The sequence below is a fragment of the Criibacterium bergeronii genome, assembly GCF_001693775.2.
GTDB lineage: Bacteria > Bacillota > Clostridia > Peptostreptococcales > Filifactoraceae > Peptoanaerobacter > Peptoanaerobacter bergeronii.
Genome location: NZ_MBEW02000014.1, coordinates 1 through 44,237, shown reverse-complemented (window position 1 = coordinate 44,237; position 44,237 = coordinate 1). Strand labels below are relative to the sequence as shown.

General features: G+C 32.2%; 34 protein-coding genes and 2 pseudogenes. 13 read left to right on the top strand and 23 right to left on the bottom strand.

Annotated elements, in window-relative coordinates:
• The 10 genes from BBG48_RS11005 to BBG48_RS07065 all read left to right on the top strand — a co-directional run.
• Positions 1–381 (top strand): class I SAM-dependent methyltransferase (locus tag BBG48_RS11005; RefSeq protein ID WP_199560396.1); only part of this gene is annotated, 381 nt, incomplete at its 5' end.
• Positions 382–405: 24 nt separating this feature from the next.
• Positions 406–1,536 carry a hypothetical protein gene (locus BBG48_RS07105; protein ID WP_068912892.1) on the top strand — a complete coding sequence of 377 codons (1,131 nt, stop codon included), beginning with the start codon at positions 406–408 and terminating at the stop codon, positions 1,534–1,536.
• Between the two features lie 7 nt (positions 1,537–1,543).
• Complete coding sequence (locus BBG48_RS07100) at positions 1,544–2,821, top strand: rhamnan synthesis F family protein (protein WP_144398255.1); 1,278 nt, start codon at positions 1,544–1,546, stop codon at positions 2,819–2,821.
• Positions 2,818–4,020, top strand: coding sequence for a radical SAM protein (locus tag BBG48_RS07095; RefSeq protein WP_068912883.1), 1,203 nt, complete (start codon positions 2,818–2,820; stop codon positions 4,018–4,020). The genes BBG48_RS07100 and BBG48_RS07095 overlap by 4 nt, the downstream gene beginning before the upstream one ends.
• A gap of 14 nt (positions 4,021–4,034) precedes the next feature.
• Positions 4,035–5,903, top strand: a complete 1,869-nt coding sequence (locus tag BBG48_RS07090; protein WP_068912882.1) for a rhamnan synthesis F family protein — start codon at positions 4,035–4,037, stop codon at positions 5,901–5,903.
• 11 nt (positions 5,904–5,914) lie between these two features.
• Positions 5,915–6,442, top strand: coding sequence for a dTDP-4-dehydrorhamnose 3,5-epimerase family protein (locus BBG48_RS07085; RefSeq protein WP_068912880.1), 528 nt, complete (start codon positions 5,915–5,917; stop codon positions 6,440–6,442).
• Between the two features lie 17 nt (positions 6,443–6,459).
• Positions 6,460–7,683: a class I SAM-dependent methyltransferase gene (locus BBG48_RS07080; RefSeq protein ID WP_068912878.1), complete on the top strand. Its 1,224-nt coding sequence runs from the start codon at positions 6,460–6,462 to the stop codon at positions 7,681–7,683.
• On the top strand, positions 7,680–8,651 hold the full coding sequence (locus tag BBG48_RS07075) for an NAD-dependent epimerase/dehydratase family protein (protein ID WP_158527915.1): 972 nt from the start codon (positions 7,680–7,682) through the stop codon (positions 8,649–8,651). Before BBG48_RS07080 ends, BBG48_RS07075 begins: the two co-directional genes overlap by 4 nt.
• Complete coding sequence (locus BBG48_RS07070; RefSeq protein WP_068912875.1) at positions 8,623–10,431, top strand: rhamnan synthesis F family protein; 1,809 nt, start codon at positions 8,623–8,625, stop codon at positions 10,429–10,431. Before BBG48_RS07075 ends, BBG48_RS07070 begins: the two co-directional genes overlap by 29 nt.
• A gap of 69 nt (positions 10,432–10,500) precedes the next feature.
• Complete coding sequence (locus BBG48_RS07065; RefSeq protein WP_094754410.1) at positions 10,501–11,619, top strand: glycosyltransferase family 32 protein; 1,119 nt, start codon at positions 10,501–10,503, stop codon at positions 11,617–11,619.
• A 135-nt stretch (positions 11,620–11,754) separates the two neighbouring features.
• Here BBG48_RS07065 and BBG48_RS07060 read toward each other — a convergent pair whose 3' ends face one another.
• Genes BBG48_RS07060 through BBG48_RS07050 form a run of 3 tightly spaced genes read right to left on the bottom strand, consistent with a single transcriptional unit; the run spans position 11,755 to position 14,232 of the window.
• Positions 11,755–12,816 carry a galactitol-1-phosphate 5-dehydrogenase gene (locus BBG48_RS07060; protein ID WP_068912874.1) on the bottom strand — a complete coding sequence of 354 codons (1,062 nt, stop codon included), beginning with the start codon at positions 12,814–12,816 and terminating at the stop codon, positions 11,755–11,757.
• Positions 12,817–13,572: an IspD/TarI family cytidylyltransferase gene (locus tag BBG48_RS07055; protein WP_094754409.1), complete on the bottom strand. Its 756-nt coding sequence runs from the start codon at positions 13,570–13,572 to the stop codon at positions 12,817–12,819.
• Positions 13,573–13,593: 21 nt separating this feature from the next.
• Positions 13,594–14,232, bottom strand: coding sequence for a ribulose-phosphate 3-epimerase (locus BBG48_RS07050; protein ID WP_330410363.1), 639 nt, complete (start codon positions 14,230–14,232; stop codon positions 13,594–13,596).
• 876 nt (positions 14,233–15,108) lie between these two features.
• Between BBG48_RS07050 and secG the strand changes: the two genes are divergently transcribed.
• Positions 15,109–15,336, top strand: a complete 228-nt coding sequence (gene secG, locus BBG48_RS07045) for a preprotein translocase subunit SecG (protein WP_068912871.1) — start codon at positions 15,109–15,111, stop codon at positions 15,334–15,336.
• 47 nt (positions 15,337–15,383) lie between these two features.
• Positions 15,384–17,423 carry a sodium-translocating pyrophosphatase gene (locus tag BBG48_RS07040; protein WP_068912869.1) on the top strand — a complete coding sequence of 680 codons (2,040 nt, stop codon included), beginning with the start codon at positions 15,384–15,386 and terminating at the stop codon, positions 17,421–17,423.
• Between the two features lie 169 nt (positions 17,424–17,592).
• Here the strand turns inward: BBG48_RS07040 and BBG48_RS07035 are convergent, their stop codons facing one another.
• From BBG48_RS07035 to BBG48_RS06980, 13 genes and pseudogenes are all read right to left on the bottom strand, one after another.
• Positions 17,593–18,873: an HD domain-containing protein gene (locus BBG48_RS07035; RefSeq protein WP_068912867.1), complete on the bottom strand. Its 1,281-nt coding sequence runs from the start codon at positions 18,871–18,873 to the stop codon at positions 17,593–17,595.
• 159 nt (positions 18,874–19,032) lie between these two features.
• Positions 19,033–19,668: a redox-sensing transcriptional repressor Rex gene (locus BBG48_RS07030; RefSeq protein WP_068912865.1), complete on the bottom strand. Its 636-nt coding sequence runs from the start codon at positions 19,666–19,668 to the stop codon at positions 19,033–19,035.
• A 187-nt stretch (positions 19,669–19,855) separates the two neighbouring features.
• Positions 19,856–22,402, bottom strand: a complete 2,547-nt coding sequence (locus BBG48_RS07025) for a UvrD-helicase domain-containing protein (RefSeq protein ID WP_068912864.1) — start codon at positions 22,400–22,402, stop codon at positions 19,856–19,858.
• A 41-nt stretch (positions 22,403–22,443) separates the two neighbouring features.
• Positions 22,444–22,731, bottom strand: coding sequence for a type II toxin-antitoxin system RelE/ParE family toxin (locus BBG48_RS07020; RefSeq protein WP_243446763.1), 288 nt, complete (start codon positions 22,729–22,731; stop codon positions 22,444–22,446).
• Positions 22,732–22,755: 24 nt separating this feature from the next.
• Positions 22,756–22,968, bottom strand: coding sequence for a hypothetical protein (locus BBG48_RS07015; RefSeq protein WP_319946257.1), 213 nt, complete (start codon positions 22,966–22,968; stop codon positions 22,756–22,758).
• Between the two features lie 191 nt (positions 22,969–23,159).
• Positions 23,160–24,611: an alpha-amylase gene (locus tag BBG48_RS07010; protein WP_068912862.1), complete on the bottom strand. Its 1,452-nt coding sequence runs from the start codon at positions 24,609–24,611 to the stop codon at positions 23,160–23,162.
• Positions 24,612–24,726: 115 nt separating this feature from the next.
• Positions 24,727–24,969 (bottom strand): YtxH domain-containing protein, encoded by a 243-nt coding sequence (locus tag BBG48_RS07005; protein WP_068912860.1) that lies wholly within the window; start codon positions 24,967–24,969, stop codon positions 24,727–24,729.
• 106 nt (positions 24,970–25,075) lie between these two features.
• Positions 25,076–25,771, bottom strand: coding sequence for an MBL fold metallo-hydrolase (locus BBG48_RS07000; protein WP_068912859.1), 696 nt, complete (start codon positions 25,769–25,771; stop codon positions 25,076–25,078).
• A 258-nt stretch (positions 25,772–26,029) separates the two neighbouring features.
• Positions 26,030–26,398: pseudogene (locus BBG48_RS11650) on the bottom strand (methyl-accepting chemotaxis protein); the annotation flags it as partial.
• A gap of 147 nt (positions 26,399–26,545) precedes the next feature.
• Positions 26,546–27,289, bottom strand: a pseudogene (locus BBG48_RS11645) (PAS domain-containing protein); the annotation flags it as partial.
• A 417-nt stretch (positions 27,290–27,706) separates the two neighbouring features.
• Positions 27,707–28,102 (bottom strand): hypothetical protein, encoded by a 396-nt coding sequence (locus BBG48_RS06990; protein WP_068912856.1) that lies wholly within the window; start codon positions 28,100–28,102, stop codon positions 27,707–27,709.
• A gap of 80 nt (positions 28,103–28,182) precedes the next feature.
• Positions 28,183–29,055 carry an aldo/keto reductase gene (locus BBG48_RS06985; protein WP_199560395.1) on the bottom strand — a complete coding sequence of 291 codons (873 nt, stop codon included), beginning with the start codon at positions 29,053–29,055 and terminating at the stop codon, positions 28,183–28,185.
• A gap of 423 nt (positions 29,056–29,478) precedes the next feature.
• Positions 29,479–29,667: a MerR family DNA-binding transcriptional regulator gene (locus BBG48_RS06980; protein ID WP_068912854.1), complete on the bottom strand. Its 189-nt coding sequence runs from the start codon at positions 29,665–29,667 to the stop codon at positions 29,479–29,481.
• 211 nt (positions 29,668–29,878) lie between these two features.
• Between BBG48_RS06980 and BBG48_RS06975 the strand changes: the two genes are divergently transcribed.
• Entirely contained in the window at positions 29,879–35,377 is a 5,499-nt protein-coding gene (locus BBG48_RS06975; protein WP_068912853.1) for a RecQ family ATP-dependent DNA helicase, read from the top strand.
• 56 nt (positions 35,378–35,433) lie between these two features.
• Here the strand turns inward: BBG48_RS06975 and BBG48_RS06970 are convergent, their stop codons facing one another.
• The 7 genes from BBG48_RS06970 to BBG48_RS06940 form a co-directional block, all read right to left on the bottom strand.
• Entirely contained in the window at positions 35,434–36,192 is a 759-nt protein-coding gene (locus BBG48_RS06970) for an ABC transporter permease (protein ID WP_068912851.1), read from the bottom strand.
• A complete protein-coding gene (locus BBG48_RS06965; RefSeq protein ID WP_068912850.1) occupies positions 36,170–37,204 on the bottom strand; it encodes an ABC transporter substrate-binding protein in 1,035 nt (344 codons plus the stop codon). The genes BBG48_RS06970 and BBG48_RS06965 overlap by 23 nt, the downstream gene beginning before the upstream one ends.
• 23 nt (positions 37,205–37,227) lie before the next feature.
• Positions 37,228–37,923, bottom strand: a complete 696-nt coding sequence (locus BBG48_RS06960) for an ABC transporter ATP-binding protein (protein WP_068912848.1) — start codon at positions 37,921–37,923, stop codon at positions 37,228–37,230.
• 121 nt (positions 37,924–38,044) lie between these two features.
• Entirely contained in the window at positions 38,045–39,412 is a 1,368-nt protein-coding gene (locus BBG48_RS06955) for an MATE family efflux transporter (protein ID WP_243446761.1), read from the bottom strand.
• A gap of 535 nt (positions 39,413–39,947) precedes the next feature.
• Positions 39,948–40,466: a DNA-deoxyinosine glycosylase gene (locus tag BBG48_RS06950; RefSeq protein WP_068912847.1), complete on the bottom strand. Its 519-nt coding sequence runs from the start codon at positions 40,464–40,466 to the stop codon at positions 39,948–39,950.
• Positions 40,467–40,741: 275 nt separating this feature from the next.
• On the bottom strand, positions 40,742–42,700 hold the full coding sequence (locus BBG48_RS06945; protein WP_116170950.1) for a methyl-accepting chemotaxis protein: 1,959 nt from the start codon (positions 42,698–42,700) through the stop codon (positions 40,742–40,744).
• A gap of 364 nt (positions 42,701–43,064) precedes the next feature.
• Positions 43,065–44,237, bottom strand: a 1,173-nt coding sequence (locus BBG48_RS06940) for a sensor domain-containing diguanylate cyclase (RefSeq protein WP_116170949.1), incomplete at its 5' end; no start/stop codon positions are given.

The following is a 44,237-nucleotide window of genomic DNA, read 5'->3' as shown; positions in this document are numbered from 1 at the left end:
GATTCAAGCTTTTTGACAGAGGTTTCAAATAAATTTGGACCATTTGATATTATCTTGGATGATGGAAGTCATATAATGAATCATCAGATTATTACTTTTGAAACATTATTCCCTTTGCTAAAAAACGGAGGAATATATATGTGTGAAGATTGCCATACATCATATTGGAGTGAATATGATGGTGGTTATTTAAAAAAAGATTCTTTTATTGAATATAGTAAAGGATTTATTGATTGTGTGAACGGACAATATTTTAAAAAAGACCAAACAAATACTGAAATAGATGATTATATTAAAGCTTGCCATTATTATGACTCTATGGTTGTTGTTGAGAAGAAAAAAAGGGGGTACTCTATTGTAACAGAATTTTCGAAATTATGAAGATGATTTATAGGGGTGACATTTTTGAAAAATGAAATTGATTTACAAATAAGCAACCTGTATGATGACGGGAAATATTTATGGTTTACAGCATATACTTTTGGGGCACTTTATAAAATGAATAAAGAAGTAATGCACCCAGAATTTGTGGCTTATTTTGAGCAGGAAAAAATGACAGAAATACGATTATATTCTGATATAATATCTTGGAATGAGTTTTTAATTTTTACTCCATTAAGAGCAAAAAAAATTGCTATATTTAATAAACTTACAGAGAATATATCATATATAGAAATTGATATCCCAGAAAATGATTGTATAAAAGGATATTCAGGATGGAATTATTATAGTGCTCAATTAGTAGGTGATTGCATTTACTTTTTCCCGCATCAACGTAAATGTATATTAAGGCTTGATTTATTAAGCCAAACTATTGAGGGCATTAGTGAATGGACAAATGATATCTTGACTTCATATTCATTGAAACGACCAAGACTTTATTCAAAAACAAGACTGATTGGTAATAAGGTATTTGCACCAATATCAGGAACAAACATACTTCAAATAATTGATTTACAAAACAAAAAGACAAAGATTATTGAAACGCAAGACAAAGAAGCCTGTTATTGCGATTCATTTGTAATAAGGGATTCAGTATATCTATCACCATTAGAGGGAGCGAAAATTGCATGCTTGAATATTAAGACCGGAAAACAAGATTTTTTCCCCGTCCATGAAGCTAACCCCCCTCACATTCAATATATTGGCATATTGAGACATAATAATAAACTATTATTTATACCACAGTATCACGGTAACATCACATTTATGGACATTGACACAAAAATAATATCTGATACAAATAATAATGAATTAGAGGATAAATTATTATACTTTAATGATGCCTTTATGGACGAGAGCAAATATATGTGCTTTACACAAGAAGAAAAAGAGATTTTTATGTACTGTAATCATAAGGGTGCATTAATAAAAATTGGATGTGAAGAAGCTCATACGTATAAAATAAAAACCATATTAAGTGAAGATGTTAAAAAAAAGCTAATGCTTTTAAAAATTGAAAGCGGCGATATTTTACGTGAAGGTGAAATATATAATTTAAATAATTATCTTGAGTACATTGATACAAGGGAATAAAAAGAGAATGCATAAAGTATTAGAATCCGTTTTAAAAACAACAAGTGTTAGTGATTTAAGACATGACTATCATTTGGATTATATAATTTCTGAGAAAAAAAGAAACTCAAAGTGGATTAATGAGAAAAAAATAGCCGTCATTGCTCATGTAAATTATTCGGCATTGATAAATTATTGTTTTAAATATATATCAAATATTCCAAACTATATTGATATATATATTACAACCAAAGGAACCGAAAACATTCAAGTAATATCAAAAAAAATAGAGAAGCTTGGAAGAAACAATATAAAAATAGTTGTTCCACAAGACAGAGGAAGAGAAATAAGTGCATTATTGGTTGCTTGTAAGGATTATCTTTTAAATTATGATTATTTATGCTTTGTTCATGATAAAAAAAAGAATAAAGGAGAAGCATATATAACAGTAGGACAATCATTTTGTGATTTGTTATGGGAAAATACATTAAAAAGCCAATTTTATATTGAAAATGTAATTGACACTTTAGAAAAAGAAGAAAATTTAGGTTTACTATCTCCCCCAGCACCTTATTTATCAGATTTTTTCACAATAGGTTTTTATCCGTGGTGTGATAGCTTTATGCAAACAAAGCTTTTAAAAGAACGGTTAAAGCTTAATTGTATTTTAGATGAAAAGAAACAACCTTTCATTTTGGGGACAACTTTTTGGTGTAAAGTAGATGCATTAAGACCGCTCTTTGAAGCCGGATTAACATATGATGATTTTGCCAATGAACCTATGCCTGAAGATGATACAATAAGCCATGGTATTGAAAGGATTTTTCCGTACGTAGCTCAAAGCCAAGGTTATTATAGCGGAATAATGATGACAGAAGAATATGCTTCATTGTACAAATCAAATTATAAATTCATGCTGAAAAAAATTGCACAAAACATTGTAGTGAACTCGCTTAATGCTGATAGTTGCTCTTTTACGCAATCAATACAATCTGATAATCGGTTAGAAAAATTTGTACAAAATAATGAGGAAATATATATCTATGGAGCAGGAGAGATAGGTCAGCGATGTTTAAAAAGAATCAAGGCCCAATTTCCAAATAAGGAATGTATGTTTATTATTTCAAAAAATAAATGTACAGAATCTATAGCCGGCTGTAAAGTGTTTGAGATAAATGAATTAAACGATATTAGTAAGTTGAGTATTATTGTAGCCATGAAGTTTGATTATCTGTTGAATGTAATGCCTATACTAAAGAGAAAAAACGCAAGAAATATTATTATTTTTAAGGAGAACTATATATGAAATGGAAAAATCAAGGTCATGAATTTGATGAGTTATGCAAATATATGAAGGAAACTTCTAAATTATATTTTTATGGCTGTACAGATGCTGCAAAATCAATATTTAAACAAACAGAGTGGATTTTACGAGTATCAGATATTGATGATATAGATATTGTATTTGTAGATAGAGACATAGAAAAACAAAATGCCGGTTTTTGTGGGAGGCAAGTAATTTCTCCCGAGAAATTATTTAATGAACTCCCATCAAAGAATGGTTTAGTAATTTTGTGTACCTCTGAAAAAAGCATACCAAGCATAGAAAATGAATTTGCTAAAAAAAATATACAAAGGCGCATTCAAGCATATTCTATGTATGAGTTTTATAGATATTTAAGTATATTTTTATATTCAAAATACAATATTAAATACTTTCACGCTGTCGATATTTTTGTGCATACTAACTGTAATTTAAATTGTAAGGATTGTTTTATACAAACATTTAGAGGTGTTAGAATAAGCGCTGATATAGACAAATTAAAGCGTACAATAGATGAACTATTTGAAAAAGTTGATTTTGTTGGAATAGTATTTTTAGGAATAGGAGATGGTTTTGCTGGTGGCAAGCCAATGGAGTTCGCAATAGAATATATCAACAATAAATACAGCGATAAGTTTATGACAATAGAATTGGTGACAAACGGCACAATTTTTCCAAGCAAATCTCTTATAGACATTATGAAAAAAGCAAAAATTGATATAGTACTTGACGATTATAGAGAAAATGTAGAGTTAGCTCAGAAGAATTTTGAGCAAATAGGTAACGTATTAAAAGAAAATGGAATTAAGATGGCTGAGCTACGTAGAGATTACTGGTATCAGTCTGATTTTGGGGATTTTAACATAGACAAAAGTGATGTAGAAATGAGCAAAAGATATTATCTATGTGTAAATGGGGCAAAAGGCTTTCCATTTATTGGATATGGTAACAAAAATAAAATGTATTCATGTGTTATGCAAACAATTAATTCTTATCTTAAATTATTTGATGAGCAAGAACAAGACGGAATGGATTTTAAAAATTCAGATTTTTTGACATTAAATGAATTCTTGTTGGGATTTTCTTCTAGTGGATATTTGTCTGCATGTAAAAAGTGTGCCGGTATGTTTGAAGGAGTTGAGTTGAATCATGTACCGGTGGCAGTTCAAATTGAAAAATAAAAATGGAAGTGATTATGAACAGAATTGCAATAATAGTTGTTGTTGGAGATAAGGACTTTCTCGATGAATATATAATTTATTTGATTCGAGAGGTTGGTAAATTTACATCTAAAACTATAGTAACAATTAATGGAACGCTCCCGCAAGATGCATTAAGAATGATTAAAGAAGTAGCCGATACTGTCATAGTCAGAAAAAATCTTGGATATGACTGTGGTGCCTATAAGGACTCTATTGAGAAATATATTGGCTGGGATGAAATTTACAAGTATGATGAGCTACTTTTAATTAATGATTCATGTTTTGGACCAATATATGACTTGAGCGAGCTGTTCGATAAAATGAATACTTTGAATCTTGACTTTTGGGGAATTACGCAACAACCTCCTATAAAGAGATACAAATTTTCATCAAAAACATTGCCATATCATGTTCAAAGCTATTTTATGAATATAAACTCAAAAATGCTCCATTCACCGGATTTTAAAGAATATTGGAGAAAAGTAATACCTGCTGATGATTATTACAATGCAGTTGCTAATTTTGAGTTAACATTTACAAAATTCTTTAATGAACGTGGATATAAATCAGGTGCATATATTGACAGTATAGAATTATGCCCTACAGAAGACGAAAATTTGGCATATATTTTTATGAATAGCTATCGATTAATTAGTGAGTTCATGTGTCCATTTTTGAAAAAAAAGGTTTTTTCTTATAGGCAAGATGTTATTTTATCTGCCAATTCTGGGGAAACTGCAAAAAAGACTTTAGATTACATTGAAAATCACACGTCTTACGACGTGAATTTGATTTGGAAATGCTTAATAAAAAATAACGCTTTAGAAAAAATCAAGGAAAATCTCCATTTAGACAGTTTTATTACTGATAATAGTGCTGGGTATGGCAGTGCTTATATTATTATTTTCTTACGAAATCAGAGTTTACAGGAGCCACTGATATCATTAATCGAACAATTAAAATCAAAAAGAAATTTTATTTTGGTTGGTAATACTGATGTCGTTGATTTGTATCAATGTCGCATAGGGAATGAGGCTGAGTATCTTTTTTATGAAAATGCAGAGTCAATAACAGCTCTAATCGATAAGTTGAATCATAGTGATGTTGTTTGTCTGACAGATGATAATTTGGTAAGCTCTAGTGAAGTATGGAATATATCAAAAAGGAATATTTTTGATGTTTTTTCAGAAAATAAACACATCGGTTTTTTTAATATACCAAGAAACTACAATGATACCAATTTTTTTGAACATTTTGAAGATTCATGTAATATCAACCAACTTATTATTAGGTCTAAATTATTTACAAAGGCTTTAGAAGACGGTAAATTTTTAAATATTTTATATGATTGGTATTGTTTTAAGATGACTGACAAATATGGGCTGGGAAATAGATATAAGAAAATAGCTAAGAAGAATGTTTATTGTTATGGTGATGTATCTATAATTGAACAAGCTGAAAAAATTATAGGCGATTACCATTTTATGCTGAAAGAATATATAGGTAAATATATAATCCCAATTGGTATTCATGAAATAAAAAATGTTAGAAAGGTAAATCAATATTTAATCGATTTTTGCACGGGAAAGAAAAGAATTTTTATCTACGGTTCCGGTGAAATTGGAAGGGAATGTTCCAGATATTTGATTAGTCACGGTATTGTTGCCAATGGCTTTATTGTTTCAGATGGCATGCGAGAAGAACATAGATTGTTTAATCTTACAATAAATGAATTATCAGAAATTGATTTTGATAAAAAAGACGGGGTAGTTATTGCTACTGATTCAGTATTTTATAACGAGATAATTAAAAATTTAAATACAAAGAAAGTAGACAATTTCATGACTTATGAAGTTGTATAGAGGCTATTAAAATGATTATAAAATCTCAAGCTATAGAAGGAGTCTTTTTAATTGACATTCAAAAAAATGTTGATGAGAGAGGAAGCTTTTCTAGGATTTTTTGTGAAAGAGAGCTAAAAGAATCTGGTATTGATATGTCTATAAAGCAAATCAATCTATGTGAAAATCTTAAAAAAAATACCTTAAGAGGTATGCATCTTCAAAAAGAAGAATACGCTGAAAAGAAAATACTGACTTGCTTAAATGGAAAAATATTTGATGTTATTATTGATATGAGGACAAATTCTAAAACTTATCTAAAGTATTTTTCTGTAGAATTATCAGAAGAAAATGGATATATGCTAGTTATCCCGGAAGGTATGGCTCATGGATATGTGACATTAACAGATGACACAAAATTATTGTATTATATGTCAGAATTTTATAATCCTGATTCAGCAATTGGTTATAGGTTTGATGACCCGGCTTTTTCAATACATTGGCCTCAAATTGAAGAATTAATAATGTCTGATAAAGATAAAAATTGGAAATATATTTAATGTGGAGTGAAGTTAATATGAAGTGTAGGTTTTGTAATAAAGAATTGGTACATTCGTTAGTTGATTTAGGCTTATCCCCAATCTCAAATGAGTATATAGATAATGAAAATTTGGATAAGGGGCAGTATTATTTCCCTTTGGAGGTAATGGTCTGCGATGAGTGCTTTTTGGCTCAGGTAAAGGAATATAGAGCTCCAGAAAATATTTTTACTAATTACAAATACTTTAGTTCTTATTCAAAAAGTTGGTTAAAGCATTGTAAAGAATATGTAGAGATGATAATAAATAGACTGAATTTATCTTCTGACAGTCTTGTATACGAAATTGCTTGCAATGATGGATATCTTTTACAATATTTTTTACCTCACAATATTCCGGTGTGTGGCATAGAACCAGCTGAAAATGTTGCAAAGATTGCACAAAACAAAGGTATAGATGTAAAAGTAAAGTTCTGGGGTGAAGAAACAGCTAAAGAGATATCAACTGATATAGGAAAAGCAAATCTTATTATTGGCAATAATGTATTGGCACACGTACCAGATTTAAATGGTTTTGTAGAGGGTGTAAATCTTGCTTTAAGCGATAAGGGAACTGCTACTTTTGAGTTTCCACACCTCTTACAGCTTATGCAGTATAATCAGTTTGATACTATATACCAAGAACATTTTTCATATTTTTCTTTTATAACAGTATGCAAAGTTTTTGAAAAACATGGCTTGGAAGTTTATGATGTTGAAGAATTGACCACACATGGTGGCTCATTAAGGATATATGTTAAACATAAGCATAATTTTGATTTAGAAGTATCTAAAAATGTGGGTAAGTTGCTTGATAAAGAAAAAACTTTTGCTATGGAAAAGATTGAAACATACTTAAGCTTTTCTGATAACGTTAAGAAGATAAAAAGAGACAGTTGCGAGTTATTAATAGATTTAAAAAATCAGCAAAAAAAGATAATGGCATTTGGTGCAGCTGCTAAAGGGAATACTTTTTTGAATTATTGCGGTATAGGCAAAGAATACATTGATTTTGTTGCGGATTCCAATAAAGAAAAACAGGGAATGTATCTCCCTGGGACGAGAATTCAAATTGTATCTCCAGAAAAAATAATTGACGAAAAGCCGGATTATATCGTGATTTTACCATGGAATCTTAAAGATGAAATATCATCATTACTTGAATATACAAGGGAATGGGGATGCAAATTCATAACATTTATACCAAAGGTGGAAGTTTTTTGATTAAAAAAGTTATTATGACTGGAGCAACAGGGTTTATAGGTTATCATTTGCTTAGGTATTTACTTGATAAGAATATAAAAATATGGGTTATATTGCGTGAAGGTAGTCAAGAGATTGAAATGCTTCAGAAAATACCAAATATAAATGTTATTATTTGTAGTTTGGATAACATATCGCAAATTGATGATATTTGTGATGAACGTTATTTTGACGTTTTCTTTCATTTAGCATGGGAAGGTGCTTCTGGAGAATTAAGATTACAGTACAAATTGCAAATGGATAATGCAAAGTGGACGGCAGGATGTGTTGAGGCTGCTAAAAAGCTTGGTTGCAAAAAAATTGTTGTTACAGGTACAGTATGCGAAAAACAGATGGATGAAATTGTTCATAATAAAACATTTGTTAGGGCATCAAATTATTTATTGGCAAAAGATTTTGCTAGGACTATGTCATTCAATATGTCTAAATTTTTTGATATACCACTTATTTGGTGTCAATTTTATCACCCTATAGGAGTATTTAATAAAAAGAATCAACTTATTACAAATACTGTAGAAAAAATGTTGAAAGATGAAACACTTGTATTCGGTAGTTGTGAGTCATTGTTTGATATTATAAATGTAAATGATTTAGTTTATGGAATGTATCTACTTGCTGATAAAGTAAAAATTTCGAACACATATTATATAGGTAGTGGTGACATAAGGAGACTAAAAGATTATTTGCTGAGTATTACTGAAATAATTGGAACTAAATCTAAAATTACATTCGGTGATGCAACAAAAGATGATTTATTAATTGATGAAGATTGGTTAAGCCTATATCGCATACAAAGAGATACTGGATATGAGCCGCATTGGAGTTTTGAAAATAGCATTTTAGAACTAACAGCATGGTTGAGTGATGAGGATAAGTATAATTTAGAAAGGTGGAATTTGAATGCGAGTGGCTGTGTTTGCGACACATGATTCTCAAGGCATAGTTGATGAGTATATTTCATTTTGCTTAAAAGAATTAAAAAACGTTGCTGATGATATTATTGTTGTAAGTAATCATGAACTTAGTTTACTTCAAAAAAAAAAGCTATATATGGCGACTACCATCATTGAACGTGATGACGAAGGATATGATGTAGGAGGTTATTGTGCGGCAATAAATTTCCTAAAGAAAAAAGAATTGCTTTCAAAATATGATGAAATGATTATAATGAATGATTCTGTATTTGGCCCTTTTTATCCTTTTGATGAAATGTTTAATGAGATGGATAAAAAACCGGAACTTGATTTTTGGGGAATAACATATAGAGGAGAATCAAATTTTGATGGTTCTGATGCAATTTATCCTAGACATATTCAATTATATTTTTATGTAATAAGAAAAAGAATGTTGCATAGTAAAATATTCGAAGAATATTGGAATCATATATTAGATAAAATTACAGATTTTAGAAGTGCTATAATAAATTACGAATTTAAATTTACAAAATATTTTGAGGACAATGGTTTTATATGGGATGTATATTGCAAAACCCCTGAATATGATACAGAAAAAATTGCACACAATCTTAGCCCGTATCATTATTGCACAGCTGCACTAATTAGAGAGAAAAGATGTCCTCTCATGAAAAGAAAATTGTTCACTGGTGATTTTATTGATTCAAGATTTACCAACAAAAGCGATGCAAAAAATGCATTGAAATTTGTTATGCAAAACACTAAATATGATACAAATCTAATTTGGAAACATATTCTAAGAGTTTACCCTATTGCAACAGTGATGCATAGCATGCAGATGACAGAGATTATTTCTTCAGATGATTCTATTGAACAAAATTTAAAGTTAGCTAATATGATACAAATAATCGATTTATCTAACTCAAAAAAATCCCAATCTGGGAATAATATCTATGAAATAAATAATAATTATGTTATGGTACTACGCTTTAATGATGAAAATGACTTGCCATATGTATTATCAGAATCTTTTAAAAGTAACATTAAAAAAAATCTAATAAAAAATGATGTTTACATTGGTAAAATAATCAAACTATTTGAGAAAGAAGAATTATTAGGATTAGTTATTCCACCAATACATTACTTTGATAAAATATTATTTTCTATTGAAAATAGAACTGAAACTCCAACAAATTCTAGTTTTGTAAATACATCAGACCCCTTATGTATTCCAGTACATAGAATTAATGCATTTATATGTAGAAGTGAGCTTTTAAGCCAAGAGCTATTAAATGAGCTGGCAGGTGAGGATGGTTTAAGTATATTTCGTTATATGCCTTATATAGTGCAGAAAAGAAATTTTTACACAAAAACTGTAATCGAAAGTAATTGGGCAGTATCTTTGGTAGAAAATGGAAAGAATACTTTGTTGGAGATATTTAATTCTATACAAATTGACAGTGATAATGATTATGATATCGATGGAATCAAAGAAAAAATTATAGAATATAGAATAAATGCCTTTGCAGCAAAATTTAAAAATATATACATATATGGGGCTGGTGGCCTAGCTGTTAAGGTTGCTAAACTAATTAACAATAAGGAAAAAATTAAGAATATAATCGTCACCGATATATGTGGAAATGAAAATGAAGTTTTACAAATAAAAGTGGTAGAATTCAATAAGGATTTAATTGATGGAGGTATTATTGTTGCTGTTGGCAAGAAGAATAGTGAAATAATTAAAAGAAAACTATTTGATAGCAATATAGACCAGTATATCATTGTAGAATAATACAAATTTTAGTTTCGCATTTGTGAATTTACTACAATTGAATTAGTGCGGAATAGATGGTGAAATGAAATGAATTTGAAATGTTGTACTTTTAAAGAAATGGCAGATAATATAAAAAAAAGCAACTGTAAAATTGTCATGTTTGGCGTTGGATCTATAGGTAAAACAGTTGCTCCTGAAATACTTAATATATATGGCATAAGCCAGTACTTTGATAAATTTATTGATAATGACGCCACAAAATGGGGGGAAATGGTTTTTATTAATGGCAAAGAGTATGAAATTAACTCCCCGAAGTATCTTTGCAAATGTGAAGAAAACACAACCGTTTTTATAAATATAAGCCGTTTTGCAGACGCTCTTGAACAGCTTGAAAAAATGAAATGCACACAAAATATGTCAGTTTATATAATACCTATGATGTGTATACATAATTGGTGTTCTGACACGTCAAAGGGGGTTCCCATAATAACTGACAGTCCACTTATTCCGAAGGTCATCCATTACATGTGGCTAGGAGGAAAACCAATTCCTGAAAACCTTGCTAAATGTATTAAATCATGGGAAAAATATTGCCCAGACTATGAAATAATACAGTGGAATGAGAATAACTATGACATATCAAAGCATAAGTATATGAAACAGGCATACGACAAGAAGGCTTTTGGATTTGTTCCGGATTATGCTAGACTAGATATTTTGTATGAGTATGGTGGATTTTATATGGATACCGATGTTGTACTAAAAATGTCATTAGATGCAATGAGATATCAGGAGGCTTTTGTAGGGGTTGAAAAGTGGCAGGTAGTTAATTTTGGCGGTTGTAGTGGTGCTGTAAAAGGGCATAAGATGATAAAAAGAGTTCTTGACATAAGACAAGATGTATATTTCTTAGATGAATCTGGTAGAGAAAATAGAAATCCATCCGGATTTTATGATACAAAAGCAATATTAGACAGCGGCTATATAATTGATGGAACTACACAGTGCATAGATGGTATGAACATTTATGCATATGACTATTTTCACCCATACGATTATATGTCAGGAATTTTGAATGAAACAAAAAATACTCGTTCAATTCACTATTTTAATGGCGGCTGGCTTGATGCAAGAATGAAGTCGCAAAATGATATTACAAGACAAAACTATATGAAATTATATAAAAAAGCTTTAACGATATATTAGAATCAAATGCTTAGCCTAATTAATGAAATATTAGCTTGTAGTAAACAATTTGGAAAAGCAACTCAAGGGCCATAATTCTAAGTTGAAATTCTGATTATAGATAATCCACGCCAACGAATATAATAAACCCTACATTTATTGAATAACCAAAATTTTTATATACTCATCTAATTTATAATTCATAATTTTCAGACCACTTTCAAGCTCACCTAGAGGAAATCTATGTGTGATTAAATTCTCAGGGTGAATTAAATTTTTCGATAATCTATATATTACGTATTTCCAGTCATCGCTAATAACATCATCACTTTCTCCGTAAAACGAAGAATTCCATGTACCAGTGATTCTTAACTGCTTTTTTAAAATTCCCCAGTGAAGTTCCTTAGGTATATTAATATCTGTATACGGATTTCCTACTATGCATATTTGAGCTTCATTTCCAGCTAGCTTTAGACCTGTAGCAAAAGTTTCATTTTTCCCTACGCAATCAAAATACGCATTTAACAACTTCCCATTTGTTTTTCCAAAAATCCAATCATATGGATTACCTAAAGTATAATCATAATAATTTTCTTCTGGTAGACCAAGGCTAAGTACAGAATCTTTTTGCAGTTTTTTATTGCCTATAGCATAAAGATTTTTTATACCTTTTTCCAGCAAAAACATAGTTAATAATTGACCTATTGTGCCAAGCCCAGAGATAGCAACTGACATGTCCTCATTAAAATCAAGTCGTCTCATAGCGTGCACTGCTACAGCCATAGGCTCAAGCATTGCAGCTTGTTCAAACGATACATTGTCCGGAATCTCAATTAGATTCCATTCTGGAACGGCTACATATTCAGCAAAGGCTCCATTAGTCCTAGAACCTAAATAGTTATAGTTTGAACACATTTCATATTTTTTTGCTTTGCAAGCAGAGCATTCCATACATGGCATGAGTGGGAATATTCCTACTCTTTTATTTTGCCATTTATTATTAACTTTAATTCCAATTTTTTCAACTTGCCCAGAAAATTCATGACCAATGATTAGTGGCATTTTGTGTGCCCCATTTTGAAAAACTCTTGGTATGTCTGAGCCACAAATTCCAACTGCCTTCACTTTAACCAGTACTTCATTTTCTTTAATAGCTGGGAGCGGAGCGTCTTCTACATAATTTATTTTACCAATATCTTCTAAAATCCAAGCTTTCATTTATTTATCACCTCGACCAATTATATCAGTAAACTTTTCTAAATCAGGCATAGTTGAGATTTTGAAGTTGTTTTCATCTCCATCTATTATAACAATATCCATTACAATAGCTAAGGCTGGTTCAGTAGAACCACTAACTTTGTAAATATGCTGGGACTTAATAGTTTCTTCATCACAGCGGTTATTTTTGTAATCTTCTAATAATGATTTTGAAATCAATTGTTCGTTTGCATATTTATATAGTCCATATTTAAAAATTTCTGGAGATTGACCTGCATAAATACAGTCTCTATTTAATCTAGATAATTTATTATCCGGATTCATGTAGTACATTGTATCCTTAACGTGAAGGACAGGTATAGCGCCATCGTGATTTTTGGATTTTTGGATTAATCCATTTATTAACTCCTGAGTAATTAAAGGTCTAGCAGCATCATGTATTAATACATAATCATCTTCTTCAGAAATATTATTTAAATCCAGAAGAGAGTTGTATATAGAGAGTTGTCTATTTAACCCCGGCTTTGAAAATCCAATAAATTTATTTTTAGATACATGTTTGTTAATTAAATCTAGAATTAAATCATGCCACTTGGAATCAGCTACGACTATTAACTTGTCAATTCGTTTACAACTTAGAAGTTCGTACAAACTATAGCAAATAATTGGTTTATCATTAACTTCTAAATATTGTTTAGGGGTAGATAGATTCATTCTAGTTCCAGTACCCCCTGAAAGTAAAATTGCAGTAATCAAAACATCCACCTTTTAGAATAATTAAAATTTAATGTCTCTTACATCTTGCAAAATTTCTTTATACGCTCTATCCTTTCCAAATAAAATAGTAGTACCAAGCACAAACCCACTAAAACCTTTCGGAGCATATTTTCTAATTTTATCCATTGAGCAAGAGCCATCCCATACAAGTTCAAAGCTCATTTCATCCTTTAATGAAAGGAGCTTAGTAATTTTACTATCAACGTATGGAAGAAACATTTGTCCAGCGTTGCCAGGATTTACTGACATAACAAGTACTTTATCTACTATTCTAAGCATTTCATATACAGTTTCAACACTAGTACCAGGATTTATAGCTATACCAGGTATCATATTAGCATCAATAATTTTTTGCAAAGTAGTAGATGGATGATATTCAGCCTCAGGATGAATATAGATAGTGTCTCCTTCCCTTAAATTATTTAAAAATAAATCTATCATGTTTCGTGGATGCTCAATCATTAAATGAACATCCAGAGGCTTTTTGCTTGCACTAGCAATATATTTCATATCGTATAGTGACATGGCAAAATTATCTACATATCTTCCATCCATTATGTCTATATGAAAAGAATCAATACCAGCATCCTCTAATTCTATCACTTCATTTTCTAAGTGCCCATAATCTGCACACATCATTGAAGCAGTTAATTTAAAGTTCATTCAGCACTACCTTTCTAACTAAAAATTAAATAAATAATTTATGTAAAAACTCACCTTTCAAAATAAAGCTAAAATAATGAAATAGAAATACTAAATAAAGAGTACAAATGTAATAAATATATCGTAAATATATTTAAAAAATAAATTATATTTAATAAGTTAAAATTTATTATATCAAAATATTAAATAAATAACAATTAGCGATATTTGAGGATAAAAACAAAATTAATTAACAAATATAAATCTTGACATTAAAAACATCAGTTTTTTATATAATAAGATTGCTATAAATTGCTATACTTGTGATATGTCAATCTAATGATATACCAATATTGATTTTTAAAATACCAATAATAAATTTTTGCTTGCTTTCAAACAATTAAAATTTTCTAAACTTCTTCATAATTCTAATATATATTTTCCCAGGCGTTGCTGTTTCTCACATTTTAACTCTCTTTTTTACTTGTGTATCATGGTAAAATATTTTTTATATTTTTAAGCTCTAACTACAGTGTTGTTTTTTTATACGTAAGACCTCTTTTTATGATGTCTGTTTTTATTATGCATCTGTTCTAATTATTTATCTGCCTTATATAGTTTATAATAAAACAATATCAAAAAAGAAACTAAAATACACAAAAAGCGGATTAATTCATATCTAATTAAATATTTTTAATGAAATTTATTTACATGCAGAAAGCTAAATCCAGTTAAATTATTTTAATGATTTATTACATTTTCTATTGCAATTTACATTATACATATATTTTTATTTTACTGTTTGAAATTTCATACATTATATGGTAAAATATTGGTTATGCTAAATAGGTTGTTTATATTGGAGGTGAGTGGATGCTTAAGACAGTATTGATGGTTGTTGAAATCATCGTAAGTTTAGCTATGATATTTTCCATAATGTTACAGTCTGGAAGAGATGCAGGTTTTTCCGGTGCGGTTTCAGGTATGTCAAATAATTTATCTGGAAACAAAGCCAAGGGTTTAGATGCTTTTTATAAGAAGGTAACTTCTGCTATGGCAATTTTATTTATTATTTTAGCTCTTGTGCTTGTCGCACTTTAGTATTCATTTTTTATTAATTTAAATTTGGCAATAGGAGTAAATTTTTTATGAACAATATGCTTTTAATTGCCATTGTCAGTGCAGTGCTTGCACTGCTTTTTGCTTTTTATTTGTCTTCAACTATAAGCAAAAAAGGCGTTGGCAATGACAAAATGAAAGAAATTTCTTCCTACATACACGAAGGTGCTATGGCATTTTTGATGAGGGAGTACAAAACTTTAATTATCTTTATTATCGCATTATTTGTTGTCTTAGCAGTTGGTATCAATATTTTAACTGCTGTTTGTTTCTTAATCGGTGCAACTTTTTCTACTCTATCAGGTTATTTTGGTATGATGGTTGCTACTAAAGCAAATGTTAGAACTACTAACGCCGCTAAGGAAGAAGGTATGTCCGGTGCTTTATCAGTAGCTTTTTCCGGTGGTGCAGTAATGGGTATGTGCGTTGTAGGTCTTGGCGTACTTGGTGTTGCCGGTCTTTATACTGTACTTATTTCTATGGGTACTGACCCAATGACTACTACAAACATTCTTACAGGTTTTGGTCTTGGTGCGTCTTCTCTTGCATTATTCGGCAGGGTTGGTGGCGGTATCTACACAAAAGCCGCTGACGTTGGTGCTGACTTAGTTGGTAAGGTAGAAGCCGGTATACCTGAGGATGACCCAAGAAACCCTGCTGTTATAGCAGATAACGTTGGTGACAACGTTGGTGACGTTGCCGGTATGGGTGCTGACCTTTTTGAATCTTATGTAGGTTCTTTGATTTCCGCTCTTACCCTAGGTATTGTTGCTACTGCTGCTAATGGTGAGCTTTATGGTGAAAATGCTATATACTTCCCCCTAGTTGTTTCTGCTATAGGTATAATCGCTTCTATAATCGGTTCTTTCATGGTTAAAGGTGCTAAAGTAAGCGACCCTAGCAAATCTTTGAAAACCGGTACTTATGTATCCGGTGGTTTGACTATTGTTGCTGCTTATTTCTTATCTACAAACTTACTTCATGATATGAGAGGATTTTGGGCTGTAACTGTTGGTATCGTTGTAGGTGCTATAATAGGTCAGCTTACTGAAATATATACTTCCGACTCTTATTCATCCGTTAAGAAAATCGCTCACGAATCTGAAACAGGTCCAGCAACTACAATAATATCCGGTCTAGCTGTAGGTATGATGTCTACAATGTGGCCTCTAATATTAATAGCTGTAGGTATAATCATAACTTATGCTGTAGCCGGTCTATACGGTATAGCTCTTGCGTCTGTTGGTATGCTTGCTACTACAGGTATGACTGTAGCGGTTGACGCTTATGGTCCTATCGCTGATAATGCAGGCGGTATTGCTGAGATGTGCGGTCTTCCTGAAGAGGTAAGAAATATCACTGACAAGCTTGACTCAGTTGGTAACACTACCGCTGCTATGGGTAAAGGTTTTGCAATCGGTTCAGCAGCACTTACTGCTTTATCTCTATTTGCATCTTATACAAATGCTGTTAAGCTTGAAACTATTTCTCTTACTTCTCCATCAGTTATAGCAGGTATGTTAATCGGTGGTATGCTACCATTCCTATTCACTGCTCTTACTATGGAGTCTGTTGGTAAGGCTGCATTTGAAATGATTGAAGAGGTTAGAAGACAGTTTAGGGAATTCCCAGGCATCATGGCTGGTACTGACAAGCCTGACTATGCACGTTGTGTAGAAATATCTACTTCTGCTGCATTAAAACAAATGATATTACCTGGTGTGATAGCTGTTGCATCTCCATTAATAATTGGTATACTTCTTGGTGTTGAATCTTTAGGCGGTATGCTTTGTGGCTCTTTAGTTACCGGTGTACTTTTAGCTATAATGATGTCCAATGCAGGTGGTGCATGGGATAATGCTAAAAAATACATCGAATCAGGCACTCACGGTGGTAAAGGCTCAGAGGCTCACAAGGCTGCTGTAGTTGGTGACACTGTTGGTGACCCATTCAAGGATACATCAGGTCCTTCTATAAACATCCTAATCAAGCTTATGACAATTGTTTCTCTAGTTTTTGCTCCTATATTCCTTCAATATGGTGGCATGATAGTAAACATTATGAAATAAATAACCTATTAGTTTTTAACTCACCTAACATTTTAAAATATAATCCAATATAAGAATCTTGATAAATTCTTTTATTATAATCAAAAAGCCTTTCCGTTTCGGAAAGGCTTTTTAGTTCTTTTATTAATGGATATATCACTTAGGAAAGCAAGGTTTGCACATTTAAGTTCTATATCAAATCTTCATTATAAATATACTTAAATAGTGTGCTGCTTAAAAATAATTTTTCGTCCACAAACATTTTATTTTTATTAAAATCGTTAATCAATAATGATACTTGTGTGATATCGCAAAGCTCTCCTGTATTGCTTTTTTTGATTAAAATGCTGTTTTTCCCGCCTACATAGATATTTGACTCTTTAACTGATTTTGAGTAAAAGTATTCATTTTCTATATCTTTTATGCCTAGTTTATCAAATTTTTCCTGAATATTTTTTGGCACTTTTGAATTTCTGATTTCTACGTCAAACTTTCCTCTATTTAAAAAACAGTTTGACAAAAATGATAATATTTTATCCTCACATCTACTCCACTTGAGTATGTGGTAATTAAAATAGCTGTCATCTGTTTGCAAATATTGCTCGACTTTTATTGAGCCGTTCAAATAAATATTTCTTAATATTTCATCGCAATATATGCAGTGCTTATCTTTTTCTAATAGCTCTTTTGCTCGCTTAAATATCATAATTAGTATGTCTTCAAAGTGTTTTTTTGTTGTATGCTGATACACTTCCTTGTGCATGAAATATCTTGCAAGGACATATTCTTCTAATGTAGACATATATTTTTCGTTTACATAGATTTTTAGCTCGCCGTCTATCTCTTCTACTCCAAATGATTTTATGAGTCTATCTATATCGTAAACTCCATTGCTAACTTTTGTAAAATATGAGTCTCTGAGCAAATAGTCCATTCTATCCGCATCTGTCTGAGAGCTTATTAGTGTGGCTATTATGCTGAATATATGCGAATTTTTATCGTTTTTATAGGATTTAGAAATTACATCGCAGAGTTTTTTTATAAAATCCTGCCCATAATTTTCTACCAGCTTTTTATGGATTTTTGTGTCAGGACTGCTTATGATATCCACTGTCCACTGCTCGTGAGCTTGTATTTCAAATATTCTTTCAAAGGCATGGGAATAAGCTCCATGTCCTAGGTCGTGCAACAGTGCCGCCACATAAGCCAAGGTCTTGTCCTCTTGTTTTACTTCATAGCCGATTTCTTTAAGCTGCTGCTCAAAATGTGCTATAAGCTTTTTCATGGCGTGATATGTGCCTATGGAATGTGAAAATCTTGTGTGGGTAGCCGTAGGAAAAACCATGTAGTCACAACTAAGCTGGTGTATACGGTGCAATCTTTGAAACTCAGGTGTGTCAATGATTTCTTGCATTTTTTTATCTATGACTATATCGCTGTGTATTGCGTCTCTAACAAATATTTGGCTCATCTTAACCTCTTAAAGTTGTTTAAGATTGAATTTACAATTTATTGGATTGTTTTTAAATTTAAATACAAAAAATTTATTGTATATCTTACGGGCAGACTTAGTTCGCCCTTACTGATTAATTTTTTAGCAAACATAGCTACCACTTACATTGGTATAAAGCTACATATCATTTGCTTTTACTAGATAGGACAGCACAAAAAGAGAGTTTAGCAAATTAACACTTTCTACTTTGATGTTTTTATTTAATTTCAAATCTGTTGGTGCAAAATTCCAAACTCCTTTTATTTTTGTTTTATTTATTATATCTACCACTCCTGAGACTGCATCTTTTGGAGTACAGATTATTGCTATTTTAACTTTGTTGTCGTCTATGTACTTTTTTGCGTCCTTTAAATCCATTACTATAGTATTTTTTATTTTTCTGCCTATCATATCCTTATTTACGTCAAATATAGCCTTTATATTTATGTCAAATTTGTTAAAGCCTGTATAATTTGCTATAGCGTGACCTAGATTTCCTGCTCCAAATATGACTGCACTTAGCGTAGAATTTAGTCCTAAAATCTGAGATAGCTCTGTATATAGCCCTTCAACCTCATATCCTGTGCCTTGTATGCCAAAGCCGCCAAAATTGTTTAAATCTTGGCGTATTTGTGAGGCGGTAAAGCCTGTGATTTTACTAAGCTCCTTTGAGGAGACTTTGCTCACTCCTTTTTCTTTGAGGTCTGCAAGGTAGCTATGATATTTTGGTAGTCTTCTAATCACATTAAAAGAAATATACTTATCCTTATTCATGTAAGTCCTTTGTCAACGAATAGATTAAATTATTATATATTTAAAGTTAACGACAAACGATACCATATGAAGTTCAAAATTTTTTCTTGTCTTTTAATATTATAGCACACAAAATAAGAATTTAAAATCCACTTTTTATTTAAGGTTTATGCGTTACTATAAGTTGTTTATGGGCTAATTGTATATATTAGATTTTATATTTGAATTCGTCTGCTTTTGTACAATCCTGCAAGGTAAAACAATCTTTTACTTTATTAATCAAGCAATTATTGCTTTCGTACGGCATTGTAACTATTAGTCTTTTTTGTGCCCTCGTCATTGCGACATACAATTTTCTGTCATTATCGCCATAAGAATTATAAGCAGAGCCATCTGTAATTATAACATTATCAAACTCAAGTCCTTTGGCTTTATGGACTGTGGATATTATTACTTTTTCATCTCCTACCAATAGGTCTACCTCAGTGAAGTTGTAGTTTGATGATAAAAATTTGTCTATTTTATATTTTAATGGGATATTTTGATTTTCTGTAGTGTCAATTTTTTTCTTGAAATAGGTAAACAGCTTTTCCATTTCTTTTTTGTCTTTTTCAATCGTCTCTTTATCACTTTTGTCATTATTTGAATTGTATAGTATATCAATATATTTTTTAGAAAAATCCTCTAGGCTCATATTTGTGTTAAGTAATGGCAAGGTCTGCTCAAATAAAGGATTTAGTTTTTGATAAATTCTTTGAATTTTTTTATCATTTTCTAAGATAAATGACTTTTGGACTGCGGTTGTCTGTTTGCCATCTTTAAGTAGTCTAATCACAAGATTGGCAGTGGCTCTAGTGTCAAATAGGGCATTATGATTGTTTTCTCCCTCCAATTTGAGATAGTCAAGTAAAGTTTCCAGCTTATAATTTTTTAAGTCCTTATTTTTTGATTTCGGGTAGATTTGTCTTACAAATGTTAGTGAGTCAAAAAAGTTTTCTTTTCCCCCTAATACATCTGCAAATGCAAGAGCTTCACTTACATATCTTTTATAATTTTGGGTTAGAATGTTAAAGTCGTAATTCAAATTGTGAGCAACTAAGATAGAATTTTCGCCACAAAAATCTATAAATTGCTGTATACCATCTTTGTGAGATACTCCATCGCTATCAAGCTTTTCTCTAGTTATTTTGTGCACTTTTTGAGTTGCGGATATATCTTTATCCGTATTAATATAGATGTCCACTTCTCCAGCCTTTTTGCCTTCACGTATTCTAACTGCTGCTATTTGTATAACATCGTCATTTAAGGTATCAAGTCCTGTGGTCTCAGTATCAAAGACAACAATATCTCTAGTGCTTGCCTTTGCAAAAAAAGCCTCAAGCTTAGTAGTGTTATTGTTCTCAAGCAGCTCTATCAAATCGGTGGAGTTATCATAGGCTTCTTTTACAAAGTTTTCGCTGTTTTTAAGTGTATCTATAATGTGTTGTGAATATAAGAGCCTTACAATAGAGGCTCTTCCTGCACTGTCATTTACTATCTGCAAAAATGACATCAGCGATTTAGCTGTGGTTCTTTCAAACATATCATAGCCTGATATTCTGAAATGGTCGATGTTTACTCCTTTTAGCCTATCTGACAAAATTTGTGCTGTCAAATTTCTATTTACTAATAGTGCTATCTTTTCATTCTGAGCGGTAACCTTTTTTATTAGCCAAGGAATAATCTCCCTTGCTATCAAGTCATACTGATTGTATTTTGTGCATTTAAACATAGTTAAGGCAAACTCCGGCTTTTCGCATAAATTTTTAGAAAATGCCTCTTTTTTATCGCTCATATTATTTTCACTTAAATACTTGTTGTATAAATCCATCAGATAACGTGGTGAGCGGAAATTTTGTGTGAGATAAAAAACATTACCCTCAGATTTTTTCTCAAGCATTGTTTTAGACTCTCGGCTAGCTCCCATAAAGCCATATATAGCTTGGTTGTAATCACCAAAATAAACTACTGTAGCGTCATCAGTGCAAAGTCCATCTATTATGTCAAACTGTATTTGATTTAAGTCCTGAACCTCGTCTATTTGCAACCAATCATAGGTTTTTGATTTTCCGTTTGAATTTTTAACCCACAAATAGGCATAGGTGAGTATGTCATCAAAATCTAAGTATTTATTTTCTTTTTTTTGCTCTATGTATTTTTGTATTACCGATAATACTAATTTATTGTAAATTAGGCTACCAAGATTCGAACCAATTATATCTATCAAATGTGTTTGTGGAAATTTTTTTGATTTTCTGTCTATGTAGGTGGAAAGATTTAGCAAATCTTCTACTTTATATGAATTAATATATGGCTCTGATTTATAATTTTTGCTTATTTGCATACCTGATTGTAGCATGATATTTCTCATAATATCTTTTTGGTCGCTGTCCTCAAGCACCTGTGCGTCAAAATCTATTTCGCCTTCTTTTTTTAGTAGGCTGTAGCATACGCTGTGCACATTTCCAATAGTGACTTTACTGTCAGGGCACTCTTCATTTACTCTGTCAAGCATTTCTTTGCCTGCTTTTACTGTGAAGGTTAGACAAGCCATTTTGGTATTATCGTGACCATTGTTAAGTGCCTCTATTACCCTTTTTGATAATAGCTGAGTTTTACCGCTGCCAGCCGGTGCTAAGACTAGATTTATCCCTGAATTTATGTTGATTACTGCCTGCTGTTCATCAGTAAATTTTATTTTGGAATTACTGTTCATAAATTAGCTCCTTTTTTACCGCTTAGATTATTGCATTACTTTTATTTTAATTGATTTTCAATGTCTCGTCTACCATAAATAATACGATATATCTTTACAATTTTATGTTTTTCATCCGGCAAATAAAAAACTAAATAATTGTCTACAGATAAAAATCTAAGCCCTAGTTTCCTCCATTGTTCGTACTCGCATAAACTGCACCTCATAGGCATTTCACCCAAAGTTTTAATTGCAAAAATTAATTTAGTTGATAATTTTTCTGCTATGCTTGGTGAAAGTAATTCATCTCTTAATATACCTTTTAATACATAATAAATCTTCTTTCGCATTTTCTGAAAATATTATTTTATATTTCATTTTTCAAGCTCATCATTTAAATCATTTTCAACTTCATCTACACTAAATACTCTGCCATTCTCAAAATCATCATGTGCTTTTAACATTTCTTTATTAAATATTTCTTGAGTTAAATCTGACAAAATAATAGGTTTTTGATTTGTCAATTTTACATCAAATGGTAATCCGTTTTGCATGATTACCTGTCTGAAAAAAAATTGATACTGCATTAGACATAGGTATCCCCCAGTTTTTCAAGTATTTTTTCCGCCTGTTGTTTAATATTCGGCTCTACTCTCACATAAATATTTGATGTTCTTGGCATCTTAATCACTCCTTTTCTCTTATTTTATATAATATTTTGATTGCTGTTCGCAATACATTCGCCAATATGCACTGAATTTGCATTAGAAAAATTTTATTATCCGTTTAATTTTTCTACCCAAACGGAAACTGATTTATTGTATACCGGAAAATCTCCATCTCCGTTTTCATCAATAGTTATCTCACCTAAATGGTTTTGAAGATAATCATAGTAGATTTTGCCTGCTTTATTTTTGCCAACATTCATACGCACAAATTTATCGCCATTGTTGCTGATTGCTACAGCAATACTACCTTGATGCTCTTCATCGCCAAGTCTTGTAAATCCTATTGCATTTGGCTCTTGCATATAAAGCCTTTCTTCTCCGTAAGCATAATCACGTCTAAGCTCCATTAACGGAATTATTTTGTCACCAATCCCGCTATAAAGGCTCTTATCACCAATTCCAAATAAATCACCAAAAAATACACAAGGATACCCTGTAAGTCTAAGAAGTATGATTGCATAGGCAGTTTGCTTAAAATCCTCCACCACCCAAGACTCCAATGCCTGCCCCTGCTGGGAGTCATGATTGTCTACAAAAGTTACTGCACTCATACTTCTTTGTGACTCAAGTGAATTGTCAAATAATGTCCTCAAATCAAATTTTTCTTTTTTCCAACCTGCATCAAATAACCTAAAATGCAAGGTAACATCAAATAAATCTATGTTATCCTTGGTATGCTCTATAAAATTAACCAGCTTTTCTTGGCTGTTTTCCCAATATTCACCAACGAAATACATATCACTTTTTACTTCATTAAGGATGAAGTCAGTAAAATCATTCAAAAATGCACCGTCAATATGTTTCATGGCGTCATAACGTATACCATCGATTTTAGTTTCATTTATAACCCATTTAGCCCATCTTTTCAACTCTTCAACTACTGCCGGATGGTCGTGGTCGATATCTGCAAACATCAGATAATCAAAATTACCTTTTTCTTTTGAGACATTTTCATTCCAATACTTATTTTCACCAAGAATTCTAAATATCGCTTTTTCTTTTGTGATATCATCATAGTCAACTCCTGAAAAATGCTCAAAAGACCATTTAAAATCACTACACTTACCTTTTCTGCCGGTGAATGTAAATTTAGTCCAACCCTTTATATCTTTTGGCGGTTCTATATCTTTTGTTCTGTCGTTGCTGTCAACCTTTACAGCCTTAAAAAGCTGTGTCTCATCTGCCCCAGCCTTGTGATTGAGTACAAAATCACCATAAACCTTAATCCCCTTTTCATGTGCTTTATCAATAAGACTTATTAATTCCTCTTTTGTGCCATACTTTGTACGAATTCCACCTTTTTGGTCAAATTCTCCCAAATCGTACAAATCATATATCCCGTATCCTACATCATTTAAGCCAAATGCCTTGCAAAATGGCGGTAACCATAATGCAGTTATGCCCAGCTCTTTAAAATAATCAAGCTGTGACTTCAAATAATTATAATGATTGCCATCATTTGGTAAATACCATTCAAACGCTTGTAAAATTAACCCGTTCATATTATCTCCTATAAGCAATAACTGTAAAAGGTATATGTAAAAAATATCCGAAGATAAATCTATCGGATATTTTTCAACTTTTATTCTGTTTTATCAAATTTGAGCTTAAAAACTATTATTTAGTAATATCAGAAACTAGGTCTCCTACTTCTTCAACGTGGTCATCAAAATCTTCTAAGAAGGAATCTCTTTTACTCTTTGCTTTTTTAACTAAATCCTTAGTGCCACTTGCTATGTCACCTCTAAACTCTTCGCCAGCCTTAGGAGCTACTAAAAGTCCTACTGCAACACCTATAACTGTGCCGATTACTGTTGCACCTAACACTGCAAATAAATTCATATCGTCATTTTTTCTCATTTTCTTCCTCCCGATTTTTTTATTATTTTAAATCCTAATTAATATATACCATCTTTTTCAATTTTTTCACATATTTTATAAATAAATTAATATTTTATTTTAATACCTAAAGATTAATTTCAAATACCTCATATTCCCTTGTTATTTCAAAAATTTTCGTATTAGGATAAACTTTTTCATACTCTTTTTTGAATTTTTTAGTAATATCGTAGTTTCCCCAAAAGTGCATTGGCATAAAATATCTAGGCTCTAACTCCAGCACTTGTTTGCCTCCAAGGTCATATTGCCCTGCTTGTCTTGGGTCTACAAGAAAAAATGCTAAATCTATTTTTTTACCCCTTAGCTTATCAAGCTGTTTAGTAAACATTTCGTGCATTGTTATCCTCTGCTGCTCATTATCCTCCATTTCCCAGTACCAGTCATTTAAATCGCCGGCAAAAAATATAACTTTACCGCCAAGCTCAATTACATAAGCAACTCCTAAATCTGTAGATAAAAGAGTTTCTACTCTCATATCGTCTATTTTATATTGTTCATTTGGCTTTACTATAACCACTTTATCCTTAAACTTTTCAAAACCATCGCTACTCACATCATCAGATAGTATATATTTTTCCGCCTGTTCATAAAAATCAAATATCTTTGTACAATAGTGGTCTGAATGGGAATGTGAAGTGAAAAAATAAATCGGTTTGCCCTCCTCAAGAGGTAATTCATTTTTAAAATAATCAAACACCAAAACCCTATCTTCCAGCTCTATTTTAAATGTACTATGCGTAATAAAAGTTACAAGAATTTTCATTAACTATCCTTTCTTGACAACGTATAATAAATTTATTCATTACTTATTATCTACCATAAATTTTTAAAATTACGCAAAATGTATTTAGTTAAAAAATATTTCCAAAAATGGGATTATCAGTAGATTTAGTGTTTTTTTTATGTTATAATCTAGGCAACTCAGTTAATACATCAGATTTAATTAAAAATATAACGGACAAAAAACAAAAAGCCAACGAACTTCAATGTTTGTTGGCTTTTGTTTTTGCAGTTTAATTTTTTATAAATCTTGTGCCATATCAGCAATCTTGGTAGTCATAGAGTTTACCTCTTCTATAGATGCGTTAATTTCCTGCATACTGGAGGACTGTCCTTCAATCAAACCGCTTATATCATTTATCCTAGACATAATATCATTGTTTGCCGTTTCCATACCGTTTAAGCTCTTTGTAATGCTGTCTACTGCACCTTGGCTGCTGTTTGCTAATTTTCTTACTTCCTCAGCTACTACTGAAAAGCCTTTGCCTGCCTCTCCTGCTCTTGCCGCCTCAATTGAGGCATTTAAAGCTAAAAGGTTTGTTTGTGATGAAATGTTTAATATCAAATCTACAAGCTTCATAGTTTCATCGGTAACTGCTTTTGAAATTTCAGTTGCTTTTTTGATTTCTACCTGTTTATTTGTTATGTCCATAGTAGTTTGAGTGGTACTTGCTACAGCCTCAGTAATTTCGCCTATTGAGCCGGATAAATCTCTTATCAGTCCGTCTAGCTCTCTTGTAAATGTTTCTTTTGCCTTTTCAGATGTAATATCTCTTATTGCACCTGCTACCAATATCGGCTCTCCATTTGGTTTTCTAATGGTTTGCCCTATTGCATGAAACCAGCCGTAGCGACCATCTTTTTTTTGCAATCTATAATCCAAGTCAAATGGTGTTTTTCCTGAATAATCTAAAATATGTTTACTAAACGCATCCAGTGTCCTTTGCTTATCTTCAGGATGGAGTTTATCTGACCAAGAGTTTAATTTATTAGGAAAATCACTTTCGTTGTTATATCCTAACAGATTTCTAAATTGGTTTGACCACCAAAATTCATTATTTGGGCTGGTAGGGTCATTTCCGGTGACTCTCATATTCCATGAACCTTCTGATAATATTTCGTCTATTGCCTCATATCTTTTTACTGTATAATCCAGCTCTGTTTCATTTTTAATTTGCTCGTCTATATCGATAAATATACCTATGATTTCTACAGGATGTCCTTTTTCGTCTCTTATAGTGTGTCCTGTCGCCTTAAACCACTTGTATGTGCCATCTTTAATTTTTAATCTATAGTTTACATCGTATACTGTTTTCCCTGAAAAATCAGAAATGCAATTTCCAAATTTTTCAAGAGTATTTCCGGCATCATCAGGGTGCAATCTATCCGACCATGAATTTACTTCGTTTGGAAAATCTCTTTCGTCTTTAAATCCTGTCATGCGTCTGAATTCGTCTGACCATATTGCGTATTCAATATTTAGATTGTCATCAATTTTCATATACCACATTCCTGAATGAGCGGCATCATTTACAACCTTTAGTCTTAATTTTTGATAGTCCAATTCTTGATTAAATAAGTCTATCAATGAATTTATCTTATTTTCCAATTGAGCATTTGAGCCTGCTTGAATGTGCTGTATTTTTTCATTGTGATTATATCCTGCGATTATGTTATCTATTTGTTTGTCAAAATCATTGTCTGATGGTTTTTCTGTCAATTTATTTTTTCCGAACATAGTACCCTCCCCCAATTTAGTCTTGTGAAAGCATAATTTCATTTTTTAATACATTCATATTCTACTCGTATTAGTTGCAAGTGTCAATTTGATAATAATTTTTTTACAATTTTCACAAATTTATTTAACGCAAAAATTATCTTAATTCTCTAACTATAAATTAAATTATTTTATTTCAAGCTAATTACTCACCCTCCAGTAATTTCCTACGCATTTTTCGCCGCAATCCCATGTGTCATATATGTATCCGTCCTTGACCACTGTAAGATGGCGTGCTGTTTTTACAATAAATGTGCCTGTGGAGAATTTGTTGCAAAATTCTCTTACCTTATATTTTTTATTGTTAGATTTCACCGGCTGTTTTTGTTTTTCAAGTCCTTTTAGTTTCAAATATTTTTCCAAAACTCTCTTGGAATTAGGTGCATCCTTTACTTGCAAGGCAACCTGTGTCAATTCTCTTAGTGCTTGCTCCCATGTGATGCCAAAGGCGAATGATGTAGCTCTAAATACGCAATCTGCCGCTCTTTGAAGATTTTTGGGGTTTTGATTGTGATATATGTATCTAGTAAAGCTCAATTTATCTCCTCTTTTAATATATAAATTTTTGACATTAAAGGGCGGTAAATAATCACCGCCCTTTAATTTTTCTATGATATTTATTTCATGTCGTTGTGACCATAAACGGCAAATTTATTCAGCTCGCCATAGTCTTTAATCTTGTTTAGATGTTTCAGAGTTTCCATATCTTCTGCTGATATTTCAAAGTTTATATCGGCATTTTGTTTCATATGCTCTTTATTAGCTGTCTTTGGTAGCACGATGGTGTTGAGCTGCCAATCATATCTTATGCAGAGCTGCGGAACACTTACATTATATTTTTGGGCAATTTCTTTTATAACAGGATTGTCCAGTGATTTTCCATGAGCTATAGGTGAATATGCCTCTACTTGTATATCATTTTTTTGGCAATACGCTATAACTTCAAGTGGTGTATTTGAAATATGGCAAAGTATCTGATTTATGACAGGTTTTATTTTGCAATCTTCTAATATATTTTGTATGTCTTGCTCTTTAAAATTTGAGATGCCTATATTTTTTACTTTTCCAGCCTCATAAGCCTCTTGCAATGCTTTCCAAACTTCTTTATTTTCTTTATAATATCTATTTTCAGATTTGTTATATTCTGCCCATGGCTGTGGGCTGTGGATTATCATCAAGTCAAGATAGTCTAATCCCATAAGATTGAGCGTGTCGTCTATTGATTTTTTTGCTGCAACATAGTCTTTAATTTCGGCTTGAATTTTAGATGTTACAAAGAGTTTTTCCCTTGGAACTGCCGATTTCCTTATACCTTCTCCAACTCCACGTTCGTTTTCATATGCTTGGGCGGTGTCTATGTGTCTATATCCTATTTCTATGGCATTTACTACCGCATCTGCCACTATAGCATCATCGATTAGCCATGTGCCTAGTGCCAGTTTTGGTATTTCGTTGCCATTATTTAGTTTAATTTTTTCATCAAATATCATAATTTTCTCCTGAGAATATAAAATTTAATATACTTTATTATACCCCACATTACAGATAAATTACAATTAATATTTATTTTTTTCTTTTGAGAAAACTATAAGCTTCGTCAAGTTTGCACATTAAAAATTGCACCTGAGACAGCTACAGGTGCAACAATTTTATCCATGACAAGACATTTTCTAAAATCTTTCCTTGCCTTATATGTAAGTGCTTTGTTTAAAGTGTCCCTCCGCTACCATAATCACAAACAGAGGATGCTAGTTTTTTACCTATATCAATTTTTTCGCAGTGTCTACTTGGTCTACCTTGGTTCATAATCAATAAACATAAGTTTTTCCATTAATTATATCCTTTAAATACTCGTATTAATATATTTTTGCTAATTTCATGTTGGTTTTATTTAAGCATACCTACATTATACGCTACTTATCCTTTTTTATACCCTGCGAGCGTAAATATACCGCTTTTTCAATACATTTTAGCTCATTTTGACCATAGTTGCGAATTCCCTTACTGTCCCTAGGAACAGGAGGTATAATTCCCTCTTTTTCATAATATCTTAGCGTGTCCGCTGATAAATGAAATATTTTACATACTTCTTTGATTTTCATTTTCCTCTCCTTAATATGAACCCTCGGTAATTAATGTATACCTTATATTTCACATATAGTCAAGTATAAAAATTATTTTTCTTAATATATCACATATTTCGATTTTAGCAGCTCTTAATTTAGAATTCATTCTAATAAATTTTGTGATATAATTATCAATATATAAATAAACTGCTATATTAAATAATTTTTAATTAAAAAGGATTTAGCTATGGGAAAATATCTAACCAATCTAATATTTTTTGATACTGAAACTGACAGAGATAGCAAAAAAATTCTTGACACCGGAGCAGTAGCGTATGACATAAATAGAAATGAAACAAGCTTTCATGGTGCAGATAACAGTCAAATAACTGAGTTTATAAACTTTGTAAAGAAAAATAGCAAAGATAAATATTTTCTATGCGGACACAACATTATAAATCACGACATAAAAATGTTAAAAGACGAGCCTACAGCCAAAACCTTTTTCAAGGAAAATGACAATATATTCTACATAGACACCCTAAACTTATCAATACTACTTTTTGATAAAAAGACACACCGCCTAGGAAAAGACTACGAGCAAATGAAAGGCGAAAATAACAACCCTACGCTTGATGCAAAAAAATCAAAAGAGCTGTTTGACCTAGCGTTATCAGAATTCAATAAATTTGACGAAAAAACTCAAAATATTTATAGACAATTATTACAAAACACTGAAGAATTTAGCGGATTTTTTGAATATATCGGCAAAACCAGTCCTTTAAATACAGACTACGAAACACTAGCAGAAAATATAAAAGAGCTTTTACTAGGAAGTATATGTGAAAATGCTAACGTCATAGACTTCATTAAGGACTGTCCATTAGAAACTGCTATAGCAATATCCAATATACTTTTTGCTGCCGAAAAAACTGATGAAGAAGGCGAAGATTTTAGCAAGGTTTCAATCAATTTACCTGAATATGTAGAAATTAACTATCCTATGACAGGTATAATCATAAAAAAACTTTGTTTCACCCTATGCGAAGAAGTGTGTAGCTACTGCGACAAAGAACTCAGTCCTGAAAAAATGGCTATTAAAATATATAAAAATTTAGCCAAAACAATAGATGCAAAGCTGCATTTTGAATTCCGTAGCTATGGCGAAGATAATTTACCACTGCAAGAAGATGCTATTAAATCTGCACTAAGAGGAGAATCACTTATAGCCATCTTCCCAACCGGTGGAGGAAAATCACTTACTTTCCAGCTACCTGCTATAATTGCAGGCAAAAAATATGGAGCACTTACAGTAGTAATCTCTCCACTTCAATCCCTTATGAAAGACCAAGTTGATAATCTAAATGAAAAAGGCAACTTTATCTCAACCTACATCAACGGACTTGACAACCCTGTAGAAAAAAGCATTAAAATGCAGGCAATAGAAGATGGTGCATACTATATGCTATACATCTCTCCGGAGCAGTTAAGGTCGCAAGCTATCCAAAAAATGCTTGGCAAAAGGACTATAGATAGATTTATAATAGACGAGGCTCACTGCTTTTCTCAATGGGGGCATGATTTTAGACCTGATTATCAATATATAGGTAATTTTATTAAAACATTAGAAGAGCAAAAAAATAAAACTTCCAAAAATAAAGACAAAGTTTTGTATAAAATCCCCATTTCATGCTTTACAGCCACAGCTAAAGAAAGCGTAAAAGAGGACATTCTAAACTATTTTAGAGATAAATTAGGATTAGAGTTAAAAAAATTTTATGCCAGTGCAAAAAGAAACAATTTGACTTATCACGCTGTCAAAATAGACGAACCTGACGATAACAAAAATTACAACGAAAGAAAAGACGCTATAATCAGTATTTTAGATAAAAATACAAACCAAGGTCAATTACCTTGTACCATTATCTTTATGTCTAAAGCAGCAGAAACAAAAAAACTTGCTGAGGATTTAAATGAACATTATACGCATGATATTGACAATAAAAAAGAAGTCGCCACATTTTACAATGGCGGCAAGCTAGGCAAGGAAGATAAAAAAATAAATCAAAAAAAATTTATGGATGGCACTTGCAATATAATGGTAGCCACCTCCGCCTTTGGTATGGGCGTAGATAAAGATAATGTACGAGTAGTCATACACTTTGATTTGCCTAGCTCCTTGGAAAATTTTATGCAAGAGGCAGGTCGTGCCGGCAGAGACCAAAAACCTTCTGATTGCTATGTTTTATTCTCAGAAAAAGACCAAGAAACTCATTTCAGCCTTTATAAACAATCCTTGGTTGACTTTGAGAGTGTTAAAAAAATTAACAAAGCTGTCCGTAGCTCCATAAATAAAACCGAAAAATCCAAGAAAAAGAAAAAAAATGGTGTGTATTTATCAGCACTTGATATAGCTAATAGAGCCAACATAAAGAAAAAAGGCGACCTAGAAGGCTTTGTAAAAACTGCTATATCTACTTTAGAGACTTCAGATTACTTAGAACGCTTGGATAACAGCACAAAAATATTCGCCGGTGCACCCAAAGTCACCGCCGAGAATTTGGAACAAAAATTAGACGAAATAGCTGCTTTTTCTCAAAAAAATGACGAAAATATCACTAACTCCCTTGGTACAGAAAATATTGAGCCTAAAAAAAACAAAAGACAAATCGCTACAGAGATTTTATATGAAATGATAAGGGCAAATAAAGAGACTATGGGAGGAGAAAACAGAGTAGACTTTTTACAAAAACAAATCGACTGTAGTAAAGAAGATTTCACTGAAGTTATGCAGCTTTTGTTAGACAACGAGCTAATCTATAGACAGTCGACTTATAAAATTAATGTACTAAGCGAAGACGATGAAGAAACAAATGAAAAATTCTATCAAAGTATATCCAGTGTAGAAGAAGAAATATTAGAGCATATAAAATCCAATAACAAAAAAGCTAAATTAAATCTAAAAAAAATCTCCTCTGACAAAAATATAAATCTCTACAACATCAAAAAAATTGTTGCACAGTGGATTATGTTTGGCTATATTGACCAGCCGGAAGGCTCACTGGAAAACTACCTTCAGATACCTAGCAAAAAACTAAACCTAGAGCAGATAATAACAAAGAAAAATGAAATTGCAGAAAAACTTATTTCTGCCCTTGTATATGCTAATATCAAAAGTTTATATAAAAAGCAAAAGAACAAACAACAAAACTCTGATAACTCCAGCGAAAAAGCAGAAGAAAAAAACTACATTGAATTTGATTTAAAAGAATTTTGCATAAAAGAAAAACTTAGTGACTATGAAAATTTAGTAAAACATGCTCTTTTACAGCTAGACTCCATAGGTGAAATAGAAATCGTAAACGGACTGGTAGTTTACAAAAGTATGATGCACATCAAAAAAGGCAAAAACCATACGAAAGACTTTGAAATGGAAGACTACGAACACCTGAGGACATTTTATACCGGCAAAGTTGGTCAAATACACATAATGTATAAGTATGCACAGTTGCTCTTTGAAGAGACAGAAAATGAAAAGCTTGCAGAAAACAGCGAAACATCTCCTAAAAAATCAGAAAAATTTGTAAATGACTACCTCACTATGGCAAAGTCCAAATTTGAGGACGAATACTTCCCTGATGAAGAAGACAAAAAACTTCTTGAAATACCAAGAACAAAACAAAAAAATGAACAAATCCTAAATAATAAGGGCAATAACAACTTCGATGTATACCAGCAAGAAATAATGAACGCAGACGAAAGAGGCTTAATTATCTATGCAGGTCCGGGCAGTGGCAAGACAGAGGTTTTAGTGCATAAGTTAGTCCAATTAGTCGACAAGTATAACTATAGGTATGAAGACGTATTAATGCTAACCCATACCCGTTCAGCAGCAGAAGAGTTTAGGTCAAGATTAATAAATTTAATCTACAACTCCGCCTACGGTATAGAAATAAAAACCTTCCATTCCTATGCCTATGACGTTTTGGGAGAAGTAGGTTATATCGAAAATTCCAGCAATGGCTTAGGCTCAGTCAAAGATGACGGTATTGTGTTTGTAAATGCAAATAAAAAACTTTTAGATATTCAAAATTCTGATGATGGCTCTCAAGTAGAAGAATACACTATTCCAAATAAATGCCTGATTGTAGTTGACGAGGCTCAGGATATGGACGTTAAACAGTTTGATTTTTTAAAGGCTTTAATAAACTACAATAAAGACATAAAAGAATTTAGAGTAATAATTGCAGGTGACGATGACCAATCAATTTTTGACTATGGCTACGATAATACCGGAGATTTAAATAGAGATACTTTCACCACCTTGTCGGACGATTTAGAAACTTGTGGCAATTTCAACAGCTACGATATAAAAGAGTATCATTTAATAAATAATTATCGCTCAAAGAAAAATATCCTAGCTCTAGTAAATCTATTCGCAAAAGATAGACAAAACAGAGCTAAATCCGAAGATATGCTCTGCATGAACAAAGAAGATGGAGACGGCGTAGTAAAAATCACTAAATTTAAATATGAATATATACAAGTATATGTGTTGCAAGCTCTATCCGATTATATAGCTCAACACAAAGACAAAAAAGTCTGCATACTCACATATACAAACGAAGAGGCATCGTCACTATACTGCAATCTACTGCAAAATAAAATACCTGCGAGGCTAATCTCCAATGCTAGCAAGGATGAAATGCAGGATTTAAAAAATTTAGACGAGTTTTTCTATCTGCTTAGAAAAATGGAGGAAATTATTGCACTAAATTCTCCTAAGGTTGAACCTACCCCTGAAAATGCCGATGAAGAACAAGAGCTATATGACGAAATCACAATATACGACTTCAATAAACTTGTATTTAAAAAATACGATGACAAACAAAGCTTGGAAGTAGTATATAAAAGAAGTAATTTGTTAGAGCCTGTATTAAATATAATAAAATTATATTTAAAATCTAATCAAAACAAAAATACTGTCAGCAAAAAAGATTTTGAAGAATATTTATGGCAAACACATTTAGAGGGAAACCTTGAAGATTTTTATAGTGACAGATGTTTCGTATATGTTTCTACTATCCACAAAGCCAAGGGAAAAGAGTATGATACCGTATTTTTAATGCTCAAGGAACGTGATAGAGATTGGAAAGACGCTTTTTGGAGAGAAGTTTTCGTTGCATTGTCAAGGGCAAAGGACAATCTTTATGTCTTTACCAACACAGATGTTTTTGATGACCCTAAATATAAAATAGCATTAGGCGATGACTTTGCAACGCTTAATTTAGATTACACTGAAACAGATACCATGAAAGAAGTTAGAATAAGCCTGTCAGAAAGACGTGTTTTTTGGGATTACGGATTGTTTTGGTACAAAGAAGAGGGAAAATATGATGATTGTTACGGACCTGACACTGACTACATTGAAAAAATAAAGTCTTTAAGAGCAGGAGATAAGCTTTATTACTCAAAAAATAATCTAAGTGATGTTAATTCCAAATGTACTCCTCAAGGCTTTAAAAATAAATCTTTTGGTAAAAGCTGTCTAAAAAGCAGCGATGGTACTGTTGTATTCCAATTTTTCGATATGTTACCTGCCGAAATGACTAACCCATACTATGAGCTAAGCTATGCCTATGTTGAGTCTGTAGTTTGGTTTTACAAAAACAATTTTAAAGACCAAAGCTTGAATGGATTTTATCCTCATGTTAAACCAGTTTTATACTTTACAAAGAAAAAATAATTTTTAATGCAAAAACACCTTTTATTTATAACTACATAAATAAAAGGTGTTTTATATTATCTGACTAATTGATTTTTCCCTGCTCTATAAAACAATATTTTCACTATTTTTTCCAAAATTCCGGCTAAAACTATAGCCACTATCGCCCATGCCAATATGCCGGCTGTATTTAGTGCTACTCTTTCCATCTGAAATCCGCTGCCTATTGAGTATTGTGGCTGGCTAAGCACCTCTGCCGCAATAGTGACCTTTACATTAAGGCTGATTGCTGCTGCACAAACCGAAACCAGTGATGAACGAACCCACGGCAAATATAAATGAAATAGCTTTTTTTTATTACTAAATTTATATATATTTACCATTTCAATCAGCTTTTTGTCAACATTTAGTATCCCATCTACAACTGCACTGTAAATTAACGGGAAAATAACCAATACTCCAACAAGTATAGGTGCAAATTCTCTGCTAAGCCAAATTAGCGATAGCAGTATGACCGCCATAGATGGTATGGCTCTTAAAATCAATATTACCGGACTGAGCAAATTATTAATTGCACTAAAAGAGCCTGACAAGATGCCTAAAACAAGTCCTAGTGATAAAGAAATTAAAAAGCTGATTAAAATTCTTACAATTGAGTTTAAAACTTGCGATAAAAATACCTCAGAAATAATTATATCTATTAGAGAATTTGACGTCTCTAATGGTGTGGGAATAGCAATAGAATTATTCACTGTTTCGGAAACAATTGTCCAAAATATTATTAATACTGATATAGAAATTATTCTATAATATTTATATTTTAGAATATAATCCATCGTCAATCTCTTTTTCACCAGTTAATTTTGGATTAAATTTATATAATACCTCTAGATATTTATTGATTGAGTCCTTGTCATCATTTACAAATACAAAATCTAAGTTTGACTGAGGGATAGCCTTTTCGATTATTGGTGCTTTTAAGCCTATGCCTAGTGACTCATAATATTTTCCTGCCTCTGCCGGATTTTGGTTTACCCAGTCAACTGCGTCATCATAAGCATAAAGGAAGTCTCTAACTACTACAGGATTTGATGCTGCAAGCTTGTCACTGATTATTAATGAAGTTTGAGGATATTTGTCAAGCTTTGTTATTTTTTTCCATTCGTCTTGAAGATTTATGGCCACTTTAGATTTTTCACTCTTCATAAGTACATTTGTAAGTACGGGTTGTGGTATCATGCTGACTGTACTTTTACCAGCTAAATAGTTTGTGGCTAATTCCTCTACTGTTGAAAAATATTCTAATTTTACATCTTTTTCAGGGTCAATGCCATTTTCTGTAAGTACAAATCTGAGCATTGCATCAGGAGTAAGTCCTTTTCCCCAAAGGCTTATTGTTTTACCCTTTAAATCTTCAAGTGACTTTATATCTTCTGTTGACGCAATATATAATATTCCCCATACACTTGAGCCTGCTACCTTGTAGCCAGCACCCTTTGCATAAAGTGTAGCCGCTAGATTAGTTGGCACTATTGCCACATCTGCCTCATGCTTTATAAGTGATGCTGCTAACACATCAGCTGAGTCCACTGTTTCATAAGAAATAGTGGCATTTTTTATTTCCGGCTTGTCTACAAACAACCTTACCATGCTAAGTGCCGGCATACCAGCAGGTGCTATTACCTTAAAACTAACAGGGGTTTGCTCTTTTTCTACTACTTGTGGTTCGTCTTTTGTATGTTCCGGGTTAGCAAACTCACCTTTTTTATCAGTGCTTGTAGTACCTTGTGCACCGCACCCTGCTAAAACAAGCATTAGTGCAAACATTAAACTTAAAATTTTTTTCATTTTTGTCTCCCTTAAAAAGTTAATCAATGATTTTGTTCAATTATTTTTATGATTTTATTCCTAAGCTTTATATGCTCATCATCATACAGCTTTCTTTGCTCCAGCTCTGAGTTAAGGCTATATGTATCAATGATTTTGGTTATTCTACCTGATAATATCACTATGTTATGCCCTAGCAGCACAGCCTCATCAATGTCATGGGTCACAAAAATAATAGTGTTCTTATTTTTTCTCCAAAATTTTGTCAAATATTTTACCTGCTCAAGTCTCAGATCGTAGTCCAATGACTTAAAAGGCTCATCCATTAGCATTAGAGAAGGCTCAAAATAAAATCCCCTAGCTAGGGATACTCTTTTTAACATTCCACCGCTGAGCTGACTTGGATATTTATCTTTAAAGTCAAGCATTTCCAAAGAATATAATATTTGTAATATTTCATCACAATTTTCTTCATCTCTTACCAGCCTGATATTGTCGTATACAGTCTCCCAAGGAAGTAACCTATCCTCTTGAAAAATGTAGCCTATTTTTTCTTTTCCGACATTAACCTTGCCTGCTGCCGGATTTAATAACCCGGCAAGCATATTTAATATACTTGTTTTTCCACAGCCTGACGGTCCTAATATGCAGGTAATTTTTTCTTTAGGAACTGATAAAGAAAAATTATCGAAAACTCTTATCTCATCAAAGTTGAGTGACACATTTTCCAACAAATTCAATTTTTCCACTACAATGTCTATAAATTATCACCTCCCAAGAAAAAACAATTATAGCCTTGTCTATAATATACCATATTAGCGTTTTTTACCACTTAAAAATTGAAAAAAATATCATTAAAAATTAATTTATCTCCTTAGCATTTTCTATTTTCTCAGCAGCCATTAATCTTCTGAGGTAATCTACGACCAAAGGTATAGTTATTACAGCTGTCAAAATATCTGCTAAAGGCTGAGCCATCTCTACTCCACTTATACCTATATAATTTGGTAAAATTAATATCAACGGTACAAAAAGGATACCATTTTTTAACAAAGCCAAAAAACTTGCCTCTTTGCTCTTACCGGTACTTTGAAGTAACATCGCACTACTAACCGCAAAAGGACTTGCAAGACAAGAAAGAGCTGTCCATCTTAAAGCAGCCGCACCGATTTCAATCATTTTCTCATCATTTCTAAACCAAGAAATTATAGTTTCGCTATTAAATAGACAATATAAAGCAAAGCCTGATAAAAAAACTGTACCTATAATAGTTGAAACTGCCCAAGCCTTTTTGACCCTGCCATATTTTTTTGCACCATAGTTAAAAGCTGCCACCGGTTGTAGCCCTTGCCCAAGTCCAACAGCTACAGATGCTATTAAAAATCCAATTCTTCCTACAACACTCATCGCAGCTATTGCCGAGTCACCGTATGGCTTAGCCTGCATATTTAACAATATAGTTGTAGTAGCTGCAAGACATTGCCTTATTAACGAAGGAAAACCGGCGGAAGTCACCTTGATAAAATATTCATATTTTGCTCTGCTTAAATCTATTTTGCTGGTAGTTTTGCCGGACATAAACATAAAATATAAAATACCACAGCTAACCATCTGCGAAAACGCAGTTGCAATTCCTGCACCGCTCACACCCATATCTAAGCCGAAAATTAAAATCGGGTCACCAGCAAGATTTAATATCCCTCCGGCGGTAAGAGCAATCATAGCATAAAACGCTTTACCCTCATATCTTAAAATATTGTTTAAAACACAGCTAACCGATAAAAAAGGACCTGCAATCAATACCCAAAAAGCATATTCACGAGCAAATGGCAAAATAGTTTCCGTTGCACCAAGTAGCCTTAAAAACGGGTTCATAAAAAGAAAGCCTAACACAGTAATAATTAGACTTAATATAATAGCTCCTAATGCACCAGTCGATGCGTAAGCCTTAGCATCATCAATCTTTTTTGCTCCTAAAAACCTTGATACAAAACTGCCTGCACCCTGACCGCACATAAATCCCACAGCCTGATAAAATGCCATAATAGCAAAAACTATACCAATAGCACCTGATGCAGATGTCCCTAGCTTACTTACAAAAAAAGTATCGCCCGTATTATATATATTAGTAACCAACATACTGATAATTGTCGGAATTGCTAATACAACAATCAATCTTGGCACCGGAGTTGTAGTCATCTTTATATATTGCCGTTTCTCAGCCTCCAAAATTTTACTCCAATCTATATAAAATTAAAATTTTCATCTCAATAATACAGCAAAAAAACAATTCAAAAATTACCCTTTAGATAAATTTTAAGACAAAAACTAACTTATCAAATAGATAATAGATGAATTAAATATATTTTATCATATTATAAAAAAAATATAAAGCACTAGGCAAAATCCAGATTTGCCCAAAATTGCTAAATTAAAAAATCACTATTGCATTATTCCCAATTTAACATGAAAAGTTAGATGGAGAGCTATTGCCACTTAATTCTCCGGCAATAATTGAAAATAGCTAAGTTTATTTGCCACTGGCTGATATATGACAAATGCTAGGATATAAGGTTTCATGGAAAATAAAAGTTGTAAAATAAAGTGTCACATTTTATTTTACAACTTTTACTTTTCATAATTTAAAACCACCTACTATCAATAGGTGGTTTTGCTGTCTTTGTCTCTTGCAGAAAGGGAGTAGAGATATTATTTAATATTTCTACATATATATCTTATCATATACAAAATTAATTGCAAGCTATTATTTTTTCCTACTTGGTTGAGTTATTACTCTCCATTCTTCCAACAAATCCTCCAATTTATATTTTGCATTTGCCGGACTGGTTGAGGGAAGTTTTATTGCCCCTCTATTTAATTTTTTTATATGGTATTTATTGAAATATTTATATGACGTAGCTCCGTTGCAAAAAATTTCACTGATATTTGCTGTATCAAATATAGGCGATAAATCCGATGGTACAACATTTTTTATACTGGCATCGCTAGAGCCTATGATATCGCATTTATAAATAGTGTCATACAGTGCTATATTATTTTCTAAAAGAAATTTTTTTCTTTCTTCTATGTCTTTACTGAGCTTAACGTCAAAAAGTTGTTCCATTATTTTCCAAAATCTATTTTGCCCATGTCCATAAAAAAATCCATACTCTCTTGTCTTTACTGATGGAAATGAACCCAAAATTAATATTTTGGAATTTTTATCATATAGTGGTTGTAGGGGATGTACTATAGTTTGGCACAAATCTTTCTTTTGGTTCAATTTTTACTCCTAATTTTTATCCCATGTCAAACAATAATTTTGTTGCACTATCTCAAGCAAGACTTACATAATAAGTCTACTTAGACTTTGAAAAAAGACCTTTACACGTTTATTTTGTGTAAAGGACTTTTGACTTTTAATAGGTTAAAAGTATAGTGTTAACATTTATAACCCATTTTTATGATATTTCACTTTTATTAAAATTTTCTATCAATGAAGTTGTCTATATTAGAATTAGATTGCCAAAGTTGAAAGTTTAATGTATTAGGTATTTACTAAAACATAAATTTATTTACACTTTCCTTTAGCTCTTGTGCTACATCTGCCAGTGAATTTGCTGATGCCGCTATTTCCTGCATTGATGCAAGCTGTTGCTGAGATGCTCCAGCCACTGCATCTGTACTGTATGCTCCATCATTAGCTGCTTTTAATATGTCCTCCATTGCATTGTCTACCTCTTTACCTGATTTAGACAGTGTATCCATAGAGTCGGATATTTTACTCACTTCAGCTCCGATTTCATTTACAGATGATAGTATATCTTCAAAGGCATCCCCAGCTTTAATGACCACATGAGCTCCCTCTGTGACCTTTTGCGTTGACTCAGACATCATGCTAATTGCTTTGTCAGTGTCTTGTTGTATTACTCTTATTATATTTGATATTTCATTTGCTGCAGTTTCACTTTGTTCTGCCAATTTTCTTACTTCTTCTGCTACTACCGCAAATCCCTTACCACTTTCACCAGCTCTAGCTGCCTCTATTGCAGCATTTAATGCCAACAAATTGGTTTGTCCTGCTATGCCTGTGATAGACTCTACTATCTGACCTATTTGACGTGATTTTTCCCCTAGTATATTCATAGCCTCAGATGTAGATTTTGAGCTTTGCTCCATTTCTTTCATCACTCTCACTGCGTGCTCTATAGATTTTGCTCCTTCGTCAGCTTTTTCTTGTCCTGTTTTCGTTGCATTTTTTACGCTGTCTACTGCTATGCTTGATATTTGTATAGCCTCTGTCATACGTCCTGTCACTAATGAGGTTTTAGCTGCTATTTCTTTTTGATTGTTGGCACTTAATGCTATGTCTTGCACATTTTGAGATACACTCTCAGATAACTTGCCTACCTCAGATGCTGATGCAGCCAATTGTTCTGAGTTACTTGCTACTGTACTTGCATTTAGTTTGGATGAGCTAATAAGCATTCTAAGTGACTCTATCATGCTATTAAATGCTGATGCCAATCTTTTTGTTTCTATTGTACCCTCTTGTGCTATCGTCTGAGTCAAATCTCCATTTGCTACCTCTTCACTTGCCCTAGCCAAATTTTCTATTGGTTTTGTCACGCTAGTTGATACTATCTTGCCTAATAATGCAGCTGCAATAATAGATAGCAATAGCAATACAGCTATCGGTATCATAGATTTATACATAGGGTCTTTTACAGATGATACCGTAGCCTTGGAATAGACTATCCATCCATTACTAGGCACTATGCTCCATGATATGTAGCTATTTATACCCATAGAGTCTTGTGATATAACCGACCCGCTGGATTTGCTAGATATTGCTGCATTACCTTGCTTTGTCTGTGCATTACTTTCACTATTTTTTACGTTGTCCTTGTTTTGGTCTGCCAAATATGTACCTTTTTCATCTGTGATGCTAATGCCATTTTCGTCTGTTTGCACCTTGTCAGCTATGTTTTGTAAAAAGCCCACACTCAAATCGCCTGCTATTACGCCTACTATTTCTCCTGAGTCATTCTTTATAGGTGATGAAAATGTTACTGTAGGTGCATTTGTAAACACTGAAACATATGAACCTGTTACAAAGTCATTACCCTCTACTGCCTTTTTGAAGTACTCTCTGTCTGCCCTGTTTGCAAGCTTGCCTGATGTGCGGGCTATTTGATTGCCTTTATTATCCATTACAACTATTAATTCCCACTTTGGGTTAGCCTTTTGCAATGAAATTATACTCTCCAGTACATCTTTAGCCTGCATATTTTTAAATGCCGGCATTCCTGTAAGTCCTTTCATTTGTCCTGATGACTCTTTCATGAACAAATCTATTTCACTTGCCAGTGCGTCCGCATATCTCATATTATTTGAAGTGGTACTATTTTCCGACTGCTTTAGATATGTCCACCCTGATATACCACCTATTAAAATTGCAGGCACTAGTGCGAAAATTAAAAATGAAATAAACAACTTTTGTCCTATACTTTTCAAAATTTTCCTCCCTTTTAGCTAATAATAACATAAGTGTATTTTATCATTATAATTGTCAAAATGAAAGCGTTTTTGAACAATACTATATTTTTTATCATCATTATTTATTGAATTCACTAATTTGGGTAATATCTGTAAAAATATGTAATGCTTATGTGAGACATATTTGCATTGAATATGTCCCACTTATTTTGGAGCTATTAGTCTGATAACATCGTTTACTTTTTGATTTAGCTAATGTATGGCAATTTTTTCTGATTTATGTTTCTTATACAAAGTTGCTACCTATTTCAAATGTTGTTTGCATTAAGAAACTGCTATTTCTTTTTTAAGCTATTCAATCACCACTGCAAGACTATGGTTGCTAGATTTTTTCTCCGAGAGCTTTGTGCAGTCTTTTTTCCAAATACATCATTTTATCTGCCTCAGCAAATAGGTTTTCTATATCTGTTATATTCGGGTTGTTAATGGCATAGCCTAAGCTTATACCTAGTTGTTGTAGATATGGGTCTTTGTTGTAGATTTTTTTCATTTTTCTTGGAAAACCGTCTATGCTTTTGCGTAGCTCGTCATTCATATTTGATGCTATAGCTATAAACTCATCTCCTCCGATACGGCAAACTACACAATCTGAAAATGAAGCTTTAATTGTATCGGCTGTCAAGATTAGTACAGCATCACCTTTGCCGTGACCGTATTCGTCATTTACATACTTAAAATTGTCAATGTCCATATATATAACTACAAATGGATTGTCTTTAAGCGTTTCAATGTACTGGTACATATATCTCCTGTTGTATAGCTCAGTCAAATGGTCGACATTTGCCTGCCTTTCAAGCAAGTCTTTGTATCTTAACTCTTGGGTAACATCTTTTGCCACACCTACTGTACCAATTATATTTCCTTTTTTATCATGCAAAGGAGATTTCATCGTAAATAGATTTCTAAGGTCGCCTTCACCTACAAGAAGTGTTTCATCAAAGGTTAGGGTTTTGTTAGCATTTATCACGTCAACTTCTGACTCCATGCAGATATACTCCCCTTCTGAATAATCTTCTTTACTTAGCTCCCATAGGAATAGATGCCCTCTGTCGGTGCATTCTTCTCTTGTCTTTTTGTGACCATCACTGGCTCTTGGCAAAGCCTCTAAAAAAGGTTCGTTAAAGATTTTATGTGCACCTTTGCAATCTTTGACCCATATCAAATCTTTAGTGGTGTTCATCATTTTGCCTAGCACTTCTTGTATGTCATCATAGTTTTTATCTTTTTCAATGTCTTTTACTAATTTTTCAAAGCTGTATTTGAGCCTCTTGTCAGACATATTTTCCTGCCACACTGTATCAAAGGCAATATCTGTATTGTCAAAAGTCTGCTCACTGAGTACGACTATTAAATTTTCTAAAGAGCCTTTTATAAGCTTTATATTTTTAGTGATATTCATCAATTTTTCAGGCGAAGTTTTTACTATTATATAATCATACTGTTTTATGACGGTATCATCAATTTTGTCTACTTTTGTCAAAGTAATATTATCCGG

What these genes read in the sequence shown, in the direction of transcription:
- BBG48_RS07100 (WP_144398255.1), top strand. Translation starts at nt 1,544, where the DNA reads ATGCATAAAGTATTAGAATCCGTTTTAAAAACAACAAGTGTTAGTGAT.
- BBG48_RS07095 (WP_068912883.1), top strand. Translation starts at nt 2,818, where the DNA reads ATGAAATGGAAAAATCAAGGTCATGAATTTGATGAGTTATGCAAATAT.
- BBG48_RS07090 (WP_068912882.1), top strand. Translation starts at nt 4,035, where the DNA reads ATGAACAGAATTGCAATAATAGTTGTTGTTGGAGATAAGGACTTTCTC.
- BBG48_RS07085 (WP_068912880.1), top strand. Translation starts at nt 5,915, where the DNA reads ATGATTATAAAATCTCAAGCTATAGAAGGAGTCTTTTTAATTGACATT.
- BBG48_RS07080 (WP_068912878.1), top strand. Translation starts at nt 6,460, where the DNA reads ATGAAGTGTAGGTTTTGTAATAAAGAATTGGTACATTCGTTAGTTGAT.
- BBG48_RS07070 (WP_068912875.1), top strand. Translation starts at nt 8,623, where the DNA reads ATGCGAGTGGCTGTGTTTGCGACACATGATTCTCAAGGCATAGTTGAT.
- BBG48_RS07065 (WP_094754410.1), top strand. Translation starts at nt 10,501, where the DNA reads ATGAATTTGAAATGTTGTACTTTTAAAGAAATGGCAGATAATATAAAA.
- BBG48_RS07060 (WP_068912874.1), bottom strand. Translation starts at nt 12,816, where the DNA reads ATGAAAGCTTGGATTTTAGAAGATATTGGTAAAATAAATTATGTAGAA.
- BBG48_RS07050 (WP_330410363.1), bottom strand. Translation starts at nt 14,232, where the DNA reads ATGATGTGTGCAGATTATGGGCACTTAGAAAATGAAGTGATAGAATTA.
- secG (WP_068912871.1), top strand. Translation starts at nt 15,109, where the DNA reads ATGCTTAAGACAGTATTGATGGTTGTTGAAATCATCGTAAGTTTAGCT.
- BBG48_RS07040 (WP_068912869.1), top strand. Translation starts at nt 15,384, where the DNA reads ATGAACAATATGCTTTTAATTGCCATTGTCAGTGCAGTGCTTGCACTG.
- BBG48_RS07035 (WP_068912867.1), bottom strand. Translation starts at nt 18,873, where the DNA reads ATGAGCCAAATATTTGTTAGAGACGCAATACACAGCGATATAGTCATA.
- BBG48_RS07030 (WP_068912865.1), bottom strand. Translation starts at nt 19,668, where the DNA reads ATGAATAAGGATAAGTATATTTCTTTTAATGTGATTAGAAGACTACCA.
- BBG48_RS07025 (WP_068912864.1), bottom strand. Translation starts at nt 22,402, where the DNA reads ATGAACAGTAATTCCAAAATAAAATTTACTGATGAACAGCAGGCAGTA.
- BBG48_RS07020 (WP_243446763.1), bottom strand. Translation starts at nt 22,731, where the DNA reads ATGCGAAAGAAGATTTATTATGTATTAAAAGGTATATTAAGAGATGAA.
- BBG48_RS07015 (WP_319946257.1), bottom strand. Translation starts at nt 22,968, where the DNA reads ATGCAGTATCAATTTTTTTTCAGACAGGTAATCATGCAAAACGGATTA.
- BBG48_RS07010 (WP_068912862.1), bottom strand. Translation starts at nt 24,611, where the DNA reads ATGAACGGGTTAATTTTACAAGCGTTTGAATGGTATTTACCAAATGAT.
- BBG48_RS07005 (WP_068912860.1), bottom strand. Translation starts at nt 24,969, where the DNA reads ATGAGAAAAAATGACGATATGAATTTATTTGCAGTGTTAGGTGCAACA.
- BBG48_RS07000 (WP_068912859.1), bottom strand. Translation starts at nt 25,771, where the DNA reads ATGAAAATTCTTGTAACTTTTATTACGCATAGTACATTTAAAATAGAG.
- BBG48_RS06985 (WP_199560395.1), bottom strand. Translation starts at nt 29,055, where the DNA reads ATGATATTTGATGAAAAAATTAAACTAAATAATGGCAACGAAATACCA.
- BBG48_RS06980 (WP_068912854.1), bottom strand. Translation starts at nt 29,667, where the DNA reads ATGAAAATCAAAGAAGTATGTAAAATATTTCATTTATCAGCGGACACG.
- BBG48_RS06975 (WP_068912853.1), top strand. Translation starts at nt 29,879, where the DNA reads ATGGGAAAATATCTAACCAATCTAATATTTTTTGATACTGAAACTGAC.
- BBG48_RS06970 (WP_068912851.1), bottom strand. Translation starts at nt 36,192, where the DNA reads ATGGATTATATTCTAAAATATAAATATTATAGAATAATTTCTATATCA.
- BBG48_RS06965 (WP_068912850.1), bottom strand. Translation starts at nt 37,204, where the DNA reads ATGAAAAAAATTTTAAGTTTAATGTTTGCACTAATGCTTGTTTTAGCA.